Origin of the sequence: Pantoea sp., assembly GCF_039594315.1 — a bacterium.
Lineage (GTDB): Bacteria > Pseudomonadota > Gammaproteobacteria > Enterobacterales > Enterobacteriaceae > Pantoea.
The window spans coordinates 1-57371 of record NZ_JBCNNP010000005.1 but is presented as its reverse complement, the minus strand read 5'-3'; the positions used below and the strand labels follow the sequence as shown (position 1 = coordinate 57371).

Genomic DNA, 57371 nt, shown 5'->3' with positions numbered 1-57371 from the left:
TCAAGGCCGTACCCCAGCTGCGATTAAGAAAGCGCTGGACTCAGGTAAAAGCCTCGATACTTTCCTGATCAAATAATCCGCACAATCCTTGTCAGTGGGAGCCGAAGGTTTAGACCTTCGGCTTTTTTATTTCTGTTTTAGCAACAACATGTTCTCGGAGTAACCGCGTCTGCCCTCGGCGCAGAGGTGGCGTCCGGGGCCTTGCTTCTGGCATAATGCCCGCTGTTTTTTCCTCCACTGCGTAACAAAGGTAAAGCCGTGTTAGTTTCCAGCAATATCACCATGCAGTTCGGCAGTAAGCCGCTGTTCGAAAATATCTCCGTTAAATTTGGCGGCGGTAATCGTTACGGTTTAATCGGTGCGAACGGCAGCGGTAAATCTACCTTTATGAAAATACTGGGCGGCGATTTGGTGCCGACGGGAGGAAATGTTTCCCTCGACCCAAATGAACGTATCGGTAAGTTACGTCAGGACCAATTTGCCTTTGAGCAATATAGTGTGCTGGACACCGTGATCATGGGCCACAATGAATTGTGGGCCGTGAAGCAAGAGCGTGATCGTATATATGCATTGCCGGAAATGAGCGAAGAGGAAGGCTATAAAGTGGCTGACCTTGAAGTTGAATACGGTGAAATGGATGGTTACAGCTCGGAATCACGTGCCGGTGAATTATTACTGGGTGTTGGCATTCCAGTGGAGCAGCATTACGGCCCGATGAGCGAAATTGCGCCGGGTTGGAAATTGCGCGTGCTGTTAGCCCAGGCATTATTTGCCAATCCAGATATTTTGTTGCTCGATGAACCGACCAACAACCTGGATATCGATACCATTCGTTGGTTGGAGCAAGTGCTCAACGAACGTAACAGCACCATGATCATCATTTCGCATGACCGTCACTTCCTGAATATGGTGTGCACGCACATGGCGGATTTGGATTACGGCGAACTGCGCGTCTATCCGGGTAATTATGACGAATATATGACCGCGGCGACACAATCACGCGAGCGTTTATTATCGGATAACGCTAAGAAGAAAGCGCAAATTGCCGATCTGCAATCATTCGTGAGCCGCTTCAGCGCCAACGCCTCTAAATCGCGTCAGGCGACGTCACGTGCTAAGCAGATTGATAAAATTAAGCTGGAAGAGGTTAAAGCTTCTAGCCGTCAAAACCCGTTTATTCGTTTTGACCAGGATAAGAAACTGTTCCGTAATGCGCTGGAAGTGGAAGCATTAACCAAAGGTTTCGATAACGGTCCGCTGTTTAATAAACTCAACCTGATGTTAGAAGTCGGCGAGAAATTGGCGATTCTTGGTGCCAACGGTATTGGTAAAACCACATTACTGAAAACACTGGTCGGTGAACTGGCACCGGATAGCGGCACGGTGAAATGGTCGGAGAATGCGCGCATTGGTTATTACGCGCAGGATCATGCCGAAGATTTTGCCGACGATCTGACCGTATTCGATTGGATGAGCCAATGGAAGCAGGAAGGCGACGACGAACAAGCGGTGCGCAGTATTCTTGGCCGTCTGCTGTTTGGTCACGATGAGATCAATAAGCCAGCGAAAGTGCTGTCGGGTGGTGAGAAGGGCCGCATGCTGTTTGGCAAGCTGATGATGCAGAAGCCGAACATCCTGATTATGGATGAACCGACCAACCACTTAGATATGGAATCGATTGAATCGCTGAACATGGCGCTGGAAATGTATGAAGGCACCTTGATCTTCGTCTCGCATGACCGTGAGTTTGTTAGCTCGCTGGCCACGCGTGTGATGGAGATGAAAGGCGATCGCATTGTCGACTTCACCGGCAATTACGAAGATTACCTGCGCAGTCAGGGCATCGTTTAAGATCAAAAAGGGCGGCTTGATAGCCGCCCTTACTTTTTTAACCAATCTGCCCAATATTCACATACTGGGTTTCCAGATACTCTTCCAACCCAATATCTGCCCCTTCGCGACCCAAACCTGATGCCTTCACGCCGCCAAACGGTGCCACTTCGGTTGAAATGATCCCTTCGTTCACGCCGACCATGCCGCTCTCCAGTTGTGGCGTCACGCGCAGCGCACGTGCCAGATCGCGTGTCCACAAATAGGCCGCCAATCCGTATGGCGTATCGTTAGCGCGCTGGATCACTTCGTCTTCGCTGCTAAAGCGGAAGCACGCCGCCACCGGGCCAAAGGTCTCTTCCTGCGCCAGCAGCATCTGCTCATTGGCATCAGCCAGCACCGTCGGTTGATAGAAACTGCCGCCCAATGCGTGACGTTCGCCGCCACAAAGCAAACGTGCGCCACGTTGCACTGCATCCTGCACATGCGCTTCCACTTTCTGCATCGCGCGCTGGTGAATCAACGGACCTTGCTGTGCGCCCGGCGTCAATCCTGGCGCTACTTTTAAGGCACGCGCCGTATCGGCCAGCTTGTTGACGAAGCGATCGTACACGCCGTCCTGCACATAAAATCGATTTACGCAGATACAGGTTTGCCCGCTATTGCGGAATTTTGCGGCCATCGCGCTTTCTACTGCCGCATCAATATCAGCATCGTCAAACACGATAAACGGTGCGTTGCCGCCCAGTTCCAGCGACAGTTTTTTTACCGAGCTGGCGGCGTCACGCATCAGCAATTTGCCGACCGCAGTGGAACCGGTGAAGGAGATTTTACGCACGCGATCGTCATGCGTCAGCGTACGACCAATCTCCACGGTTTGGCCGCTCACCGCATTCAGCACGCCAGCAGGCACACCGGCTTGCTCCGCCAGCACCAGCAAGGCAAAAGCGGACAGCGGCGTTTCATTGGCCGGTTTAACGATGGCGGTACAACCTGCCGCCAGCGCCGGGCCCAGTTTGCGCGTCAACATTGCCAGTGGGAAATTCCACGGCGTGATAGCCGCGACCACACCAACCGGCTGTTTCAGCGTCAGGATCAGGTTACCGGCTTTGGTCGAAGGAATGGTTTTGCCGTTGGCGCGTTTGCCTTCTTCGGCGAACCATTCGATAAAGCTGGCGGCGTACAGCACTTCGCCGCGCGCTTCGGCCAGCACTTTGCCCTGTTCCTGCACCACCAACTGCGCCAAATCTTCCTGATTTTCGATGATCAATTGATACCAGCGCTGCAAAATCACCGCACGCGCTTTGGCGGTTAAGGCACGCCAGGCGGGCAGGGCAGCAGACGCCGCGGCAATGGCGCGTGTGGTTTCGGCTTCACCCACGTTAGCCACGCGCGCCACTACACTTTCATCGGCGGGATTGGTGACGTCATAAGTGCGATCGCTCTCCAGCCATTGTCCATTACAGTACCAGCCGGTCCGTAGCAGTGAAGTTGTCATGCAATATTCCTCGCAGGTTGAATCTGATCGGCAAACACGGTACGTGCTGCGCGACTGTGGCGGGCAATGCGTTTGCCGGCGGTATAGTCATTAATCACATCGCATGGCGTGTAATTGCGTTCCAATTCGAAGCGTTCTTCGCTATCCAGTTGTGTGCTCATAGCGGCAATGGCGCTATCCAGCTGCGCCACGCTGTCGGCGCCTACCAGCATCGAATCCACGCCCGGATGGGACAGCACCCAGGCTTGGGCGATTTGTGCACTGGAAAGTCCACGCGCGGCCGCTACGCGAGCGACCGATTCAGCAATCTGTAATGACGCTTCATCGCCATACATTTCGCGGGTAAAGAAGTCGGTTTGATTACGCACCGATTGCCCGTCGCCGCTGAGTAAGCCGCGCGCTAGCGGGCTGAATACCGACACGCCCAAACCTTGATCGCGGCAGAACGGCAGCATTTCACGCTCTTCTTCGCGGTAGGCGCAGTTGAGCTGTAGCTGCATGTTGATCGGCTTAACGAAGTTGTTGCGCTCACAGCACCACAAAATCTTAGCCAGTTGCCAGCAATACATGGTTGAGACGCCGACATAACGCGCTTTACCGCTGCGCACGATGCTGTTCATCGCTTCCCACGTCTCTTCGATCGGCGTGTTCACATCGAAGTAGTGCAGCATGTACATATCGACATAATCGGTGCCGAGGCGGCGCAAGCTGCCATTAATGCTATCGAGAATATGTTTGCGCGAATGGCCCTGATTATTTTGGCCACCGCCGAGCGGATAACCGACTTTGGTGGTCAGTACCAATTCGTCACGCTGCGCCACGCGTTTCAGCACGCGACCCACCACTTCTTCACCGGCACCGCTGGAATAGAAATCGGCAAGATCGATAAAGTTAATGCCGTTTTCCAGCGCATGACGAATGATCGGCTCACTTTGCGCCTCATCAAAAATCCACGGTTTCCAACTCTTGCTGCCCATATTCATGGTGCCAAGGCAAAGACGGGAGACACGCAAACCGCTGTGGCCGAGATTGATGTATTCCATGCTGCAACTCCTGTTACTTCGGGGAATAGAACGGATTGCCCAATTCAGGTAACGCCTGCTGCAACTGCTGGCGGCCCGGTAATTTTTCCATTGCTGCCTCAATCGCTACCGTGCAGGCGCGATAGTTATTGGCGAACACTTCGTCCAAATCGGTACAGCCGGGATTGACCCAGTTGGCTGTCACGATGCACCACTCATCTTCGGCTTCGGCAGGTAAAGTGCCTTTCAACAGCGCTTCGGTGACGGCTTTGGCAATCGCCGCCTGCGATGCGCCCCAGGTGGCATTGCCGTGCAAATCGCCAGCAATCGCGGCTTTGTTCACGTACAGCGTCATCGGTTTGGCTGGCACGTTAGGTTTGATCACCACCATAAATGGACAGTGTCCTTGCGACGGGGTCGCCAGGCTGGTGGAGAATGCCTGACCCACTACGCCGTCACGCGGCCCAATCATGATATTGATGTGCGAGGCATTAACGCCGTCGCCTGCAAAACCTTCACCGATATACATTTCCATTACTGCCTCCAGTTACAGCTGTTGCGTTGAAGTTGAAGTTGAAGCGTGCGGGCTGAGGGTTTTATCAGCCTGCGGTGTGTCTTGTGACGCATCGGTCAGCGTCAATCCTTTGGTTTCCGGTGCCCAGGCGATAGAGACCAGCGCGCCGAGTACCAGAATGGCTGCCAGCAAAGCCATGGTGCCGCCGATGCCGTAATTAACGATCGCCAGCGGCAGCAATAACGTGCCGACCGCCGAACCGAGACGGCTCATTGAGGTGGCGAAACCGACGCCACGTGAGCGTACATCTGTCGGGAAACTCTCCGCCGGGAACACGCCCACCAAATTGCTGACTGCTGACATCACCAGCGTGAAAGCAGCGAACAGCAAAATCAGCCAGATGCCCGCGCTGTTGTGCAGCACGCTGAGCAGAATTAAGCAGGCAGCGAGGAAGATGAACGAGCCAATCAGGAAGCCGCGACGTGAACACATGGCGGTGAGCACAATGCCCAATACCGCACCGACCAATAACAGGCCGCTCAACAGCAAGTCGGTGGCGAAGCCCTGATCCAACCCCATCTGTTTCAGAATCGCGGGCAGGAAGGTGTAAATGGCAAAATACGGGATCACCAGACAGACAAAGAACAAGCAGTTGAACGCGGTGCGGCGGCGATAACGTGGGCGGAACAGTGCACCTAAGCCGCCATCGGGCGCTTGTTCGCGCTCTTCAGGCAACGTTACGTTCGGGCCAAACAGGCGTGTAACGATCGCCAGCGCTTCCTCACGGCGTCCTTTACGCAGTAGCCAGCGCGGTGATTCCGGCGTACCAATACGCAGCAGCAAAATCGCCAGCGCGGGCAGTGCGGAAGAAGCCAGTAACCAGCGCCAGCCATCTTCATGCGCGTTAAGCGCCAGATGTCCGGCAAAGCTCGCTGCCACGTAGCCGACGGTCCACAACACGCTGAAGGCGCCGAGTAACACTCCGCGATGCTTGCGCGGTGCGAACTCCGCCAGAATGGTATGGCCGACCGCGAAGTCGCCGCCGAGTCCAAAGCCGATCAACACACGCAACAGGAACAGTTGCTCAGCAGATTGCGCGAAGAACTGCATGCCGGAGGCGAGGGTGATCAGGATGAAGCTGAAGCAGAAGATTTTCTGGCGGCCGACGGTATCGGCGATCCAGCCCAGCACCAAACTGCCGAGGAACAAGCCGATCAGCGCTGAGCTGCCAATCATGCCTTGCCAGAACGGTGATAACGCCATTTGTGGCGTCATTTGCGTCAGCGCGAAGCCAACAGAACCGAGGATGTAGCCGTCGGTAAGATGCGCTCCGAAGGTCAAACCGGTGATTTTGAGGTGAAAGCGATTTAAGGGTACATCATCCATCAGTGTTGTTTGATTCATGTTCCTTCCTTCTGGGTTGGAGAGATGATTGTTATTTTATTGTTATCTGGATGAGAAATTACTGTGACATTTGACTGCGGCATAGGCGAGTGCGAAAAAGTCATACCCCTATTCCGCAATTTCCTGTGATTGCTCTCATAAATTTGATGTTTGCTCCTCCTTGTGTGAATCGGCTGAGGTTAGATTGGCGACTTGATTTAATGCCATGTCTGCCGGAGGCAGGGATGAGAAAATTGCCTTCTCTCAATATGTTGCGGCTGTTCGAAGAGACTTGCCGCACCTTGAGTTTCAGCAAAGCCGCCGATGCGTTGTTCATGACGCAAAGCGCCGCCAGTCGCCAGATGCGTCAGTTGGAAACTTTTCTCGGCAAAGATCTGTTCGTGCGCAGCCACAGCGGTTTACTGCTCACACCGGAAGCGATTCAACTGCTGCCGGTGGTACGTCAATCGCTGGATTTGCTGGAAGAGGGCGTGCGCGGCGTGCAGCAGCACAACCCGCGCCAGCACCTGCGTTTGCAAGTCGCTCCCACCTTTGCCACCCGTTGGCTGGCACCTCGTCTCGTCACGCTGCGCCAGCAGCATCGCCAACTGCAAATCATGTTGATCAGTGAAGCGCGGCAGAAATACAGCGATTTCGATTGCGCCATCCGCTTTGGATCGCAGGAAGAGGCGCAGTTAGCAGGCGCGGAAGGGGAATGGTTATGCCATGAAACGTTGGTGCTGGTGGGCAGTCCGTTATTGATGCTGGACGGCGTCTGGCCCGATATCAATCTGATGCCGCAACTGCATATCCTTAATGGCGACAGCCGGCTGGATAACTGGACACGCTGGTATCAAGCCTGTGGTGAAGCGCCATCGCTGGAGGACAATGGGTTGGCGTTTAGCACCCAGGATCAGGTGATCAACGCCTGCGTCACCGGCGCTGGCTATGCGGTGCTGGATCGTGCGATGGTGCGCAATGAACTCAACAACGGTGTGTTGATGCAGATAGCACCGCAGATGCTCGCCAGCGCCAATGGTTATTGGCTGGAAGTGCCGGGCGGCAAGCAAACACTGCCGCGCGTGACGGTTTTTCGCGACTGGCTGATGACGGAGATGCAGCGCTTCAATGCCGCCGCACCGCTCGCCAGTCTTACGTTGTAATGGAAAGGATGGTTTGTCGTGGATTTAGTTGATTTGTTAAAGAGCTCGCCGGTGGTGGCAGCGGTGAAAGATGCGCAGAGCCTGCAACAGGCGATCGATTCGCCCTGTCAGGTGGTTTCGGTGTTGTACGGCAACATTTGCAACATCGGGCGCATCGTCGGACAAATAAAACAGGCCGGTAAAATCGCCTTCGTCCATGTTGATTTGCTGGAAGGCAGCTCGCGCCAGGAAGTGGTGATCCAATTTCTGAAAATTGTCACGCAAGCCGATGGCATCATCAGCACCAAACCGGCGATGCTGAAAGCCGCACGCCAGCACGGTTTCTGGGCCATTCATCGCCTGTTTGTGCTTGATTCCATCTCCTTCAACAACATCGAAAAACAAGTGGCGCAATCCGCGCCAGATATCGTGGAAATCCTGCCCGGCTGCATGCCAAAAGTGCTGGGATGGATCACCGAACGTATCAGCCAGCCGATCATTGCTGGCGGTTTAGTGTGTGATGAAGAAGATGCGCGCCTGGCGCTGGCGGCAGGCGCGTTGGCAGTGTCCACCACCAACGCGGGCGTCTGGCCGTTGGCGCAAACGCGTTAACGGGCAGGAATTTCAGCCAGCGGGCTTAAACGCTGCAACAGCGGATCGAGCGCCGCATGCAGCTGTTGATAAACCTGCTGATTGAGTTGTTGATAATGCGCATGATGCGCGGCGTTGGGCATAAAGGTTTCGCCGGTTTTGACCAACGCCGCCACCGCCGCACGATAATCCTGCCACACACCTACCGCCATACCGGCGCTAATGGCACAACCGATCGCCGCTGAACTGCGCATCGCATTGCGTCGGGCGGGCACACCAAAGATGTCGGCAAACAGCTGCATAAACAGATCGCTGTTAGCGCCGCCGCCGGAAATCACCAACTGCGCCAGTGGACGATCCAGCGCCACCATCATCGGATCCATGTGGTTCTTCATGGTGAAGACAATGCCTTCCAGCAGCGAGCGGAACAGGTGTGCGCGCGTGTGGCGGCCATCAAAACCGATGATTGCCCCTTTGCGCCACGGTGCCTGTGCGGGCGCGGCCCAATCATGCAAGGTGATCAATCCATCACTGCCTGCTGGCACACGGCTGGCTTCATCACTCAACAAACTCTCGATATCGATGCCGTGATCCTGTGCATCCTTAACCGCCGCCGCACCAAACTGATCGCGGAACCAACTGATGGTCCACATGCCGCGACGCACGCCCATGCATTCATAGAGAAATCGTTTTGGCAGCGCGGCCTGGAACGGCCAGAAGTGGTCGCTACTGCGCGGCGTTTCATCGCCATGCACCATCGCGCCAATGTAGGTGCCAAGCGAGATCAGCGCTTCATCACTCTGTAGTGCACCTGCGCCCAAGGCTTCAACGGCTTTATCATGCGCGGTCGCGATGATCGGCAAACCATCCGGTAAACCGCACGCTTGTGCCGCGGCTGGCGTGACATTGCCGAGCGCTTCACCGGGACGCACCACATCAAACAGTTGTTCGCGGCGTAGATTGCAGGCGGACATCTGTGCCTCATCCCAATCCTGGCGCGCGTCGTCCATCGGCCAACAGCCGATGTAATTCGCGCTGGTATCGCGCGTCTGACCGGTTAAACGGTGAGTGATATAACCCGAGGTGGTGGTGATCCAACGTACCTCGCCGTAAGCGGCTTCGTGTTGATAAGCCTGATTCAGGCGCGCATCCATCCAGTTAATCACTGGCCATGCCAGCTCGCCGTCGCCGCGCATCAATACGCGACAGCAGCGGATCACACACAATCCCGCCGCCAGTAATTGATGCTGTTGACCTCCGAGCTGATAAAAGCGTGCCATTGCCGCGCGACACGCCTGCTGCACCGAAGTCCAGAGATCATCGTCGGGATGTTCCGCCCGATTCGGCTGCGGAATGGCGAGCGGTCGCAGCGGCTGTTGCGCGCTGCACAATACTTCTCCATCGGTACGGAAAATCACCACTTTGGCGCTTTGCGTGCCGACATCAATGCCCATCAAATAACGTGCAGACATTTCAGACTCCTTTTGCGAGCGCAGTCGTGGCAGCGACGCGCTTGATTTGTCCCATTAACAAGGCGGTAAACACCAGCACCAACACGCTGGCCGTCGCGCCCATCATCCACATATTGCGATAGGCGAGGACGGGCGGCAGCGTATCCTGCCAGTAGCCAATCACCGGATAGACAAACACATCCGGCAAGAAGCCAATCACTGAGCAAATGCCGATGGTGGTGCCAAGAATTTGTTTCGGCGTATTCACTTCGCCGATGCAGGCAAAATAGAGGCCGCGTGAGGCGTAACAGGTGAACGCCATCAGCAGAATCAAGCCAATCGCCAGCACTAAACTCACCGGTTGACGCGTCACCAACCACAACAAAATCAGCGTGGTGAAACTGACTAACGCAAACACCTGAATCACGCGAGTTGGCGAACGCCAGCGGCTGTAGCTGGTCAGCATGCCGCCCATCGGGCCACAAATGGCGCGGAACACTTTATTGATGATAATGCCCATGTAACTGGCCGCGACCAGCGACATGCCATAAATCTCAGAGAGATAATTAGTGGAATAACTCAGAATGGCATACAGCGTATACACGCCGAAAATGATCATGCTGCAATACCAGGTGGTCGGCATTTTCAGTACGCGAATGGCGTGTTGCAGGCTAAAAGCGGAAGGCTCGTCGTCATGATGTTGTGCGAAGCCATCACTGACCAAAAACCAGCAGGCGATGCCCAAAGCAATGTAGGTGCCGCTGTAGATCAGAATCACCGCTTTCAGGCTGTTAGGATCGTCAGGGTGGAACTGCGCAAACACCCACACGGTGAACAGCGCTAGCCCCATAACGCCGACGCCGCGCAAGCCTTCCATCCAGCCCATGATTTTGCCTTGCTCTTCACGCGTGCCGAGCAGCGAAGCGGCTTTGATCGACACCGCCCACAGCAGCAAAATGGTGGTGATGGCGAACGCCACCTGGATTAGCAGCATCGCCCACAATGGCGGATAGGTTGCCATAATCAACCCCAATAATCCGGTGGCGATCATCGCGCCCGACATCACTTTGCGGTGCGAGAATTTGTCAGAAATAATCCCACCCGGTGCATAAAGTAAAATCGCCGTAATACCGAAAGTGCTCATGATTAAGCCGATTTCAGTATTGGTAAAGCCCATAAATTTCGCCATCGGAATCTGATAGATATAGCGTAAATAGGCTAAGTCGAAACTAATGCCTCCGCTGATGCTAATTACCGCAAGCGTTAACCAGCGGGTGATATTATTGGTTTGCATCTCAGAACCCCAAATTAGAAACAAAAAAAAGAGAAAAGTGTCCTCTCCGCGTTGGCGGAAAGTTACTTTTCTCTTCGTCTCAGACAGTAACGGACGACATTTCTATCACGGCGTAAAGTACAGACGCTGTGAAGATACTCACAAAATGAGTTTTATATAATCACTCGGTATTTTCCTATTTATTTATCGGCGAAATTCAGAACGATTTTTCAAGGTGTGTATTTGTGACTGTGATCGCTTTTTATTGGCTTTTTATTTTAAAACACGCATGTTAGCGTAATTAACAGTTACTCGAGATTAGGAGAAAAGTAACTTCTTCGCTTCACTGCGAAGGAGCTTGCTTTTCTCCTTTTTTATTGCCCGTTATTCAGTCAGGAGGTGCAATTATGACGACGGAAGCGCTAGAGAGTTTTTCTCTCGACTTCTTTGGACTGCACGGTAAAAGCGCGATTGTTACCGGTGGCAACAGTGGTCTCGGCCAGGCTTTTGCCGTGGCTTTAGCCAAAGCGGGAGCCAATGTGTTTATTCCGGATCTGGCGCCAGCCAATCCAGAAACCCGCCAACTGATTGAAAGTTGTGGCGTTCGCGCTGAATTTATGCAGGCCGACATCACCCAACCCGGCGAACCGGCGCGCATTGTTGCCGAGTGTCTGGAGCGCTTTGGCCAACTGGATATTCTGGTGAATAACGCCGGGATCTGTAAGCTAAATTCTGTGCTGGAGTTTGATCGCCAGGATTGGGACCCAATGATCCAGGTGAACCTCACCGCCGCCTTTGAGATGAGCCATCAGGCAGCGAAAATAATGGTGCCGCAGAAACACGGCAAGATTATTAATATTTGTTCACTGTTTTCCTGGCTCGGTGGACAAGGATCGCCAGCTTATGCCGCCACCAAACATGCGATTGCCGGTTTAACCAAAGCGTATTGCGATGAGTTAGGCCAACACAATATTCAGGTCAACGGTATTGCGCCGGGATATTACGCCACGCCCATCACCTTAAACACCCGTAGCAATCCCGAAACCAATCAACGCGTATTGGATCATATTCCAGCTAATCGTTGGGGAAATACCCAGGATTTAATGGGGGCGATGGTTTATTTAGCCAGTCGCGCTTCTGATTATGTCAACGGCCATTTGCTCGTTGTCGATGGTGGATATCGAGTCCGCTAGTATTTAATTTAATATAGAGGAATAGAATATGACGCTTTCACGTGAAGCCATTGTCGAACAGTTAAAAGAGATCGTTGGTCCGCAGCATGTCATCACTGACGAAGCGGAATTAAAACGCAGCAGCCACGATCGTTTCCGTAAATATGCCGACATTCACGGTGTTTATACGCTGCCGATTCCCGCGGCTGTGGTGAAATTACAAAGTACCCAACAAGTTTCTGATGTGCTGGCCTTTATGAATAAGCACCAGATCAATGGTGTGCCGCGCACCGGTGCATCGGCAACTGAAGGCGGGCTGGAAACCGCCGCGCGTGATTCGGTAGTGCTGGATGGCTCGGAGATGAAGCAGGTCATCAAGATTGATATCGAGAACATGCAGGTAACGGCGCAGTGCGGCGTCACACTGGAAGTGCTGGAAAATCAATTGCGTGCGCAAGGTTATACCACCGGGCATTCACCGCAGTCTAAGCCACTGGCGCAGATGGGCGGTTTAGTGGCAACGCGCAGCATCGGCCAATTCTCAACGCTGTACGGTGCGATTGAAGACATGGTGGTCGGTTTGGAAGCGGTATTCCCGAACGGTGAAATCACTCGCATTAAAAACGTGCCACGTCGTGCGGCAGGTCCGGATATTCGCCATGTGATCATCGGTAACGAAGGCGCGCTGTGCTACATCACTGAAGTAACGGTGAAGATCTTTAAATATCAGCCAGAAAACAACCGATTCTACGGTTTCCTGCTTGATTCGATGCAAACCGGTTTCGCCATTCTGCGTGAAGTGATGGTCGATGGTTATCGCCCCTCGATTGCCCGCTTGTACGATCCAGAAGATGCCAATCAGCACTTCAGCCACTTCTCGAAAGGAAAATGTGTGCTGATCTTTATGGCTGAAGGAACGCGCGGTATCAGCGAAGCTACCGGCAAAGGGATTGAAGGGATTGTGGCGCAGCATCGTGAATGCCAAGCGGTGGACAGCAAACTGATCCAAACCTGGTTCGAAAACCTCAACTGGGGACCGGACAAAGTGGCGGCTGAACGTGAGCACATCAAGCGCACTGGCAACATGGGCTTCACCACCGAAGTATCCGGCGATTGGTCAACCATCAACGCCATCTACGAAAACGTGCTAAAGCGCATTCGCACCGAGTTCCCGCACGCCAAAGATATCACCATGTTGGGCGGCCACTCATCGCACAGCTACATCAACGGCACCAATATGTATTTCGTCTATGACTACAACGTGGTGGATTGCCGCCCGGAAGAGGAGATGGCGAAATATCACGTGCCGCTGAATGGCATGATTGTGGAAGAGACGCTGAAACTCGGCGGTTCGATGGTGCATCACCACGGCATTGGTAAGCATCGTGTGCAGTGGGCGAAGCAGGAACATGGCAGCGCCTGGCCGATTTTGCAGGCGCTGAAAACCGCCTTTGACCCAAATGGGATTATGAATAAAGGCACCATTTTCCCGCAGGAATAACGCTGGGATTAGCCAGGTCACCATAAATGGCGACCTTACAAGGCGCGCAGGGAGGCGCGCTTTATTTCCCACACACCTCACAATGCGCGTCCTGCGCCACCTTCATGCTGCGAAATTCCGCACTCATTGCATCGTACATCAGCAAGCGCGAGCTAGCTGGCGTGCCAAATGCGGTCAGCACCTTCAGCGTTTCCATCGCCTGCATTGCACCGACCACGCCCACCAACGGCGCCATCACGCCCGCTTCGACACAACTCAATACCTGATCGCCAAACAAGCGGCTGATGCAGCGATAGCACGGTTCGCCGGATTGCCAGGTGAACACGCTAAGTTGACCTTCCATGCGAATCGCCGCGCCGGAAATCAGCGGCACTTTATGCTGAAAACACTGGCGGTTAATCAGCTCACGCGTTGCCACGTTATCGGTGCAATCAACCACCGCATCATGGCGCGCGATCAATGCGCTGAGTTGCGCTTCATCCAGTTGCGCATCAATCGGTTCGATGTGGCAGTGCGGGTTAATCGCTGCCAGCTGCTGCTGCGCCGAGGCCACTTTCGCCATGCCAATTTTCGCATCGCTGTGCAAAATCTGGCGCTGCAAATTGCTCAGGCTAACGGTATCGAAATCAAGCAAGGTGAGATGTCCAACGCCCGCTGACGCCAGATAGGGCGCCGCGGCGCAGCCAAGTCCACCGAGGCCGACAATCAACACGCGCGACGCTTTGAGTTTTTCCTGGCCGTCAAAATCAAAGCCACGCAACACGATTTGACGGTTGTAGCGCAGCATCTCCTCATCGCTTAACTCAATGCTCATCAGCCCTCCAGCAACGTATTGAAGGCTTCAATTTCCACCCATTCACCGGCTGCAACATTGCCACGATCGCGCTCCAGCACCACAAAGCAGTTCGCCAGCGCAAATGAGCTAAATACATGGGAGCCTTGTGCGCCAGTGCTGCGTACTTCCAGTTCGCCATCGTCGCCACGGCTAACAATCGCGCGTTGGAAATCGAGACGACCCGGCGATTTCTTCAACGGTTCGCTGGCGCGCGCGCGTTGACGCAGCGGCATGATGCGCGTGGTTTGGCCGGTCAGCGTGGCTAATAACGGCTGCACTAATTGATAGAATGTCACGGCCGCAGAAACCGGATTGCCCGGCAAGCCGCAGAACCAGCTGTTTGCCAGACGGCCAAACGCAAACGGTTTGCCGGGTTTAATCGCCAATTTCCAGAAGGTAATGGCGCCGAGTTCTTCCAGCATCGAACGGGTGAAATCGGCTTCCCCGACGGACACGCCGCCAGTGCTGATCACCACATCGGCCTGACGATCGGCTTCGGTGAAGGCTGTGCGCAGCGCATCCTGATCGTCGGCAATCACGCCGAGATCGATCACTTCACAACCCAGTTTGTTGAGCATCAGCGACACGGTAAAACGGTTGGTGTCATAAATCTGGCCTTCGGCTAGCGGTTGACCGACCGCCTGCAACTCATCGCCGGTTGAGAAAATCGCCACGCGCAGTTTACGCAGCACGCTCACTTCGGCGATGCCCAACGAAGCCAGCAGTGGCAACTCCGCCGCGCCAAGTCGTACACCGGCATCCAGAACCTGTTTACCGGCCTGAATATCTTCACCGATGCGACGGATGTTTTGCCCATTTTGCACTGGCGCAGTAATCACAATGCCACCGTCGCGCTGTTCGGTTTGCTCCTGCATCACCACCGCTTCACAACCGGCGGGAATCGGCGCGCCGGTCATAATGCGAATGGTGCTGCCCGCCGGCCATGCGCCATTAAAAGGCGCACCGGCAAAGGCTTTACCGGCCACCGGCAACACGCGATCGGCGGCAATGTCGGCCAGGCGCACGGCGTAACCATCCATCGCTGAGTTATCGAAAGAGGGCACATCTAACGGCGAGTTAACTGGCTTGGCGGTGATGCGTCCAGCGGCTTCAAACAGTGAAACGCTGAGCGAATCGCTGATTGGCTTGAGTTGTTGCAGCATTTTTTGCTGCGCGTCTTCGAGGGAAATTAATCCTGCGGTGAAAGGTTCCATGTCCATCTCTGCCTGGTAAGTTTCAGATGCCGTCTATTATGGGTAATGCAGCGCGGTTAAGCGAGTAACCAGGCAAATCGCACGAAACTAAAAAGCATAAACCACATTAAAAGGTTATGACCGCGCAGGCAGTTTCTGCTTTACAAGCGGGTGGGGCCTTTCTATAGTCGAAAATTGCCAAAAAAAGATGAAAACCATTCTAAATCAGTGTTTTTGGTTCTAATTCCTTGACAGGGTATCGGTTATGGCTAAAGCAGTTATCGCAATTCACGGCGGTGCAGGCGCGATTACGCGTGCGGCAATGAGCGCCGAAAAAGAGCAGCATTATCTTCAGCAACTCAACGCAATCGTTACCGCTGGCCAGCAAATTCTGGCCGCCGGTGGCAGCGCGCTGGATGCGGTTACCGAAGCGGTGCGCCTGCTGGAAGAGTGTCCGCTGTTCAATGCGGGTAAGGGCGCGGTGTTCACCCATCAAGGGACCCACGAGTTGGATGCCAGCATTATGGATGGCCGCACGCTGGATGTTGGCGCCGTCGCCGGTGTCAGCCATATTCGCAATCCAATTCTTGCCGCGCGTAAAGTGCTGGAGAACAGCCCGCACGTACTGTTTATTGGCGCCGGCGCAGAGGCTTTTGCCGTTGAGCAAGGCTTAGCGCCGGTCGATGCCGATTACTTCTCCACGCCAGAACGCTGGGAACAGTTACAGCGCGCACTGCACAGCCAGCAGATGGTGCTCGATCATGATGGCGAAGCACAGAGCCACAGCGATGATCCGCTGGACCCGGATCGCAAATTCGGCACGGTCGGTGCGGTGGCGCTCGATCTTCAGGGTAATCTGGCTGCCGCCACTTCAACCGGCGGTATGACCAACAAACAAGCCGGACGCGTCGGCGATTCACCGTTAGTCGGCGCGGGCTGCTACGCCAGCAACGACAGCGTGGCAGTTTCCTGCACCGGTACCGGCGAAGTGTTTATCCGCACGCTGGCGGCTTATGACGTGGCGGCACAGATGCATTACGCCGGACGTTCGCTGCAACAGGCCACGGCCAATGTGATCCATGACAAAGTGCAAGAGCTGGAAGGCAGTGGCGGATTGATTGCGGTGGATACCGCAGGCAACGTGGCGCTGCCATTTAACAGCGAAGGCATGTATCGCGGTTTCGCCTATGTGGATGGTGATGTTGAGGTAGCAATTTACCGCGACAGCTAAGGAGCAGGCATGACGGATCAACAGTTGCAGTTTGCGCCTGAACAAGTGTTAGCGGTGCGCGATCTCAATGTACGTTTTGAGCATGAAGGCCGTATTACCGAGGCGGTGAGGAATTTGTCGCTCGACCTGCATCGCGGTGAAACGCTGGCGCTGGTGGGCGAATCGGGATCGGGTAAATCCGTCACGTCGTTAGCGTTAATGCGCTTGATTCAGCAAGCGGGCGGCGAGGTTAGCGGTGAAATTCAGCTGCGGCGGCGCAACGGTGAAGTGCTGGACGTGATGCGCTCTTCTGGCGGCCAAATGCGCAAGGTACGCGGCGCGGACATGGCGATGATTTTCCAGGAGCCGATGACTTCGCTCAATCCGGTTTTCACGGTGGGCGAGCAGATTGCCGAATCCATTCGTTTGCATCAGGGCAAAAGTCATCAGCAGGCGTTAGCGGAAGCGCGACGGATGCTGGATCTGGTGCGCATTCCCGAAGCAAACAATGTGCTGTCACGTTATCCCCACCAACTCTCCGGCGGCATGCGCCAGCGTGTAATGATCGCTATGGCGTTGTCGTGCAAACCCGCTTTGCTGATTGCCGATGAACCGACCACCGCACTCGACGTCACCATCCAGGCGCAGATTCTGCAACTGATTCGCGTGCTGCAAAAAGAGATGCAAATGGGGGTGATCTTTATCACTCACGACATGGGCGTGGTGGCGGAGATGGCGGATCGCGTGCAGGTGATGTATCGCGGTGACGTGGTGGAACGCGCGCCGGTGCAGCAACTGTTTGCCGAGCCGCAACAACCTTATACCCGCGCGCTGTTGGCGGCGGTGCCGAAGCTGGGCGCAATGCACGGCCAGGCGTTGCCAGCCAAGTTTCCGCTATTGCACAGCAACGGCCGCGAAGAGGCGGCGCAACCGCAAGATACCGTCCGCCATGATCGCCCGCCGATATTGCAGGTACGCGATCTTGTGACCCGTTTCGATATTCGCGGCGGCTTGCTCAATCGCGTTAAACGTCGCGTCCATGCGGTGGAAAAGGTCAGCTTCGATCTTTACGCCGGTGAAACGCTGGCGCTGGTCGGCGAATCGGGCTGCGGCAAATCCACTACCGGGCGTTCGCTGTTGCGGTTGGTCGCCAGTCAGGGTGGCACCATCACCTTTGACGGTCAGCGCATTGATGCTTTGCAAGGCAATGCGCTGGCGTCGCTACGTCGCGATATCCAGTTTATTTTTCAGGATCCGTATGCCTCGCTTGATCCACGTTTAACCGTCGGTTTTTCCATTATGGAACCGCTGCTGGTGCATAAAACCATGGATCGTCGCCAGGCGGAAAAGCGCGTGGCGTGGCTGCTGGAGCGCGTTGGCTTGCTGCCGGAACATGCGCAGCGCTACCCGCACGAGTTTTCTGGCGGTCAGCGCCAGCGCATCTGCATTGCGCGCGCGCTGGCGCTCAATCCCAAAGTGGTGATCGCCGATGAATCAGTGTCAGCGCTGGATGTGTCGATTCAGGCGCAGATCATCAATCTGATGCTCGATTTGCAGCGCGAATTTGGCATCGCCTTCTTATTTATCTCGCACGATATGGCGGTGGTGGAACGTATCAGCCATCGCGTGGCAGTGATGTATCTCGGACAGATTGTAGAGATGGGGCCGCGTCAATCGGTGTTCGAGCAGCCGCGCCATCCTTACACCAAAAAACTGATGGCCGCGGTGCCAGTGGCCGATCCGGCCCATCGGCATCGTGAGCGGGCGTTAATGGTGGATGAGATCCCCAGCCCGATTCGCCCGTTGGGTGATGAGCCGGAAGTGGCACCGTTACTGGAAGTGGCACCGGGCCATTTTGTCGCCCGCCACGCAATTAGCGGCGCCTGAGCAGCAAGCAACCGCACATCTTTGGATGTCGCGCATGACAGGGATTACAGGAGATCGATAACAATGCAGCACATGATACGAAAAGGGGTTATCACTGCCGGTTTGTTGAGTTCGGCGTTAGCGCTGCCCGCGTGGGCGGCGAAAGATGCGGTGATTGCGGTGGCTTCAACTTTCACCACGCTCGATCCTTATGATGCCAACGATACGCTGTCGCAAGCGGTGGCGAAGTCGTTCTATCAAGGCCTGTTCGGCTTCGATAAAGACATGAAGCTGACTAACGTGCTGGCGGAGAGTTATCAGGCCAGCAGTGACGGTTTGACCTACACCATCAAGTTGCGTCCGGGGGTGAAATTCCAGGATGGCACCGATTTCAATGCCGAAGCGGTGAAAGCCAACATCGATCGCGCCAGCAATCCGGACAATCATCTTAAACGCTATAACCTGTTCAAATATGTCGCCAGCACCGAAGCGGTGGATCCGACGACGGTGAAAATCACACTGAAGCAGCCGTTCTCGGCTTTCATCAACAACCTGGCGCATCCCGCGGCGGTGATGATTTCGCCGACCGCGCTGAAGAAATACGGTAAAGACATCGGTTTCCATCCGGTGGGAACCGGGCCATTTATCTTTGAAACCTGGAATCAAACCGACTTTGTCAAAGTGAAGAAGTGGGATGGTTACTGGAAGAAGGGCTATCCGAAGCTGGACAGCATTACCTGGCGTCCGGTGGTGGATAACAACACCCGCGCGGCGATGCTGCAAACCGGCGAAGCCACGTTTGCCTTCCCGGTGCCGTTCGAGCAGGCCAAACTGCTGGAAGGCAACAGCAAGCTGGATGTGGTGACCACGCCGTCGATCATGCAGCGCTATATCAGCCTGAACGTGACGCAAAAACCGTTTGATAACCCGAAAGTGCGTGAAGCGTTGGAGTACGCCATTAACCGTCAGGCGTTGGCGAAAGTGGCGTTTGCCGGTTACGCCACGCCAGCTAACGGCATCGTACCGCCGGCTATCGACTTCGCGCAGAAATATCCGGAGGTCAAATACGATCCGGCTAAAGCACGCGAACTGCTGAAAGAAGCGGGGTATCCGAACGGTTTCGAAACTACTTTGTGGTCGTCGCATAACCACAGCACCGCGCAGAAAGTGTTGCAGTTCACTCAGCAACAACTGGCGCAGGTTGGCGTGAAAGTGAAAGTCACGGCGATGGATGCCGGTCAACGTGCTGCGGAAGTGGAGAGCAAAGGACAGAAAGAGAGCGGTGTGCGCATGTTCTACACCGGCTGGTCAGCTTCAACCGGTGAAGCGGATTGGGCGCTGACGCCGTTGTTCGCCACGGCGTCATGGCCGCCAGTGATCTTTAACACCGCGTTCTACAGCAATCCGCAGGTAGATAAAGATCTCGCTGACGCACTGAAAACCACCGATCGCGACCAGAAAGCCAAACTGTACAAAGACGCGCAGGATCGCATCTGGAACGACCATCCGTGGATCCCGCTGGTGGTGGAGCAACTGCTGTCTGCCAACAATAAAAACCTCAGCGGTTTTTATGTCATGCCCGATACCTCATTCAATTTCGATGAGGCCGATCTGAAGTAACAGACGCGGCCAGCCTTGCGGGGCTGGCCGATGCTGCGCAGGACTTCGCATGCTTAACTATTTTCTCAAACGATTACTCGGCTTGATTCCCACGCTGCTGATTGTTGCGGTGTTGGTGTTTATGTTTGTCCATCTGCTGCCAGGCGATCCGGCGCGCTTGATCGCTGGCCCGGAAGCGGATGCGTCGGTGGTGGCGCTGGTACGGCAGGATTTGGGGCTCGATCAGCCGCTGATCAAGCAATTTTGGCACTTCATGATTAATGCCGTGCAGGGCGATTTCGGCCATTCGCTGGTATCGAAGCGTCCGGTGATCGACGAAATCGCGGCGCGCTTCTTCCCTACGTTGTGGCTGACGCTGAGCAGCATGGTGTGGGCGGTGATTTTCGGCATGGCGATTGGCATCACCTCGGCGGTGTGGCGCAATCGTTGGCCCGATCGCATTGGCATGACCTTGGCGGTGTCGGGCATTTCGTTCCCGGCGTTTGCGCTCGGCATGCTGCTGATGCAGGTGTTCTCGGTCGAACTGGGTTGGTTACCGACCGTCGGCGCGGATAGCTGGAAACACTACATTCTGCCATCGATCACCTTAGGTGCCGCAGTCGCGGCGGTGATGGCACGCTTTACTCGCGCCTCGTTCGTGGAAGTGATGCAGGAAGATTACATGCGCACCGCGCGGGCCAAAGGAGTGCGTGAATCGCTGGTGGTGGTGAAACACGGCCTGCGCAACGCGATGATTCCGGTGGTCACCATGATGGGCCTGCAATTTGGTTTCCTGCTTGGCGGCTCGATTGTGGTGGAAGTGGTGTTTAACTGGCCCGGTTTAGGCCGTTTGTTAGTGGATTCGGTGGAGATGCGCGATTACCCGGTGATTCAGGCCGAGGTATTACTGTTCTCGCTGGAGTTCATCCTGATTAACCTGATTGTCGATGTGCTGTACGCGGCAATCAACCCGGCAATTCGCTACAAGTAAGGAGTCGCAATTGAAAAACTGGCGACGTGCGGCGGCATTGAAAACCATGCCGATGATAACGGAAGACCGGGTGCGTACGCCGTGGCGCGAATTCTGGCGGCGTTTTCGTCGTCAGCATGTGGCGCTGCTGGCGGGATTGTTTGTGCTGTTGCTGATTGTGGTGGCGTTTATCGCGCCGATGATTGCGCCGTTTGATGCGGAAAACTATTTCGATTACGACCGGCTGAATGAAGGTCCGTCGCTGATGCACTGGTTTGGTGTCGATTCGCTGGGGCGCGATATCTTCAGCCGCGTTCTGGTCGGCACGCGTATTTCATTGATTGCTGGCTTCTTCTCAGTGGCGATTGGCGCATTGATCGGCACGGTGCTGGGCTTGCTGGCGGGCTATTACGAAGGCTGGTGGGATCGCATCACCATGCGAATCTGCGATGTGCTGTTTGCCTTTCCCGGCATTCTGTTGGCGATTGCCGTGGTGGCGATCATGGGGAGCGGCATGAGCAACGTGATTGTTGCGGTGGCGATATTCAGTATTCCGGCGTTCGCCCGTTTAGTGCGCGGCAACACCTTAGTGCTGAAACATCAAACCTATATCGAGTCGGCGCGCAGCATCGGCGCATCGGATTGGACCATCATCATGCGCCATATCCTGCCTGGCACGGTGTCGTCAATTGTGGTTTATTTCACCATGCGCATCGGCACCTCGATTATTACCGCGGCGAGTTTGTCATTTCTCGGCCTGGGCGCACAGCCGCCAACGCCGGAGTGGGGCGCGATGCTGAATGAAGCCCGCGCCGATATGGTGATTGCACCGCATGTGGCGATTTTCCCCAGCCTGGCGATTTTCCTTACCGTGCTGGCGTTTAATCTGCTCGGCGATGGTTTACGTGATGCGCTGGATCCGAAATTGAAGACGTAATACAAATGCGGTCACCAGAAATGGCGACCGTTTTAATTAGCGAAGGTTATCCGAGTTAAAACGTTTCCCAATTGTCATTGCTGTGCGCGACAGCGGGTTGCGTGCGAGTCGGTGTTAACGTCGGTTTCATTACTTTTGCTGCCTGCGTTATCGCCTGACGCTTACCGGTATTAAAGCGTGCAACCGCAGAGGAGAGGCTGCTGGCCTGTTGTTCCAGCGACGCCGAGGCATTGGCAGATTCCTGTACCAGCGTGGCGTTCTGTTGCGTCACGCGATCCATCTCGTTCACTGCCTGGCCAATTTGATCAATGCCGCGGCTCTGTTCATCAGACGCTGAAGCGATCTCGCCCATGATGTCCGTTACACGCGTTACCGCGCTGACGATTTCTTGCATGGTGTCTCCGGCGCTGCTCACCTGCTGTGAGCCAAGGTTGACGCGCTGCGCTGAATCTTCGATCAGCAATTTGATCTCTTTCGCTGCCTGCGCACTGCGTTGCGCCAGATTACGCACTTCCCCAGCCACCACGGCAAAACCGCGACCTTGTTCACCGGCACGCGCCGCTTCAACTGCGGCATTCAGCGCAAGAATGTTGGTCTGGAAGGCAATGCCATCAATCACGCTGGTGATGTCGGCGATCTTCTTCGAACTATCGGCAATATCGCGCATTGTTTTCACTACGCCATCCACCACGTTGCCACCTTTGTCGGCGGTTTCGGAGGCGGTTTTGGCTAACTGCGTCGCCTGGCGTGCGTTATCGGCGTTCTGTTTCACCGTCGCGGTTAACTCTTCCATGCTGGCGGCGGTTTCTTCCAGTGACGCGGCTTGCTGTTCGGTACGCGAGGAAAGATCGTTGTTGCCAGAAGCAATTTCGCTGGCGCTACCAAAAATCGCATCAGCGCTGTCACGCACATTGTTGATGGTGCTGAGTAACGCTTGTTGCATGTGGCTCAGGCTGGCGGCAATCGACGCCATTTCACTGCGGCCCTCAATCTGCAAAGGCACCGAAAGGTCGCCCTCGGCAAAACGTTCCATCTGCTGCTGTACCTGTTTCATTGGTGCCAGCAAGATGCGGCGCACCAGCATCCAAACGGCGACGAGCAGCGCCACGACAATAATCGCCATCGCAGCCATCATCTCTAGCATATGCTGATAGGTGGTGTCGTTTTGCGTACTGCGTTCAGCCAGCAGCTGCGCACTCTGCTCACGCCATTGCTTGTAAGCGGCTTCCAGATCGTCCTGCGCTTGTTGTGCATCCAGGTTGCCGTAAGCAGCATAGTTATTGGCCTTAAGGAATACAGCCGACTGTTTCAGCAGTTCAGCGAAAGCGGTGAATTTGGCATCAACCACGCTGGCCGATGCTTCACTTTGTCCGGCAATTCGCGGCAAGCTTTTATACTGGTCATAATGTTGTTGCGCCACATCCAGAGAAGCGCCTGCGCTGATCAGCAGCTTATTGATGGCGGCAACCGAGGCTTCATCGGTTTGATTTTTCAGGATGCGAATCGCAACACGGTTAATGATCACGCGGGTTTTTATCAGCGTTTGCCAACCGTCACCCAACTCACGCTGTTGGCGTGATAACTGGTCGCTGGTGGTGAAGTTATGTTGCCCGGAAATCAATGAAGACAAAAATAACGATCCGGAAATCGCCTGCATTGCGGTAAACACCACCAGCATCATCATGATGGCGGTCACAATTTTCATTCGTTTAAACATAGGGGCATCTCTGAGGAAGTAGGCTGATAGTTAGGTTATCGGTGAAAAAACTAATCGCTTAAGTGCCAGCAGGAAATAATTCCGTTACGGGATGATGAGAAGGCGAAGAAAACAGATGAAAGCATTCAATTATGATCAAGATTTCAAGCACATTGATTTTCGACAGCAACCAGAGCGCTATCAGGTGGGACGCGGTGAGCAGGGTGTGTTAATGGTCGAACCTTACAAAAGTGAAATTTTGCCGCATTGGCGTTTTCGCACGGTGGAACTGGCGCAGGAATCTTCGCAGCAGATTATGCAGATGTTTGAGGCCTATCGCGCGCAGGATGATTTTGTCGGCATGGACATGGCGCGCAAATATATTCAGATGGGTTACACGCGGGCGCGGCGCTACAGCAATCATCAAGGCGGGCGCAAATACGATGCCGAAGGTAAAGAATTGCCACGTACCACAGAAAAAGAAAAGGCCGCTGCAGCGGCCATTTTTAAAGCGTGTTGGGATCGCATAAGAACCGATACCGACTATCTGGCGCGCAAACGTGCGCACCAGCAGAAGTATGGTTAAACGCGCGTACCCCAAAGATCGTACTCATCGGCGTGTTCCACTTTGACACGCACCACATCGCCGACTTTCACTTGGCGATCGCCATTCAGATACACCGCGCCGTCGATTTCCGGGGCATCGGCCATGCTGCGGCCCACTGCGCCTTCTTCATCCACTTCATCAATGATCACCAGTACTTCGCGGTCAATTTTCTCTTGCAGACGTTCGCTTGAGATTTTCTGCTGCAACTGCATGAAGCGGTCAAAACGTTCCTGTTTAACCTCTTCCGGCACCTGATCCGGCAGTTGGTTGGCGGTTGCGCCTTCAACCGGGCTGTACTGGAAGCAGCCAACGCGATCCAGACGCGCTTCTTTCAGGAAGTCGAGCAGCATCTGGAAATCTTCTTCGGTTTCGCCTGGGAATCCGACGATGAAAGTTGAACGCAGCGTCAACTCTGGGCAGATCTCGCGCCAGCGTTTGATGCGCTCCAGCGTGCGCTCCACCGCGCCCGGACGCTTCATCAACTTCAGGATGCGCGGGCTGGCGTGCTGCAATGGAATATCGAGGTACGGCAGAATTTTGCCTTCAGCCATCAGCGGAATCACGTCATCCACATGCGGATACGGGTAAACGTAGTGCAGACGCACCCACACGCCGAGTTTCGCCAACTGCTCGCACAGGCTTACCATGCTGGTTTTCACCGGCGATCCGTTCCAGAAACCGGTGCGATGTTTTACATCCACGCCGTACGCGGAGGTATCTTGCGAGATCACTAACAGCTCTTTTACGCCAGCTTCGACTAAACGCTTCGCTTCATCCAGCACCGAACCGATTGGGCGGCTATCGAGATCGCCACGCATTGAAGGAATGATGCAGAAGGTGCAGCGATGGTTACAGCCTTCGGAAATTTTCAGATAGGCGTAATGACGCGGCGTCAGTTTCACACCTTGCTCTGGCACCAAACTTAGGAACGGGTTGTGCTCTGGCTTCGGCACGTAAGTATGCACGTGCGACAGCACTTGTTCGTAGCTGTGCGGGCCGGTAATTTCCAGCACCTTTGGATGCACTTCGCGGATCTGATCCACTTTGGCACCGAGGCAGCCAGTGACGATCACTTTGCCGTTCTCGTTTAGCGCTTCGCCAATCGCTTCCAGTGATTCCTGTACGGCGCTATCAATAAATCCACAGGTGTTAACGATGACGATCTCCGCATCATCGTAGCGAGGGACCACGTCATAACCCTCAGTACGCAGTTCCGTCAGGATGCGTTCAGAGTCAACGAGGTTTTTCGGACAGCCGAGGGAGACGAACCCCACGCGCGGTGGATTTTTGACTTGGCTCATAAGGTTAAAAATTCATCATAATTAGTGTGGATAGGGGGGCGATTGTACAGAGGTTGCAGGGGAAAATGTATAGGCTGTGTAAGAATCTCCTCATCGAGCAACTATTGTGCTGTGAATATGCTTAACTCTGCTGGCGGCGCGCGAAATTGCGGCTGCATTGAGTAAAAGTAACCTGCTGCTGCTCTGAGATCCGAGTTGTGTAAGTGGGAGTGTTTTGCTTAAATATTGGGTCGGTGAATGTAAGTTATTATCTTCACTGAAAATTTCTAATCGCGCTGTCGGTGAATCCTCACTGTCAGGGCCGAAGCGGATAATGTGAGAGCAGACATATGCAAGAGATCGTCAAAGGTTTTCTGAATTTTCAACAGAATGTGTTCCCTGAAAGGAAGGATCTTTTCAAAAGTTTGGCATCCAACCAAAATCCCAAAGCCCTGTTTATCTCCTGCTCAGACAGCCGTCTGGTGCCTGAGTTGGTGACGCAATCAGAGCCAGGCCAACTGTTCGTGATCCGTAACGCCGGCAATATCGTGCCACCGTTCGGTCCTGAACCAGGCGGTGTTTCGGCGACCATCGAATACGCCGTGGTGGCATTGGGCGTGACGGAAATTATCATTTGCGGCCACTCCAACTGCGGTGCCATGAACGCAATTGCTTCAAATGCCGATCTGGAAAGCATGCCAGCGGTGGATCACTGGTTGCACTACGCTAACGCGGCGAAAGCGGTGGTGGAAGAGCGTAACTACGATTCGGTTGAGAAACGTCTCAACGAAATGGTTAAAGAAAACGTGATTGCCCAGCTCAACAATATCAAAACACATCCTTCTGTTTCAGTGGCGCTGCGGAAGAAAAAACTGCGTCTGCACGGGTGGGTTTACGATATTGAAAGCGGCGGCATTATTGCGCTGACTAAGGGCGGCGACTCGTTTATCTCACTGTCTGAAAATCCGGAAACCTGCTTCGAGTAATTCCCCTAACCACCTGCAATGCAGGTGGTTTTTTCTCGCATTTCAATAATATTTCCTAACGTCTCGATTTCCAGCCTCTACACTTGAGAAGCAATTACCTCTGATAAGGGCTTTCTCATGCGATTTCCCCTTTGTGCTTCGGTTTTAACGCTGGCGATGCTTGCGGCTGGCTGTACTTCTCATGTGACAGACAAACAACAATATTCCGGTTTTCTTGGTGATTACAGCGGGTTGAAATCCACCGAATCACCGAGCGGCAAACCCACGCTGCGTTGGATTTCGCCTGATTATCACGATGCGGATTATAAAAACGTGGTGTATACGCCGGTGGTTTATTATCCGGCTGCGCATCCCACCGCGCGTATCGATCAGCAAACGCTGGATGGCATCCGCAATTACACGGACACCCAGTTAAAGCAGGCGATTTCCCAGCGTAAAACACTGGTGACACAAAAAGGCCCGCATACGCTGCTGGTGAAAACTGCAATTACCGCGGTCACGGCGGAAAATGAAGGCGTGCAGTTCTATGAGGTGGTGCCGGTTGCCGCAGTAGTCGCTAGCACTATGGCCGCTACCGGTCATCGCACGCAAAACAGCGAGCTGTTCCTTGAAACGGAAGCGGTGGATGCCCAAACCGGCAAACCGATGATTAAAGTGGTGCGCAAAGCGTTTGGCAAAAATCTGCCGAACAACACCGCGCCGATTACCCTCAACGATTTGCGTCCTGGCATCGACGAAATGGTGCGCGATACCCTAGCGTTTCCTTCTCAGTAAATTGCTGCCCGGCCACACGCCGGGCTTAATGTTTTGTAAATCCTGCCCATTTAGCTGATCTGGCTGACTATCCTTAATCACTCACCGTGCTGAAGGAGGATGCCATGCGTTTGCTGCCCGCCGCGCTGCTGGTTAGCGCTTTAAGTTATGCCTTTTCAACGCTTGCTGCCGATGTGCAGGTGCAGGTTTTGCAGGACAAGCTCGACCACCCGTGGTCGGTGGCTTTTCTGCCCGACAACCAAACGCTGTTAATCACCGAACGTTCCGGCCAATTACGCAGTTGGCAGCCCGGCAAAGGTTTGTCGCAACCGATAGCTGGCGTACCGCAAGTGTGGGCCAATCGACAAGGGGGCTTGTTGGATGTGGTGCTGGCGCCCGATTTTGCGCAAAGCCGCCGCGTGTGGCTCAGCTATACCACCGCGGATGACAGTGGGCGCGCGGGCGGCGTGGTGGGTTACGGCCAACTTAGCGACGATAATCGTCAGTTGCGTGATTTCAAAGTGGTGCTGGAGCAAACGCCGAAGCTCTCCAGCGGCGCTAACATGGGAACGCGTTTAGCGTTTGATCATCAAGGCTATCTCTATGTTGCTTTTGGTGACAACTTTGCTAGCAGCAGCGCGCAACAGTTGGACAAGCTATCTGGCAAGATCGTGCGTTTGACCAAAGATGGCGCCATCCCAGCTGATAATCCCTTTGTGAAACGGCAGGGCGCGCGCGGCGAAATTTGGTCGTTGGGCATGCGCAATCCACAAGGTTTGGCGCTCAACCCGTGGACGCAGCAAATCTGGGAAAGCGAACACGGCCCGCGCGGTGGCGATGAGGTGAACATCCCAGAGAAGGGCAAGAACTACGGCTGGCCGCTGGCGACTTACGGCATTGATTACAGCGGGCAAAAAGTGCCGGAAGCGCAGGGCACACATGTCGACGGCACCGAACAACCGTTGCATTACTGGAAAGTATCGCCCGCCATCAGCGGCATGGCGTTCTATAACAGCGCGCGCTTCCCACAATGGAAAAATTCGCTGTTCATCGGCGCGTTGAAGGAAAAAAGCCTGATTCGATTACAGGTGAATGGCGAGAAGGTGGTTGAAGAACAACGCTTGCTGGAAAATCGTGGTGAGCGGATTCGCGATGTGCGGCAAGGGCCGGATGGTTATCTGTATGTGCTAACCGATGAAGCCAACGGCAAGTTGTTAAAAGTGGGGCTGACGAATGACGCCAGCACCCCGCGTGGCTGATTTAACGTACCCAGTTACACACTTCCCAACCGCGTTGTTGCGCTTCCTGCAACAGCAGCGGGTTGGGGTTCACTACCCAAGCGTGATCGGCATGACTCAGCAGCGGCAGATCGTTCATTGAATCGCTGTACGCCCAGGTGCGATCAAAGCGTTGATCTTGCTGCAACGCTTTCCAGTCGCTTAAGCGTGTGACTTTGCCTTCACGATAGGTCATGGTGCCGTAGGTTTGACCGCTGTAGCGCTCATCGACTACTTCCACGCCAATCGCTAACGCGCCGTGCACGCCGAGGCGTTCAGCAATCGGCACCGCCAGATGATCGCCGCTGGCGGTGATAATCATGACCGTATCACCACGTTGTTGATGCCACTCAATGCGTGCGCGCGCAGCAGGGAAAACGCGCGGCATAATGTCGCGATGGATAAAGCGTCGCACCCAGCCTTCAACGGTTAAGGTTGCCATGCCAGCCAATGGGGCCAGCGTGGTGTTCATATACTCTTCAATTGATAGCGTACCGGTGTGATATTTCTCCATCAGGATTTGCTCCTGACGGATGATCTCTTCGGGGGCAAATCCCTGTGAAACCAGCCAGCGCAGCCACAGGCTGGTGCTGTCTTCACAAATCAGGGTTTCGTCCAGATCGAAAATGGCTAAGTCCATCGTGGCTCTCCTCAGGCTGACTGAACTCAGGTTAGCGGAAAATTGTGACTGGCTTAACCGTTCTGCGAAAAATCGGAATTACACGCATTTTTTATCGTCACCTTAATGGGTAAAAGTGGCAGCGCGCCGCGGTTGGTGCCAGGGTTACTCTAATAAACTCTATATAACTTTACGATCGGACGGTTTTTTTCGCTGGCGTGAAACGTTAGCGTGGGATGAGAAATGTCTTATCTGCAAAAAACCATGATTTAACAAGGACAATCTGGTCATCCTCATGAGAAAAAACACCTTCGCGACTGCCTGGCGGCCTCTGGCTGCATCATCACTGTTATTACTTTTTATTCCTATTTCAACGCTGGCAGAACAAGCACCCGCCGCTCCGCAGATAGACGCCAAAGCCTGGATTTTGATGGATTACAACAGCGGCAAAGTGCTGGCGGAATCCAATGCCGACCAGCGTCTTGATCCTGCCAGCCTGACCAAAATGATGACCAGCTATGTGGTCGGCCAGGCGCTGAAATCCGGCAAGATCACCAACGATGACATGGTGACTATCGGCCAGGATGCCTGGGCCACCGGCAATCCCAAACTGCGCGGTTCCTCGCTGATGTTCCTTAAGCCTGGCGATCGCATTCCGGTTTCTGAGCTGAACAAAGGTGTGGTGATTCAATCCGGCAACGATGCCTGCATCGCGCTGGCCGATTACGTGGCCGGCAGCCAGGATTCGTTCATCGGTTTAATGAACAACTACGTCAAAGCCTTTGGCCTGCAAAACACCCACTTTATGACGGTGCACGGATTAGATGCCGAAGGGCAATACAGCACCGCGCGCGATATGGCGATCATCGGTCAACGCTTGATAAGCGATGTGCCAGAAGAGTACGCCATCAACAGCGAGAAAGAGTTCACCTTTAATAAAATCAAACAGATGAACCGCAATCGTCTGTTATGGAGCACCAACCTCAAGGTTGACGGCATTAAAACCGGTCATACGTCGGGCGCGGGCAATAACCTGGTGGCGTCAGCGACCGAAGGCGATATGCGTTTGATTTCCGTGGTACTGGGCGCGGCAACCGATGCCACGCGTTTCCGCGAAAGTGAAAAATTGCTGACGTGGGGATTCCGCTTCTATGAAACCGTGACGCCGATTAAGGCCGACAAACCGTTTGCCCAGCAGCGCGTGTGGTTTGGCGATCACAGCCAGGTGAATCTCGGCGTGGCCAAGGATGCCGCGATTACCGTGCCGAAAGGGCAGATGAAAAACCTCAAGGCGAGCTTCACGCTTAATTCACCGCAGTTAGAAGCGCCGCTGGAGAAAAATCAGGTGGTCGGCACTATCGATTTCCAACTGGATGGCAAAACTATCGAGCAGCGTCCGCTGGTCGCGATGGAAGCAGTGCCTGAAGGCGGCTTTATTGGCCGGATTTGGGATTTCATTATGATGAAATTCAACGGCTGGTTCGGGAAGTGGTTTAGCTAATCTTGCGGGCGCACCAAGGTGCGCCCACAACTTTACTCGCGAATCCATCCCTTCTTAATCGGCATAGCAAACAGCGCGCGATACATCTGATGGGTAAATGCCAACATGCGTTCGCCGTACAACTGCCACGCCATGTGCGACGCCAGACACGCCAGCAAGCCGACCAAAAATCCGCCCAACATATCCAGCGGCCAGTGTACGCCAAGATAGACGCGTGACCAGGCAATGGCGCTTCCCACCACTAACAACATCACGCCCGACCATAAGCGATGCCAGAAGATGAACGCCAGTGCAAAGGTGAAAATCGTGGTGCCATGATCGCTAGGATAAGAGTCATCAGCGGCATGCGATAAGAACTGATGGCCGAAACCGATCGCGAAGGGGCGCGGATGCGGCAGTAATTGCCCGACGCACCAGGAAATGCTCAATGCATAAATCAGCGCCATGCCGGTTTTCAACACCAGCGCGCGCTGCGATTGCACTTGCTCACGCGGTCCCCATAGCCATAGCGCCACAATCAGCAGTGGCACAATGGCAATCACATCTTTGGCGATAAAGGTCGCCAGGCTAATCAGCCACTGCGGCGAATCCGCGTTGGCGTTGATCCATAAAAACAGTTGGTGGTTGAGTGCTTCCATCACCGTTAATGTCCTCGTCTTGTTTACCCAAAAAGCAGCAGCGCAAAATTGCCTGCAAAATAAGCTGGATAGCCTAAAAGAGGACCAGTGATCAGTACATAGTCGCGCTCTTAAACTTATCGCGGGTTGTTGGAGTGTTTAGGTTTGATGAAAGTTGCATGAAGGTTTGAAAATGAGGTGAAGCAAGAAATAGCCGGAATCGCAGCCATAAAAAAACCCGCAAGTCAGTGACCGGCGGGCTCCACAATTTGGGGATTTCAAAGAAAAGCAGTGGCACTTATTCAGACTGCGCCCCCCAAAGAAAGTTCTGGACAGCGTGAAAATATTTTTATAAAGGCAAAAGCGGCCAGATTATCACGATCAAGGTGCCCGCCAGCGTCAGCAAAACGTTAGCAATCGCATAAGTTCCTGCATAACCTAATGCCGGAATGCTACTGCGCGCGGTATCGCTGATGATCTCCATCGCCGGCGCACAGGTGCGCGCACCCATAATCGCGCCAAACAGCAACGCGCGGTTCATACGTAACACGTAAGCACCAAACAAATAGCAAATCACAACCGGCAATAAGCTCACCAGCAGGCCGCTCAACAGCATTAAGGCACCCGCACTGCCAAAGCCGTGCTGCAAACCGCTACCGGCACTCAAGCCAACACCGGCCATAAATACCATCAGGCCGAACTCTTTCACCATGGTTAACGCGCCTTGCGGGATGTAACCAAAGGTGGGATGGTTGGCGCGCATAAAGCCGAGCATGATACCGGCGAACAGCAACCCAGCGGCATTGCCGATGCCGAAACTGAAGTTGCTGAACTGGAAGGTGATCATGCCGATCATCAAGCCGACAATAAAGAAGGCGCAGAAGGCCAGCAGATCGGTGATTTGGCTGTGAATGGCAATAAAGCCAATGCGATCAGCCAAACTTTTTACCCGACGCGCCTCACCGCTGACCTGCAAAATATCACCTTTGTTCAGCATGATGCTGTCATCGATTGGCATTTCAATCTGACTGCGAATCACACGGTTAAGGAAGCAGCCGTGATCGGTGAGTTTGAGGTGGCTCAGGCGCTTGTTCACCGCATTATGGTTCTTCACCACGATCTCTTCGGTGACAATGCGCATATCCAGTAAGTCGCGATCAAACACCTCTTTGCCATTGCGGAAGCTGGGATCGAGGCGCGCGTGTGCATCGGGATAACCCACCAGCGAGATGTCATCACCCAGCTGTAGCATGGCGTCGCCATCCGGGCTGGCGAGAATGCCGTTGCGGCGCAGGCGCTCAATGTAGCAACCGGTTTGACGATGAATGCCCAGCTCACGCAGGTTTTTGCCGCCGCTCCATTCCACCAATTCCGGACCAACCCGATAAGCACGAATCACCGGCAGAAACACTTTGCGTTGACTATCAGCATCCAAACCGCGTTCGCGCGCGATTTGCTGCGCACAGGTCGGCAGATCCTGATGTTGCAGGCGCGGCAAATAACGCGCGCCGAAAATCAGACTCACCAAACCGACTAAATAGGTCAGGGCATAACCGAGGCTGAGATTGTCCTGCATTAAGGTGAGTTGATGGCTGTCGCTGATGCTTTGCCGCAGCGTGTCTCCAGCACCCACCAGTACCGGCGTCGAGGTCATGGAACCCGCCAACATGCCGGCGGTTAAACCAATATCCCAGCCGAACACTTTGCCCAGCGTTAGGGCGATTAATAGCGCGCTAACCACCATGACAATGGCTAAAAAGAAATAATTTTTGCCGTCGCGGAAAAATATCGAGAAAAAGTTTGGCCCGGCTTCAACACCGACACAAAAAATAAACAACATAAAGCCAAGACTTAATGCGTCCGTATTAATCGCAAAATGCTGCTGACCTAAAATCAAGGAAACAACTAATACACCAATGGAATTACCGAGTTGGACAGAACCTAAGCGTAATTTACCTAAGCACAGCCCAAGGGCTAAAACGACAAATAATAACAGAACGTCATTTCCGCTTAACAATTCTGCGACGTTAATGTTCACGGTTTCACTTCTTCTTAACTTGTAATGGGTTGATGACAGGCGCTTTTTTCGCTATCTTGTGCCAGCAGAAACGGCTTATTTTCCGCGATGAGCAGCGTAAAGATTAAAGCGGCATCATTCTAACCATAATTAATATCCCCAGCTATCGGCAGTTCTCATTCCTTCCGCATCCAGCTGTTTCTTTTTATTTCCAGTCGTGCGCATCAGGGCAGTAAAAGTTTCATAATTGTTAAAATCCAAGATGAGGATAATTATGTTGCAGCGCATTCACCGCTGGGCAGCATCGATTTTGGGCGTGATGCTTTATACGCTGGTGTTTATTTATGCACATCATTTCTGGGCCGCCGCCAGCGAGCAAACCGTGCGCGGGCAACCCGAATTACTGCTGTTTTTATTGCCGGGAATCGTCACGGCCTTGATGCAGTCGGAAAGTCCGTTAGTCGGGACGTTGTGGGTGGCTTTAGCGGGCACGTTGCTGGGCATGCTGTGGTTGATGCTGGCGGTGCCAGTGACACACAGCGGTTTGCTGATTGTGGCCTGGAGTTTGAGCGCGTTGTTCTGGGCGGGATGTGGCGCGTTGTTGGTGCGCTTGTTGCGAATAATGCTGGCGATGAATAATCCGTAGTTATCCAGCTTCATGTTTTGACTCAATAAGCCATCAGGTAATCAGCCGATGGCTTATTGGCAAAAGCGTTTAATGCCCGCTTTCCAAAGCATAAATAAACTCTTCCTTGGTCGAAAATGTATGCATGTTTTCTAATGCAATCAAGATTGAATGATGTATAGCCTGTGTGCAGTTTAGGATCGCTTCCCTCTCCGAAGGAGATAAGCTTAATTTATAGTCATTGCGCATAAAATAAGCTTTCGCTATTTGAGGTTTCAATGGTGGATGACGCGCGGCATTCCTCTCAATCAAGTGAGAGATACGTTTGGCGATTAACGATTCTGCATGTTCTGTATCATGACGCAGATAAATTTCTTCAGCCGCTGAAAGCGTGTAATGCAGACGGTCAATTCCGCCGATCATATTGCAACCCTTACTAAACAGGATCATCGCTGTTCTTATATTTCTTTCGAACGGCGTGAGACTGGTCTCGTCAATCAATTTCCCTGCTTTAGCCAGACCATCTTCAACAAGTATGCTGATGTCCTCTTCGGTCATTTGCCATTGGGTAATATACTCTTCTTTTAATCCCTCATTGATCATAAATCCACCATCGTAAGCGGCGAAAATACTCCTTGTGGGCAGATAATCCGCGCCTTTAAGTGCAATTGATGTTCTATATTCGGCATTGCTGGACCAGGGCGAGAAGAATCGCAGGATATCGATGCAATGGGTGGCAAGCGTATAGAAATTCTTATCGAAGAACGATGGATGCATTTCCGCGTTAATTTGTACTGCGGCAGTGCCCTGATATTTTCTTCGCCACTCTTGAGTTTGTTTTTTAAAATTTGAAAAAATACTGGCATCTACATCTGTGGGCGAAACTGATTGTTCAATGCTGTCAAACAGTGCGGCACTTAGTGGTGTGATGATCACCGGTCCAAAATTAAATGCGCAGGCAATCTCAACTTGAGCAATCGGATAATAAATCGTCTGCATATTGATTTCCTTGCGACAGCGTTCTCGTAGATAATCATAGAATGAGATTTCATTAGGCTGATGCCAGTATTCCCGATTCCATTTTAGAAAAGTATCGAATACAAAGTGATAATCAAATTTATTGATTGCCCAATTTTCATTACAAATTTTTTCGAACAACGCTTGTAGATCCAACGTATTCTTGGTCGCAATGCCATAGCTTTTGTCATTCTTACGCATGAACACAACAATACCGCCGTGTTGTTCGTCAATGAAGTGGTGTACAGCATCCTCTAGCATATCCTGTTCGGAGAAAGTGATGTGGGGACGTTGACTGTGAAAAACTGCATCACTGCCAATTGGCAGCTGATATTCTGCAATTTTACTTTTTGCTGCCTCTGCAAGTTGGTTAACTTCAGCGGTAAGCACCATTTCAGCCGATTGGCTTGTTGTTTGAGCCACTGTCTCCAGCTTTCGCGGCTCATGCTCACTGTATTTAGCATTGTATATGGCTTGTAACTGATATAGTTCGCGAAGCTCATCAGCATGATGCTGCTCTAACGTAACATCGAGCCATTGATTAAAGTTTTTTATTTCTTTTACATACTGTTCAACAAGTTCATGAATTTCAATAAATTCAGATGCATTTTCTAAATAGGTCTTAGACAACGCTTTCCAGTTATTGTAATCATATAAACTCGCTGTTTCGATATGGATGCCGGTTTTAATGGTAAATCCATGATTGCCGTTGTTATTGGCATGCATATAGCGCTGAGAGTTTGGTAATCCCTTATGAACAATATAATTGCGCATATCTTGCATAAATTTGCATATCGGAGAACTGCCAACGGTCGATTTGATTTTATCGCTGATAACTAAGTGGATGGGCTGATCTTTATAGCTTTCGTTCAACATCACGCGGGTGTGATCAACCAGCGTCATTGCTGCAGCCACGAAGTTATGCAGATAACGCTTTACTTCCCGATGCGCTTGTTCACTCGCTTCTTTATTATTCATTCCCATTAGCGAAAAGCCAATGTCAGGATCATGCATTTTGGCACAGGCAGTAAGCAATTCTTCACCATTCATATACAAGATATTCAGTGAGAAACTTCTTTTTTTCTGCTCGTTTAAAAATTGCATCCCTTTGGATTCGTGAATGGCGACTAAATCGGCGGGTAAGTGTGAGTGATCGACGGTGGACATGGATACCCCAGAACATTAATTGGCGCAAAGGTTATTTTTATAACCAATTCAGTATTTTTAATCAATTATCATTGCTGAACTTCGCAACGGGTAAACTAGTAGGAAGTATTCATGGAGCAATTTAACTTAAGAGGGGATTTATTGCTGCAGTATAAATTGTGAATCTGGGGATTAAAAACATCATAAAATTAAAATCCGCCTCAATTCGAGACGGATTTTTCAATCAGCGTGTTTACGCTTCAATACCCAGGTTTTCTTTCGTCCAAGCGGCAAATTCGGTGTAACCACCAATATGCTGATCGTCGAGGAAAATCTGCGGTACGGTGTTGACCGGCTTGCCGGCACGCGCTTCCAGATCGGCTTTAGTAATGCCGGTGGCCTGAATATCTACGTACTGATAATTAAAATCGTCGCGCTCGCTGGTAAGCCGGGTAGCCAACTCTTTCGCACGTACGCAGTAAGGGCAGCTTGAACGGCCAAAAATCACTGCAATCATTGCTTCTCTCCTTCCGCTGCTGTTTTGTGACTAAACTCACATCACAGCGTGAATAATGCGTCACATATTGCCCGCCCATCCTGCTTAAAGAAAGAAGAAGTTAACTGTTATTCTGATACGCGCTGTCTATGCAGACGCTAAAACTGATTGAATGCTCAAGGAAACATCGCATGCGTAATCTCGCCACATTGCCCAAACCGGTGTTGCTGCTCGAGGCTCTCGGCGTGCTTGCCGTGATTGGCGCGCTATTACTGGTCAATGACTGGATGAACGCGCCCGATTTCATCAGCAAAAAACCGCTGGCCACGCTGCTGTTTTTTCTCGGCATTGCGCTGATGCTGCCCGCCGCGTGGATGATGATGTGGCGAACCGCCAAGGCGATGGCCCCGCAATTGTTCAATCAATCCAATAAAAAGAAGTAACCACCGGAGAGGATTATGACGCCGACTATTGATTTACTGTGCAGCCACCGTTCCATTCGCGCCTTTACTGAACAAGGCATTGATGAGGCGCAACGCAGCGCCATTATTGCAGCGGCACAAGCGGCTTCCACCTCCAGTTTTTTGCAGTGCTCTTCTATTATTCGCATCACCGATCGGGAAAAACGTGAGCAACTGGTGCAGCTGACCGGTGGACAACCTTGGGTCAGCGCGGCGGCAGAATTTTGGGTGTTTTGCGCTGACTTCAATCGTCATCAGCAAATTTGTCCGGATGCGCAGTTAGGCCGCGCGGAGCAACTGTTGCTCGGCTGTGTGGATACCGCCTTGATGGCGCAAAATGCCATGGTGGCAGCCGAATCGCTGGGGCTTGGCGGCGTGTTTATTGGCGGAATTCGTAACAGTATTGCGCAAGTCACCGAGTTGCTGGATCTGCCGAAATTTGTGCTGCCGCTGTTTGGTTTCTGCATCGGTCACCCGGCGGATAACCCGGACGTCAAACCGCGCATGCCGCAGGCGATGTTGGTGCATGAAAATTGCTATCAACCCATCGATAAAAGCGTGCTGGCGCAGTACGATGAGCAAATTACTGCCTATTATCAGCAACGTGATAGCAACCAGCGTTCCGAAACCTGGAGCCAGTTGATTCAGCGTCTGATCATTAAAGAAACGCGTCCCTTTATTTTGGATTACCTGCATCAGCAAGGTTGGGCCACGCGCTAAGCACAAGGAACTTTGCAATGAAAATGGCCATTCTCACCCGCGACGGATCGATCTTTTCGTGTAAACGTCTGCGAGACGCCGCGGAAGAGCGTGGTCATCAGGTGCAAATCATCGATCCGCTCTCCTGCTACATGAACATCAATTCTGACTCGCCAGCGGTGCATTATCGCGGCGAGGCGCTTGGCCATTTCGATGCGGTGATTCCGCGCATCGGCACCGCCACCACCTTTTACGGCACCGCGGTGCTGCGTCAGTTTGAGGTGCGCGGCAGTTATCCACTTAATGAATCGGTGGCGATCACCCGCGCGCGTGACAAGCTGCGTTCGTTGCAGCTTTTAGCACGAGAAGGCATCGATATGCCGATCACCGGCTTCGCCTCTTCACCGGATGATACCGATGATTTGATTGCCATGGTCGGCGGCGCGCCGCTGGTGGTTAAGCTGGTGGAAGGCACGCAGGGGATTGGCGTTGTGCTGGCGGAAACGCGTCAGGCAGCCGAAAGCGTGATCGATGCGTTTCGCGGTCTTAATGCACATATTCTGGTGCAGGAATTTATCAAGGAAGCGCAAGGCCGTGATATTCGTTGCCTGGTGATTGGCGACAAAGTGGTGGCGGCGATTGAGCGTGAAGCGAAAGAGGGCGATTTCCGTTCAAACCTGCATCGGGGTGGCAAAGCGCGCGCGGTGGAAATCACGGAAAAAGAGCGTGAAATCGCAGTGAAAGCCGCCAGCACTTTGGGCCTTGAAGTCGCCGGCGTGGATATTCTGCGTGCGCATCGCGGGCCGTTAGTGATGGAGGTGAATGCCTCGCCCGGTCTGGAAGGCATTGAGCGCGAAACCGGTTTGGATATCGCCACGATGATGATCGAATGGATTGAGCAGCACGCCTGCCCCGGCTATCGTCCGAAAACCGGCGGCTAAGCGCGCTTTTCAGCGGTTTTCGTGGCATCCAATGCGGTTTTTCCGTAAGCTAAGGCGCTCATTTCTTCACCCCACAGGATATTACGATGGATTCACTGGTCGTTCCGGACATTGACGTGCTGCGTCGTTGGCTGGATCAACAAAATATCACCTGGTTTGAATGCGATGCCTGTCAGGCGTTGCACCTGCCGCATATGCAGAATTTTGACGGGGTGTTTGATGCAAAAATTGACCTGGTGGATAACGTCATCCTCTTCTCCGCGCTGGCTGAAGTAAAACCTACGGCGCTGATTCCGTTAGTCGGCGATTTGTCACAAATCAACGCCAGTTCGCTGACGGTGAAAGCCTTTGTTGATATTCAGGACGACAATCTGCCGAAGCTGATTGTTTGCCAGTCGATCAGTACCACCGCCGGATTAACCTTTGGTCAGTTTTCTCACTTTATGAAGCAAAGTGAAGAGGGCGTTTCGATGGTGATTATGGAAGCCTTCGCCAATCATTTGTTGATGGTGGAAGAAGAAGAGGAGCGACAGCCCAGCTCCAGCAGCCATGCGATGCTGCACTGAGTTCCCGCCTCGCTAACTGCCGCTTTTTGCGGCAGTTTTCATTTTAGCCCCGCCATTTTTTATTCTGCATTTTGCCCTTTATTGCCAGATATTAGTCGTGCTTTATGCCACTAGTGCCAAACCCCATAGCAGAAACATGCATAACTTATCGCGAAAAGGCGTTTTTTAAGCTGGGATCTGGTGCAGGTGAAGCAGGGGGGCTATTCTTGCGGGGCTGCTTGAGACGTGCAACCTCAGCGCAGGTATAGGTTTTTGCTATTAAACTCCCGCTGAATATTGATTCATTGTGTGCCTGTGATTTAACAGAAAACGCAACGTTCGGATCGCCGTGTATGCAGCGTTGTGATGACCCGCTCAGGAGGAAGTAAAACATGTTCAACCAACGTAAAAAATGGTTGTCAGGTGTGGTTGCTGGTGCATTGATGGCTGCGGCCGGAGGTGCACAAGCCGAAGGTAGTACCGTGCATGTGTATAACTGGTCCGATTATATCGCGGCTGATACCGTGCCGAACTTCGAAAAGCAGACCGGCGATAAAGTGGTTTATGACGTCTTTGATTCCAACGAAGTGTTGGAAGGCAAATTGATGGCGGGCAGCACTGGCTACGACGTGGTTGTGCCGTCGTCCAGCTTCCTTGCGCGCCAGCTGCAATCGGGCGTGTTCCAGGAGCTCGACAAGAGCAAGCTGCCGAACTACAAAAACCTCGACCCCGATCTGATGGCGAAAGTGGCGCAACACGATCCGGGTAACAAATACGCGATTCCTTACCTGTGGGGCACCACCGGCATTGGTTACAACGTCGATAAAGTGAAAGCGGTTTTAGGCAAAGATGCTCCGCTGGATAGCTGGGATCTGGTGCTGAAACCAGAGAACCTGGAAAAACTGAAAAGCTGCGGTGTTTCCTTCCTTGATGCACCGGAAGAGATCTTCGCCACCGTGCTGAACTACCTCGGCAAAGATCCGAACAGCTCCGATGCGAAAGATTACTCTGGCGCGGCCACCGATTTACTGCTGAAACTGCGTCCAAACATCCGTTACTTCCACTCGTCGCAGTACATCAACGACCTGGCGAACGGCAACATCTGCGTGGCGATTGGCTGGTCGGGCGATATCCTGCAAGCGAAAGATCGTGCAGAGAAAGCCAACAACGGCGTGCACTTGGGATATACCGTGCCGAAGCAAGGTGCACTGGCGTTCTTCGACATGATGGCAATCCCACATGATGCTAAAAACGTCGAAGGCGCTTATCAGTGGCTGAACTACATCATGGATCCAAAAGTGATCGCCGATGTCTCTAACAACATGAACTACGCCAACGGCAACAAAGCGTCACTGCCGCTGATCAATGCCGATGTGCGTAACAATCCAAACATCTTCCCGCCGGCGGACGTGATGGCCAAACTGTTTGTGCTCAAGGTCCAGGATCCGAAACTGGATCGTGTGCGTACGCGTGCATGGACTAAAGTAAAAAGTGGTAAGTAACTCGTTCTGAACGAATTACACCCTGAAGAAGACAACAGAGGCGCGGTGATGGCCTCTGTTGTGCCATTTTTAGCGGCTGTGCCGCGCGATTAGCGCCGGAGAAATGTTAGTGAACGACGCGATTCCCCGCCCCCCAAATAAAACGGCTAAGGCGATGACGCCGCTGCTGGAAATTCGCAATCTGACCAAATCTTTTGACGGTCAACACGCCGTGGATGATGTCAGTCTGACTATTTACAAAGGCGAGATTTTTGCGCTACTTGGCGCATCTGGCTGCGGCAAATCTACGTTGTTGCGCATGTTAGCGGGCTTTGAACCGCCAACCAGCGGCCAGATTGTGCTGGATGGTCAGGATCTCTCGCACGTGCCGCCGTACCAACGTCCAATCAATATGATGTTCCAGTCTTACGCGCTGTTCCCGCACATGACGGTGGAGCAAAATATCGCGTTTGGCTTGAAGCAGGACAAACTGCCGAAAGGCGAAATCAGCAGCCGCGTCGAAGAGATGCTGTCGCTGGTGCATATGCAGGAGTTTGCCAAGCGTAAGCCGCATCAACTCTCTGGCGGCCAACGTCAGCGTGTGGCGCTGGCGCGTAGCCTGGCGAAACGTCCCAAGCTGTTGTTGCTGGATGAACCGATGGGCGCGCTGGACAAAAAGTTGCGCGATCGCATGCAGCACGAAGTGGTGGATATTCTGGAGCGCGTAGGTGCTACCTGCGTGATGGTGACGCACGATCAGGAAGAAGCGATGACCATGGCGGGGCGTATCGCCATCATGAACCGCGGAAAATTCGTGCAGATTGGTGAACCAGAAGAGATTTATGAGCACCCAACCAGCCGCTACAGTGCTGAGTTTATCGGCTCCGTCAATGTGTTCGAAGGTTTGCTGCGTGAGCGTGGCGAAGACGCGTTGATCATTGATGCGCCGGGCCTGGTGCATCCGCTGAAAGTACAAACCGATGTGTCGGTGGTGGATAACGTGCCGGTGCACGTGGCGCTGCGTCCAGAAAAAGTGATGCTGTGCGAAGAAGTTCCGGAGGATGGCTGCAACTTCGCCGTCGGGGAGGTGGTGCACATTGCCTATCTTGGCGACCTGTCGATCTATCACGTGCGCCTGCGCAGCGGGCAGATGATCAGTGCGCAGTTGCAAAATGCCCATCGCTACCGCAAAGGCGCGCCAACCTGGGGCGACGAAGTGCGTCTGTGTTGGGATGCCGACAGCTGTGTGGTTTTGACGGTTTAAGGGGGCGATATGAGCCAGATTTCTCAACGCAGCGAGCCGGAATTAGTCGGCACGCCGCTGCAACGCTGGGGCACGCGCATCAAAATGCAGCACGGGCGCAAGTTAGTGATCGCCTTGCCCTATTTGTGGCTGATCCTGCTGTTCCTGCTGCCGTTCCTGATTGTACTGAAGATCAGTTTTGCTGATATTGCGCGCGCAATTCCGCCGTATACCGATTTGGTGACCTGGGCCGACGATCAGCTCAATTTGGTGCTGAATCTCGGTAACTATCTGACGTTGACCGACGATCCGCTCTACGTTGATGCGTATCTGACGTCGCTAAAAGTGGCGGCTATTTCCACCATCATCTGCTTGCTGATCGGTTATCCGCTGGCATGGGCGGTGGCGCATAGTAAACCGTCGATGCGCACCATTTTACTGCTGCTGGTGATTTTGCCGTCGTGGACCTCGTTCCTGGTGCGCGTTTATGCGTGGATGGGATTGCTTAATAACAACGGTATTCTCAACCGTTTCCTGATGTGGTTGGGCGTGATCGATCATCCATTAGTGATTCTCTACACCAACACGGCGGTATATATCGGCATCGTTTACTGCTATCTGCCGTTTATGGTGCTGCCAATTTATACCGCGTTGACGCGTATAGATTATTCGCTGGTGGAAGCTTCGCTGGATCTTGGCGCGCGTCCGTTGAAGACCTTCTTCAGCGTAATCGTGCCGTTGACTAAAGGCGGCATTATCGCCGGTTCGATGCTGGTATTTATCCCGGCGGTGGGCGAATACGTCATCCCGGAACTGTTGGGCGGCCCGGACAGCATTATGATTGGGCGTATTTTGTGGCAAGAATTCTTTAATAACCGCGATTGGCCGGTGGCATCCGCGCTGGCGGTGATCATTCTGTTGATCCTGATTCTGCCGATTATCTGGTTCCACAAACATCAAAACCGTGAATTGGGGGAGAAGGAATGAGCCAGTTACCGACCATTCGATCTCCGTGGCGCACCGCGATTCTGGTGCTGTGCTTTATGTTCCTCTACGCGCCAATGCTGCTGCTGGTGGTTTACTCCTTCAACAGTTCGCAGCTGGTGACGGTGTGGGAGAGCTTCTCGTTCCACTGGTACAAAGTGCTGTTCCAGGACAGTGCGATGCTGGATGCGGTTGGGCTGAGCCTGACCATTGCGGCGCTGTCGGCGACTATGGCGGTGGTACTCGGCACCATGGCGGCGGTAGTGATCGTGCGTTTTGGCCGCTTCCGTGGGCATAACGGCTTTGCTTTCATGCTGACCGCGCCACTGGTGATGCCTGATGTGATCACCGGCCTGTCGTTGCTGCTGCTGTTTGTCGCCATGGGCAACACGCTCGGCTGGCCCAGCGATCGCGGCATGCTCACCATCTGGCTGGCGCACGTGACGTTCTGTACCGCTTATGTCGCGGTGGTGATCAACTCGCGCTTGCGTGAATTAGATCGTTCGATTGAAGAGGCGGCGATGGATTTGGGCGCAACGCCGGTAAAAGTGTTCTTCGTCATCACCGTGCCAATGATCGCGCCAGCGATTGTTACCGGCTGGCTGTTGGCGTTTACCTTGTCGCTCGACGATTTGGTGATTGCCAGCTTTGTCACCGGTCCAGGCGCGACCACCTTGCCAATGGCGATTTTTGCTACCGTGCGTCGTGGCGTGAACCCAGAGATCAACGCCTTAGCCTCGCTGATTCTGTTTGTGGTGGGATTGGTCGGCTTTATCGCATGGCGTTTTATGGCACACGAAGAAAAGCAGCGTTTGCGCGATATTCAGAAAGCACAGCGTGGCTAAACACCGTAGCATTTGCCAATATAAGAACGGGCTGGTTTTATCAGCCCGTTTTATTATGGTTACGGAGTTAAACCATGTCGGAAACCTTGAAAAACAGTTCATTACTTAATGCCGCGCCCGTTCCTGTGATGGTGGCGGGTAGTGCCATTATCGTCACGCGCTGCCTTAGCGTGTTGATGCTGGCCAACGAACTGGGTTACGACGAAATCGCCAATTTTGTCCATCGCAGTGCGCAAGCCTGGGATTCCACTCTGATATTTATCGCCAGCCAGCTGATCTTCCTGTTTGAACTGCGTTGCGCCTTTACCTTGATGCGCGGCAGCAATCGTGGACGCTGGGGTTATGTGGCGACACAAATTATTGTGCTGATCTACATGCTGATGGCGTCGGTTGACTGGATCTACCCGGAAATCTTCAGCATTCCCGGTGAAAGTAACGCGCAGATCATCCATCACACACTGATGCAAAAATTGCCCGATGTGCTGGTGTTGTTGCTGCTGTTTGTGCCCGCCAGCAGTCGCGCTTTTTTCCGTCGCCGGTGATACAATCGCCCCCCATTTTTTCTCCCGATTCTGATTACAGGCCTTTCCATGCATTGCGCGCTTTATGATGCCGGTCGCTGTCGCTCATGCCAGTGGCTGGAAAAACCTTATCCGCAGCAGCTCAACGACAAGCAATCGTTGCTCGAACAGTTGCTGGCTGAAAAGCCGGTCGAGCAATGGCTGCCGCCAGTGGAATCTGCGCAGCAAGGGATGCGGAATAAAGCCAAGATGGTGGTAAGTGGCAGCGTGGAACGACCGATTTTTGGCATGGTGGCGCGTGATGGTGACCCGGTGGATTTGTGTGCGTGCCCGCTGTATCCCGACAGCTTCAGCGCGGTATTTGCGGTGCTCAAACCCTTTATCGCTCGCGCGGGATTAACGCCGTATAACGTGGCGCGCAAACGCGGTGAATTGAAATTTCTGTTGCTGACAGAGAGCACGCAGGGCGGCATGATGCTGCGCTTTGTATTGCGTTCCACCACCAAGTTGCAGCAACTGCGCGCAGCACTGCCGTGGCTGCAACAGCAGTTGCCTCAGTTGAAGGTGATTTCCGCCAATATTCAGCCGGTGCACATGGCGATTTTAGAAGGTGATGAAGAGATCGCGTTGACGTCAGATCAGGCGCTGGCAGAGAACTTTAATCAGGTGCCGCTGTATATCCGTCCGCAAAGCTTCTTCCAGACCAATCCTCAGGTGGCTACCAACCTTTATGCCACTGCGCGTGATTGGGTGGCGCAGTTGCCGGTCAGTAGCATGTGGGATCTGTTTTGTGGCGTGGGCGGTTTTGGCTTGCACTGCGCTACGCCAGACATGCAGCTCACCGGTATTGAAATCAGTGCCGAAGCGATTGCTTGTGCGCAGCAGTCGGCGCAGCAGCTGGGTCTGGAGAAAGTCAGTTTTGCCGCGCTGGATTCAACCCAGTTTGCCACCTCGCGTGAACAGGTGCCGCAACTGGTGCTGGTAAACCCGCCGCGTCGCGGGATTGGCGCTGAACTCTGTACTTATCTCAGCCAGATGGCACCGGATTACATTCTCTACTCAAGCTGCAATCCAGCGAGCATGGCGCAGGATGTTGCGCGTTTGGCGGATTATGACGTTAGCCGCGTGCAGCTTTTCGACATGTTCCCGCATACCGCGCATTTTGAAGTGTTAACTTTATTAACCCGGAAGGGCGGAACGGCGTAGCGCTAACCTGCACGGAGGACGTGCAGAACCTGGCAGGCATGACGCCACGCCATTCCATAATGCTTATTCCGGGAACCACTTCTGATTGATTTGCTGCCAGCTGCCATTGGCTTTCAGCGCCTCTAATGCGCCGTTAAGCTCTTTCAGCAGCGGCTCATTGCCTTTACGCACCGCAATCCCTAAACCGGTGCCGAAGTATTCGGTGTCGGTGATGTGCTCGCCAACCGCACTGAGATCATCGTTGGCCTTCAGCCACTGGTTCACCACCGCGCTGTCGCCAAAGACGCCGTTCAGGCGACCATTTTTCAGATCGAGAATCGCATTCTGGTAGCTGTCATACGCCACGGCAATCACTTCGGGATGCTTCTCCAGCAGATACTTCTGGTGCGTGGTGCCGTTCTCGACGCCAACACGTTTGCCCTTGAGCTGGCTAAAGTCGCTATAGTTCCCTTTGTGCGCAATCACAATCGCCGAGTTGGCGTAATAAGGCTGGGTGAAATCCACCTGCTTACTGCGATCGGCGGTGATGTCCATGCCGGAAATTACCGCGTCATAGCGACGGAATTTCAGCGAAGGGATCAGACTATCGAAAGCGTTATTGGTGAAGGTGCAATCCGCTTTCATCTGCTGGCACAGCGCTTTGGCCAGATCGATATCAAAGCCGACAATTTGATTGTCGTGATCGAGTGATTCAAACGGCGGGTAGGTTGCGGAAGAGGCGAAGCGGATTTTTTCAGCCGCATAAGCATTCATTGCCAGAGTTGCCAATGTAGCGGCAACGATCCATTTTTTCATTATATCACTCCTGTAAACCATGCCAGAGATAGAACGGGTTACAAGATGCCAGTTAATGAATTTGTATTCAATAAAAATGCTTAAAAAATTAAACTTGAAGCGGGCGATACGTTCATCGCCCGTGTAGGGGATTAGTTACGGCGCTCAAACGCGAGGGCACGCTTCTCAACCAAACGCATCATCAACGTCAGCAAACCGTTGACTACCAGATAGATTAAGCCTGCTGCCGCGTAGACTGAAATATCGTAAGTACGCCCATACAGCAGCTGTCCGTGGCCCATCACTTCCATCAGCGTAATGGTGTACGCCAGCGAGGTGCTTTTGAACACCAACACCACTTCGTTGGAATACGACGATAGGGCGCGTTTGAAAGCATACGGCAGCAGAATGCGCAGCGTATCTTTGCGATTCATTCCCAGCGCGGCACAGGATTGCCACTGACCGGAAGGAATGGCGCGCACTGCACCGTAGAACAATTGCGTGGTGTAAGCGGCACTGTTCAGTGATAGGGCCAGCAACGCGCATAACCACGGTTGTGACAGCAAATGCCACAGCCACGGAATGCTCTGGATGCTCGGGAACTGGCCGGGACCGTAATAAATCAGGAAGATTTGCACCAGCAGCGGCGTGCCGGTAAACAGCGTGATGTAGCCTTTTACCAGCCAATTCAGCACTGGCAATTTCAGCGCTAGCACGATAGTGCACAGCACCGACAAAATCAGCGCCGCAATCAACGAGGCGACAGTCAGCGTCAGGCTGGTGTGCAAGCCTTTAAGCAGCTCGGGTAAGTAATCAAGCATGCGTTAGGCTCCTCGCTCAAAACGCGTGGTGCGCAATTCAATACGGCGCAGCACTGCCTGACTGAACAGCGTAATAATCAGGTAGATCGCCGCCGCCACCAGATACCAGGTAAAAGGTTCTTGCGTGCGCGTGGCAATGCTTTTGGTTTGCAGCATCAGATCATTCACGCTGATCAGCGAAACCAGCGCGGTGTCTTTTAGCAGCACCAGCCATTGGTTGCCCAAGCCTGGCAAGGCGTGACGCCACATCTGCGGCATAATCAGGCGCAAGAAAATCGCCGATTTCTTCATGCCGAGCGCCTGACCTGATTCCCACTGTCCCACCGGCACCGCTTTCAGCGCGCCGCGCAGCGTTTGCGATGCATAGGCGGAATAGAGCATCGCCAGCGCAATCACGCCGCACAGGAAAGGACTGACATCAAAGTTCTCAATCTGCACCTGCACCGGAATATTGAACAAGCCGAGATTGATGTGGAAACCGTCGGAGAGCGTTAACAACAGTTGTGAGGCGCCGAAATAGATAAACAGCACCACCAGAATTTCTGGCAGGCCACGAATCAAGGTCACCAAAGCAGTGCCGAGCCACGCCAGCGGCTTCCAGCGCAGCGATTCCCAGCCAGCAAAAATCATCGCCAGCACAAGGCCGGCGATCAAAGCACAAACGGCAAGGCCGACGGTCATCCCGGCGGCGCTTGCGAGTGGAATCATTTCATTCATTAGAAATTACTGCTGGAACCATTTGCTGTAGATGGTTTTGTAGGTGCCATCGGCTTTGATCTTCTCAAGTGCAGCGTTGAACTTGCCTTGCAGATCGGTGTTGCCCTGGCGAACCGCGATGCCTAAGCCGGTGCCGAAGTAATCTTTATCAGTCACTTTCTCACCCAGCGGCGCGAGGTTGGTGTTTTGCTTCAACCACTCGTTTACCACCGCGGTGTCACCAAATACCGCATCGATACGGCCATTTTTCAGATCCAGTACCGCATTTTGATAGCTGTCGTAAGGCACAACGGTGATGTCGCTGTGTTTATCAGACAGGTATTTCTGGTGCGTGGTGCCGTTTTGAACGCCAACACGTTTGCCTTTCAGCGCGGCAACGTCAGCCAGCTTGCCTTTCTGCGCGATGAAGATGGCGGAGTTGTCGTAGTACGGCTTGGAGAACAGCACCTGCTTCTCACGATCTGGCGTGATGTCCATGCCAGCCATTACCGCATCAAAGCGACGGAATTTCAGGCTTGGGATCAGGCTATCAAACGCCTGATTGGTGAAGGTGCAAGTTGCATCCATCTCTTTACACAGTGCGTTGGCCAGATCGACATCAAAGCCCTGAATTTTGTTGTCGGAATCGACAAATTCAAACGGAGGATAAGAAGCCTCGGTAGCAAAACGCAGGGTTTGCGCAGCGGAGGCGCTCAGGCTCAGACCAGCAAGTAATGCAGCAATTACAACTTTTTTCATTAGAAGCATCCTGACTTAATGCGAAAGATAATTAGCAAACGCTCTGGTTTGCGGCTGTGTAAAGTGGCTGGCATCGCCTTGCTCAACAATATGACCGTTTTCCATGTACACCACGCGGCTGGCGGTTTTACGCGCCACTTCCACTTCGTGTGTCACGATCACTTGCGTGATGTTGGTCTGTGCCAGTTCACGAATAATGCTGACGATTTGGGCGGTGATTTCCGGATCCAGCGCGGCGGTCGGCTCATCGAACAGTAGCACCTGCGGCTCCATCATCAGCGCACGGGCAATCGCCACGCGCTGCTGTTGACCGCCGGACAGATGCAGCGGGAAACGATCGGCGTAGGGCGTCAGACGCAGGCGCTCCAGCAGCTTTTCAGCTCGCGCACGCGCGGCATCTTTGCTGAGACCCAGTACGCGGCACGGCGCTTCAATCAGGTTTTGCACCACAGAAAGGTGCGGCCACAGATTGTATTGCTGGAATACCATGCCGACATTTTGGCGTAACTCGCGAATCGCACTATCGGAAGGCGCTTTAGTAAAATCGAATTGGTTACCGGCAATCTGCAGGGTGCCGGAACGCGGCTGCTCCAGCAGATTCAGGACGCGCAGGAGCGAACTTTTACCCGCGCCACTTGGGCCGAGCAACACCAGCGTTTCACCCTGCGGACAAGCCAGGTTGATATCGAACAGTGCCTGATGGGCACCGTAAAAACAGTTTATGGCGTTTAGTTGAATACTCATGCGCAAAAAATGAATAGTAATTAGTGTCGCGGATTTTAACGTCACCAGAATAGTTATGCAATTGTGGTGGGTTAATATTTATTAAAGAGCAGTGAAACGTCTAAAGCGTAGCACAATATCGCGCAACTCAAGGCGGGGAAGGGCTGAAGAGGCGCAATTAATTCACGCCAAATTAACAAAAAGCGCCGTAAAGATGCGGCGCGCTTATCAATAAAATTGAGTGCTGGAAAAGTGAACGGTTATTTCTTCGCTTCCAGCAACTGGGTCAGCGAACCGCCGCCTACATGGGGAACATCACCGACGTAACGCACATCATCCACCACCCAGCAGGTGCCTTCATGGATCATCAGCACTTCGTCATGCCAGCTTTTGTTGTCGCGGCTTAACTCGACGCGCAGCGGAATGTTGCGCGCATCGCGGTTCGGGATGGTCGAGGCGCTAGCGACATCCGCCGACGTTGGGCCTTGCGCATTACTGGAGAACAGATCGCCCTGGCTCCATACTGCCGGTTTTGGATTCTGGCTGCTGGCGCTCAACAGTTTCTGATACAGACGATCGCTGAGGTACGGGCGATATTTCGCCAGCGTGTTGCTATCGGGCAAACCTTGTGTCGGTTGGCTGACGCGTAAATCGTAGAACTGCTGCGCCACGCTATCCGGGCCGCCATCGACACAGGCAGCGGTGCGCGGGCCATTATCCTTAATCACTGGCTCAACGGTAGTACAAGCACTTAGCAGTAACGCAGCGGGAATTAGCAGCGCAAAGGCATTGTTTTTCATCTCGATTTCCTTATTGTTCACTGGCAAAGCGCCATTTTTAGCATAGAGTATAGCCTTGCTTTTACGCGGTAAGAGCTATAACGCGCTGATTCAGAAAAGGAGACAATGATGAAATTTTCCACTACCCCAACGCTGGAAGGACACAGCATCAGTGAATATTGCGGCGTGGTTGCCGGTGAAGCGATTCTCGGTGCCAACATCTTTCGTGACTTCTTTGCTGGCATTCGCGATATCGTCGGTGGTCGTTCCGGTGCCTATGAAAAAGAGCTACGCAAAGCACGCCAAATCGCCTTTAAAGAGCTGGAAGAGCAGGCCAAAGCGTTGGGCGCCAATGCGGTGGTTGGTATTGATATCGACTACGAAACCGTGGGCAAGGACAGCAGCATGTTGATGGTCAGCGTCACCGGCACTGCGGTGATCATCCGTTAATGCGCGTCATTGTTATGCTGGCGCTGGCGTTGCTGCTCAGCGCTTGCCAATCTTCCATCGAAGCGCGTCACGGTTATTGGGTTGATACCGCGCATCCGGCACAAGGCGCGCGGCCCCGTATTAAAGTGGTGGTGATCCATTACACCGCCGAAGATTTTTCGAGTTCACTGGCCACGCTCACCGATCGTGAAGTCAGTGCGCATTATTTAATTCCGCAACAGCCGCCGCAGAAAAACGGCCAGGGCGTGATTTGGCAACTGGTGCCTGAACAGCAGCTTGCCTGGCATGCGGGGCCGAGTTTTTGGCGCGGCGCCACACGCATCAATGACACGTCAATTGGCATCGAAATCGTCAACAGCGGTTATCGCCGTACTTTAACCGGATTGCAGTGGCAGCCGTTTACCCCGGCGCAAATCAGCAGCTTAGTGGCGCTGGTCAAAGACATCACCCAGCGTTACGCCATCACGCCGGAAAATGTGGTGGGGCACAGCGATATCGCGCCGCAGCGCAAACAGGATCCCGGTCCGCTGTTTCCGTGGCAGCAATTGGCGGAACAAGGTTTAGGTGCGTGGCCAGACGCAGCAACGGTACAGCGTTATCTTGCTGGGCGATCGCGGGATGAAGCGGTAGATCAGACGGAATTGCTGGATGCGCTGCAACACTATGGCTATGACGTGGCTGCGGCAACGACGCCGCAGATGCAGCGTAAGCTGATCGCGGCGTTTCAGATGCATTTCCGTACACGCGATTATCGCGGTGTTGCCGATGCGGAAACGCTGGCTATTGCGCGCGCGTTGTTAGCGAAATACGGTGCGGCGCAATAATGCGCCGCTTCAATTATTGCTGCAAGAACGCCTGCCAGTGCGCCACTAAACGTTGCAGATCCTGACGCGTCACATCCAGATGCGTAACAATACGTGTTACTGCGCCGACGCTGATCAGCACGTCTCCAGATTGCATCCAGCTTTTCAGCGCTTCAACTTGCTGTTCTGGCACTTTCACAAACAGCATGTTGGTGTGCTGGTTGAGCACTTCAACGCCAATCGCGCTGAGCTGTTCGCCCAACCACGCCGCGTTGTCATGATCGTCTTTCAGACGCGCCACGTTGTGCTTCAAGGCATACAAACCTGCTGCCGCGAGAATTCCCGACTGGCGCATGCCGCCGCCGGTCATTTTGCGCCAGCGACGCGCCTGTTCAATGTAGTCTTCATCGCCACACAGCAGCGAACCAATCGGCGTGCCCAGACCTTTTGACAAGCAGATAGTCAATGTATCGCAATAGCGTGCAATGGCTTCCAGCTCAACATTCTGCGCGACCACCGCGTTGAAAATGCGTGCGCCATCAATGTGCAGCGCCAGCTTGCGCTCACGCGTTAATTTCCACGCTTGTTCGAGATAACTAAGCGGCAATACTTTTCCATGATGAGTGTTTTCAAGGCTTAACAATCGTGTGCGCGCGAAGTGGAAATCATCGGGTTTAATCGCTGCGGCAATATCAGCCAGCGGCAGCGAACCATCTTCGGCATGCAAAATCGGTTGGGGCTGGATGCTGCCCAGTACCGCCGCGCCGCCGGCTTCGTATTTGTAGTTGTGCGCCTGCTGACCAACGATATATTCATCGCCGCGCTGGCAGTGGCACAGCAGCGCCACCAGATTGGCTTGCGTGCCGGTAGGAAAGAACAGGGCAGCGGCTTTGCCACTTAAACGGGCCGCTTCGACTTCCAGTGCGTGGACGGTGGGGTCATCGCGGTAGACATCATCGCCGGTTTCCGCCGCCATCATGGCATCCAACATGGCAGCACTTGGGCGGGTTACGGTATCACTGCGTAAATCGATCACGTCGCTCTCCTGAAATAAAAAAGCGGGCAAAGCGCCCGCGTTATCATGATGTTTGGCCTGAGAATTGTTTTACCTCAGCCAGTTAGTTTTCGCCAGTTCTACGATCTCGTCACCACGACCATTCAGAATCGCGCGCATCATGTACAGGCTGAAACCTTTGGCCTGCTCGGCTTTGATTTGCGGTGGCATCGATAACTCTTCTTTGGCGGTGATCACGTCCAGCAGCACCGGTCCATCGTGGGCAAAAGCTTCTTGTAATGCGCCATTGAGTTCAGAGGCTTTCTCTACGCGAATGCCTTTGATACCGCAGGCCGCCGCGATGGCGGCGAAATCCGGGTTTTCCAGATCGGTGCCGTCAGTCAGATAACCGCCGGCTTTCATCTCCATCGCCACAAAACCCAGCACGCTGTTATTGAAAATTACCAGTTTCACCGGAAGCTTCAACTGCGCGACCGAAATGAAGTCGCCCATCAACATGCTAAAGCCGCCATCGCCACATAACGCGACCACCTGACGCTGCTTATCCAGCGCTTGCGCGCCCAATGCTTGTGGCATGGCGTTGGCCATCGAGCCGTGATTAAACGAACCGATCAGACGGCGTTTGCCATTCATTTTCAGGTAACGTGCCGCCCACACGGTGGGTGTGCCGACGTCGCAGGTGAAAATGGCATCTTCTGCGGCGTAGGCGCTGATTTGTTGCGCCAGATATTGCGGGTGAATCGGCATTTTGTCGTTGGCGGTGGCTAAGTCATCCAGCCCTTTGCGCGCATCAACATAATGTTCCAGCGCTTTGTCCAGATGCTGACGATCGGTTTTGCTGGTGAGCTGGGGCTGTAGCGCATGTAAGGTGGTTTTGATATCACCTACCAGCGCCATGTCCACGTGGCTGTGCGCACCCAAACTGCCCGGATTGATATCGATCTGAATGATTTTGGCATCGGCCGGATAAAAGGCGCGATAAGGGAATTGCGTACCGAGCAGCACCAAGGTGTCGGCATTCATCATGGCGTGGAAACCGGATGAGAAGCCAATCAATCCGGTCATGCCGACATCATACGGATTGTCATATTCGATGTGCTCTTTACCGCGCATCGCATGCACCACTGGCGCTTTTAATGTTTCTGCCAGTTTAACCACTTCGGCGTGCGCTCCGGCACAACCGCTGCCGCACAGCAAGGTAATGTTTTCGGCAGCATTGAGCGTTTCGGCTAATCGCGCCACTTCATTCGCGGCAGGCACCACATGCGGCAATTGCGGCGGATACCACTCGCTGCGCGCACTTTCTGGTGCCGGTTGCAGCGCCACATCGCCAGGAATCACAATCACCGACACGCCGCGATTGAGAATCGCTTTGCGCATCGCGATGCCCAGCACCTGCGGCAACTGTTCGGGATTGGAGACCAGCTCGCAGTAATGGCTGCATTCGCGGAACAATTCTTGCGGATGGGTTTCCTGGAAGTAACCGCTACCAATTTCGCTGGAAGGGATATGGGCGGCAATCGCCAGCACCGGAACGTGGTTACGATGGCAATCAAACAAGCCATTGATTAAATGCAGATTGCCCGGACCGCAGGAACCCGCGCACACCGCCAGTTCACCGCTGATTTGCGCTTCTGCGCCCGCCGCAAAGGCCGCCACTTCTTCATGGCGAGTCGGCATCCATTCAATGGTGCCCATGCGATTCAGGCTGTCACTTAGCCCGTTAAGGGAATCGCCGGTGACGCCCCAAATGCGTTTCACACCGGCGTTTTCAAGGGTTTTAGCCAGCATCGCTGCCACAGTTTGCTTCATCGTTTGCTCCTTTCTGGTGTCGAGCCATCCATGCCGATGGCGGAAACGTGTCAGTCAGAAAGCGTAGACGATAGCGCTGGCGGGCAGCCGTGAAAAAATGCGCTAGGCCGAGAACAGGGCGATAAGAATCGGTGCTAAGAGGCTCATAATAAACCCGTGCACAATCGCCGCCGGCACGATCTCCATGCCGCCGGTGCGTTGCAAAATCGGCAAGGTGAAATCCATCGACGTGGCGCCGCTTAGGCCCAATGTCATGCTGCGCTGGCGAGTAATCAGCAGCGGGATCAGCATGATGGTAATCAGTTCACGCAGCAGATCGTTAAAGAACGCCGCGCTGCCAATCACCGGACCGAACGATTCGCTCATCAAAATGCCCGAAAGCGAATACCAGCCGAAACCGCTGGCGAGGGCCAATCCAGTTTTGATCGGCAGATCAAGCCACAATGCCGCTAATACGCCGCCGATCAAGGCGCTGCACAGCGACACCAGCGCCACCAACATGCCGCGACGATTAATGGTGATTTGACGCAACGTCATGCCGCTGCTGCGTAACTGAATACCGACCAGTAACAGCATCAGCATCAAAGCGTATTCGCTGATAGTAGAAGCGTGACGCAGCGGCGCCCATTGGCTTAATCCCAGCAAAAAGCCCGCTAACACGGAACCGCACAGCTTGAGCGATTCCAGCGCCATGTGCAGACGCGATGGCAACGCTTGCGCTTTGTGCGCGTGGTGCCACGGCACGCGCTTCTCCAGCAGCCAAAACGCCAACAGCGAGCAGGCGAGAATGCACAGCATGCTGACCAGCGCGATATGGAAGATGGCGAGCAAATTGCTACTGAGATTGTCGAGAAACGCCAGGCTGGTGCCCATAAAGAACAGAATGATATACACCAGCGCGCTGAGTGTGCGTGCAACCAGCCGTAGCAGGCCCGCGCTGCGTAAAGGCAACAGATAACCGAGAATTAACGGCAATAAGATGATGATCAATCCGTACATGGCGGCATTCCATCCGTGGCAAAAGGGCAGCCACGCTAGCGAAAAACAGTTGAAGTGTAAACCTTTTCCCCTGTTGCTGACTTGACCAACGTAACGTGGCGAACCATGCTCAGGCAAAGCACTGGATGGATTGTATGATGATTCTGGAACATATCGATATTCACGGTTTTCGCGGCATCAATCGGCTGGCATTGCCGTTGACCGCCACTAATCTATTGATTGGTGAAAATGCGTGGGGCAAATCAAGCTTGCTGGATGCCTTAACGCTGCTATTGGCGCCTGCCGCTGAACCTTATCAATTTACCGAACACGATTTTCATTTCCCGCCCGGCGATGTGGATGCACGCATGCGCCATTTGCAAATCATCTTTTGCTTTCGTGCGCAGAGTGAAGAGCAACATGCGTTGTTTAAACCGTTCTGGCAGCACGATGAGAATGGCCGTTTTATCCGTTTCAGCACGCGCGCTAAACGCCAGGATCGTGGCGTTAAAACCAGCTGGCGCTTTATTGATGCACAAGGCGATGTGCTGCCAATGGAGGGCACTGAAGCGGCGCTGGCGCATTTGCGCGCGTATTATCCGGTGCTGCGATTACGCGATGCGCGTTTTGGTCGCCGCGCTCGCCATGCGGAAGAGGATGCCGATCGCCGCGCCTCAACCTTGACCGCGTTAGCGCAGGAAGTGGAAAAGTTGACGCGCGATTTGGTGGTGCGACCGCAAACCTTGAGTGACGATTTGCTGCGTCAGGGATTGCATACCATGCAGCAACTGCTGGAACACTATTTTCTGGTACAACAATCCGGCAGTAGCGCGGCGCGCGTTGCACCGCAGGTGCGCGATAGCAGCGAGGGCTGGCGTTCGCTGGATAAGCTCAACCATTTGATTGCTGGCACTGAATCGCGCAGTCGCCAGGTAATCTTGCTACGGATGTTCTCATTACTGATTCAGGCACATGGCAATGAACCGTTGCCTGCGGGCGCGCAACCGCTGCTGCTGGTGGAAGATCCCGAAACGCGCCTGCATCCAATCATGTTGTCAGTGGCGTGGAATTTACTCGAACTGATGCCGCTGCAAAAAATCGCCACCACCAATTCCGGTGAACTGCTTTCGCAGGTGCCGCTGGAGAATATCTGCCGTTTAGTGCGCGAACCAGAGCGTGTGGCGGCCTGGCGCATCGGGCCAGAAGGATTGAGTGCTGAAGAGAGTCGGCGTATCGGTTTTCACATCCGGGTGAATCGTCCTTCGGCACTGTTTGCCCGCTGCTGGCTGTTGGTAGAAGGCGAAACCGAAGTGTGGATTATCAATGAACTGGCGCGCCAGCGTGGTTATCATTTTGCCGCGGAAGGCGTGAAAGTGATCGAGTTTGCGCAATCTGGCCTAAAACCGCTACTGAAGTTTGCTCGCCGCATGGGCATCGCCTGGCATGTGCTGACTGATGGCGATCAGGCGGGCAGCAAATATGCCGCCACCGCGCGTAGCCAATTGCCTGAACACGCACACGAGGCTGACCACCTTACGCAATTCCCGGCACCGGACATCGAGCATTTCCTCTATAAACACGGTTTTAGCGAGGTTTATCATCAGGTGGCGCACCAGCCGTTAAACGCGCCTGTGAATGCACGGCGTATTATTACTCAAGCGATTCATCACAGCTCGAAACCTGAATTGGCGATTGCTATCGCAATGGCGGCGGCAGAGCGCGGGCCGGAAGCGATTCCGCCATTGCTGGATGAACTGTTTGCGCGGGTAATGTGGCTGGCGCGGGGCCGGGCGGATTGAGACGCAGGTAAAATTCGCAAAATAAAAATGCCAGCGTCTGCGGCTGGCATTTTTTTTCGGGAGTGGTCAGAATAAGTGAAGTGGCAGGCGCGTCACGCGACTTGCGTGGCTTCACAAGGCACGATCAAGCTCGCATGATTGCCTTTTGGTCCTTCATGGACATCGAACTGAACCTGCTGGCCAGCTTTCAGCGTTCTGTATCCCTCCATCTGAATCGTGGAGTAGTGTGCGAAGATATCGTCGCCGCCGCTGATCGGACAGATAAACCCGAAGCCTTTGGCGTTGTTGAACCATTTTACTGTACCCGTCTCCATGCTTTTACTTCCCTCGCAAGACATTTTGATAAGTAGGTGAGGTCATTGAAGCTGTGAGTCGAGTTTGTTTAAAACTCAATCAGCTTGTGTTAGTAGAA

55 protein-coding genes (1 of these 55 running past the window's edge) are annotated in these 57371 nt (G+C 53.5%); 30 read left to right on the top strand and 25 right to left on the bottom strand.

Annotated features, from left to right (window positions below):
• Positions 1–76, top strand: partial view of an H-NS family nucleoid-associated regulatory protein gene (locus ABDW13_RS05625; protein ID WP_343551460.1) — the 3' end only. Its footprint begins 326 nt before the window's first position; the window shows 76 of its 402 coding nt (coding positions 327–402); its start codon lies beyond the left edge, outside the window; the stop codon is at positions 74–76.
• A gap of 182 nt (positions 77–258) precedes the next feature.
• Positions 259–1851, top strand: a complete 1593-nt coding sequence (locus ABDW13_RS05620) for an ABC-F family ATPase (protein WP_343551459.1) — start codon at positions 259–261, stop codon at positions 1849–1851.
• Positions 1852–1888: 37 nt separating this feature from the next.
• Here the strand turns inward: ABDW13_RS05620 and ABDW13_RS05615 are convergent, their stop codons facing one another.
• Genes ABDW13_RS05615 through ABDW13_RS05600 form a run of 4 tightly spaced genes read right to left on the bottom strand, consistent with a single transcriptional unit; the run spans position 1889 to position 6268 of the window.
• The gene (locus ABDW13_RS05615; RefSeq protein ID WP_343551457.1) at positions 1889–3328 is read right to left on the bottom strand and encodes an NAD-dependent succinate-semialdehyde dehydrogenase; all 1440 of its coding nucleotides are present in this window, start codon (positions 3326–3328) and stop codon (positions 1889–1891) included.
• The gene (locus tag ABDW13_RS05610; protein WP_343551456.1) at positions 3325–4371 is read right to left on the bottom strand and encodes an aldo/keto reductase; all 1047 of its coding nucleotides are present in this window, start codon (positions 4369–4371) and stop codon (positions 3325–3327) included. Before ABDW13_RS05610 ends, ABDW13_RS05615 begins: the two co-directional genes overlap by 4 nt.
• Before the next feature lie 13 nt (positions 4372–4384).
• The gene (gene fae / locus ABDW13_RS05605; RefSeq protein ID WP_343551455.1) at positions 4385–4885 is read right to left on the bottom strand and encodes a formaldehyde-activating enzyme; all 501 of its coding nucleotides are present in this window, start codon (positions 4883–4885) and stop codon (positions 4385–4387) included.
• Between the two features lie 12 nt (positions 4886–4897).
• The gene (locus tag ABDW13_RS05600; protein ID WP_343551454.1) at positions 4898–6268 is read right to left on the bottom strand and encodes an MFS transporter; all 1371 of its coding nucleotides are present in this window, start codon (positions 6266–6268) and stop codon (positions 4898–4900) included.
• Positions 6269–6492: 224 nt separating this feature from the next.
• Here ABDW13_RS05600 and ABDW13_RS05595 point away from each other — a divergent pair, with 224 nt between their 5' ends.
• Positions 6493–7410 (top strand): LysR family transcriptional regulator, encoded by a 918-nt coding sequence (locus tag ABDW13_RS05595; RefSeq protein ID WP_343551453.1) that lies wholly within the window; start codon positions 6493–6495, stop codon positions 7408–7410.
• A gap of 18 nt (positions 7411–7428) precedes the next feature.
• A complete protein-coding gene (locus ABDW13_RS05590) occupies positions 7429–8001 on the top strand; it encodes a glycerol-3-phosphate responsive antiterminator (RefSeq protein WP_343551452.1) in 573 nt (190 codons plus the stop codon).
• On the opposite strand, the gene ABDW13_RS05585 is transcribed toward ABDW13_RS05590, so the two are convergent.
• Positions 7998–9452, bottom strand: coding sequence for an FGGY family carbohydrate kinase (locus ABDW13_RS05585; protein ID WP_343551451.1), 1455 nt, complete (start codon positions 9450–9452; stop codon positions 7998–8000). The two genes, ABDW13_RS05590 and ABDW13_RS05585, sit on opposite strands and share 4 nt — an antisense overlap.
• A 1-nt stretch (position 9453) precedes the next feature.
• Positions 9454–10725: an MFS transporter gene (locus ABDW13_RS05580; protein ID WP_343551449.1), complete on the bottom strand. Its 1272-nt coding sequence runs from the start codon at positions 10723–10725 to the stop codon at positions 9454–9456.
• A 386-nt stretch (positions 10726–11111) separates the two neighbouring features.
• Between ABDW13_RS05580 and ABDW13_RS05575 the strand changes: the two genes are divergently transcribed.
• Both ABDW13_RS05575 and ABDW13_RS05570 read left to right on the top strand, forming a co-directional pair.
• Positions 11112–11897 (top strand): SDR family oxidoreductase, encoded by a 786-nt coding sequence (locus ABDW13_RS05575; RefSeq protein ID WP_343551448.1) that lies wholly within the window; start codon positions 11112–11114, stop codon positions 11895–11897.
• 28 nt (positions 11898–11925) lie between these two features.
• On the top strand, positions 11926–13377 hold the full coding sequence (locus ABDW13_RS05570) for an FAD-binding oxidoreductase (RefSeq protein ID WP_343551446.1): 1452 nt from the start codon (positions 11926–11928) through the stop codon (positions 13375–13377).
• A 61-nt stretch (positions 13378–13438) separates the two neighbouring features.
• Here ABDW13_RS05570 and moeB read toward each other — a convergent pair whose 3' ends face one another.
• Positions 13439–14191 carry a molybdopterin-synthase adenylyltransferase MoeB gene (gene moeB / locus ABDW13_RS05565; protein ID WP_343551444.1) on the bottom strand — a complete coding sequence of 251 codons (753 nt, stop codon included), beginning with the start codon at positions 14189–14191 and terminating at the stop codon, positions 13439–13441.
• Complete coding sequence (gene moeA / locus ABDW13_RS05560; protein ID WP_343551443.1) at positions 14191–15426, bottom strand: molybdopterin molybdotransferase MoeA; 1236 nt, start codon at positions 15424–15426, stop codon at positions 14191–14193. Before moeA ends, moeB begins: the two co-directional genes overlap by 1 nt.
• Before the next feature lie 244 nt (positions 15427–15670).
• On the opposite strand from moeA, the gene ABDW13_RS05555 reads away from it, so the two are divergent.
• The 5 genes from ABDW13_RS05555 to gsiD all read left to right on the top strand — a co-directional run bounded on the left by ABDW13_RS05555 (position 15671) and on the right by gsiD (position 21987).
• Positions 15671–16636: an isoaspartyl peptidase/L-asparaginase gene (locus ABDW13_RS05555; protein ID WP_343551441.1), complete on the top strand. Its 966-nt coding sequence runs from the start codon at positions 15671–15673 to the stop codon at positions 16634–16636.
• Between the two features lie 9 nt (positions 16637–16645).
• A complete protein-coding gene (gene gsiA / locus ABDW13_RS05550; RefSeq protein ID WP_343551440.1) occupies positions 16646–18502 on the top strand; it encodes a glutathione ABC transporter ATP-binding protein GsiA in 1857 nt (618 codons plus the stop codon).
• Positions 18503–18565: 63 nt separating this feature from the next.
• Positions 18566–20101: a glutathione ABC transporter substrate-binding protein GsiB gene (gene gsiB / locus ABDW13_RS05545; protein ID WP_343551439.1), complete on the top strand. Its 1536-nt coding sequence runs from the start codon at positions 18566–18568 to the stop codon at positions 20099–20101.
• A gap of 49 nt (positions 20102–20150) precedes the next feature.
• Positions 20151–21071: a glutathione ABC transporter permease GsiC gene (gene gsiC / locus ABDW13_RS05540; protein ID WP_343551438.1), complete on the top strand. Its 921-nt coding sequence runs from the start codon at positions 20151–20153 to the stop codon at positions 21069–21071.
• A 10-nt stretch (positions 21072–21081) separates the two neighbouring features.
• Positions 21082–21987: a glutathione ABC transporter permease GsiD gene (gene gsiD / locus ABDW13_RS05535; protein ID WP_343551437.1), complete on the top strand. Its 906-nt coding sequence runs from the start codon at positions 21082–21084 to the stop codon at positions 21985–21987.
• 55 nt (positions 21988–22042) lie between these two features.
• Here gsiD and ABDW13_RS05530 read toward each other — a convergent pair whose 3' ends face one another.
• Positions 22043–23704: a methyl-accepting chemotaxis protein gene (locus ABDW13_RS05530; protein ID WP_343551436.1), complete on the bottom strand. Its 1662-nt coding sequence runs from the start codon at positions 23702–23704 to the stop codon at positions 22043–22045.
• Positions 23705–23819: 115 nt separating this feature from the next.
• Between ABDW13_RS05530 and ABDW13_RS05525 the strand changes: the two genes are divergently transcribed.
• Positions 23820–24269, top strand: coding sequence for a DUF4385 domain-containing protein (locus tag ABDW13_RS05525; protein ID WP_343551435.1), 450 nt, complete (start codon positions 23820–23822; stop codon positions 24267–24269).
• Here the strand turns inward: ABDW13_RS05525 and rimO are convergent.
• On the bottom strand, positions 24266–25591 hold the full coding sequence (gene rimO, locus ABDW13_RS05520; protein WP_343551434.1) for a 30S ribosomal protein S12 methylthiotransferase RimO: 1326 nt from the start codon (positions 25589–25591) through the stop codon (positions 24266–24268). The genes ABDW13_RS05525 and rimO overlap by 4 nt on opposite strands.
• A 329-nt stretch (positions 25592–25920) precedes the next feature.
• Here rimO and ABDW13_RS05515 point away from each other — a divergent pair, with 329 nt between their 5' ends.
• The 3 genes from ABDW13_RS05515 to ABDW13_RS05505 all read left to right on the top strand — a co-directional run bounded on the left by ABDW13_RS05515 (position 25921) and on the right by ABDW13_RS05505 (position 28568).
• On the top strand, positions 25921–26556 hold the full coding sequence (locus ABDW13_RS05515; RefSeq protein ID WP_343551433.1) for a carbonic anhydrase: 636 nt from the start codon (positions 25921–25923) through the stop codon (positions 26554–26556).
• A 117-nt stretch (positions 26557–26673) separates the two neighbouring features.
• The gene (locus ABDW13_RS05510; RefSeq protein WP_343551432.1) at positions 26674–27330 is read left to right on the top strand and encodes a DUF3313 domain-containing protein; all 657 of its coding nucleotides are present in this window, start codon (positions 26674–26676) and stop codon (positions 27328–27330) included.
• Positions 27331–27434: 104 nt separating this feature from the next.
• Positions 27435–28568: a PQQ-dependent sugar dehydrogenase gene (locus tag ABDW13_RS05505; RefSeq protein WP_343551431.1), complete on the top strand. Its 1134-nt coding sequence runs from the start codon at positions 27435–27437 to the stop codon at positions 28566–28568.
• Between the two features lies 1 nt (position 28569).
• Here the strand turns inward: ABDW13_RS05505 and ABDW13_RS05500 are convergent, their stop codons facing one another.
• Complete coding sequence (locus tag ABDW13_RS05500) at positions 28570–29226, bottom strand: HAD family hydrolase (protein ID WP_343551430.1); 657 nt, start codon at positions 29224–29226, stop codon at positions 28570–28572.
• Between the two features lie 274 nt (positions 29227–29500).
• Here ABDW13_RS05500 and ABDW13_RS05495 point away from each other — a divergent pair, with 274 nt between their 5' ends.
• Complete coding sequence (locus ABDW13_RS05495) at positions 29501–30706, top strand: serine hydrolase (protein ID WP_343551429.1); 1206 nt, start codon at positions 29501–29503, stop codon at positions 30704–30706.
• Between the two features lie 32 nt (positions 30707–30738).
• Here the strand turns inward: ABDW13_RS05495 and ybjG are convergent, their stop codons facing one another.
• Both ybjG and ABDW13_RS05485 read right to left on the bottom strand, forming a co-directional pair.
• A complete protein-coding gene (gene ybjG / locus ABDW13_RS05490) occupies positions 30739–31344 on the bottom strand; it encodes an undecaprenyl-diphosphate phosphatase (protein ID WP_343551428.1) in 606 nt (201 codons plus the stop codon).
• Between the two features lie 328 nt (positions 31345–31672).
• Entirely contained in the window at positions 31673–33361 is a 1689-nt protein-coding gene (locus ABDW13_RS05485; RefSeq protein ID WP_343551426.1) for an aspartate:alanine antiporter, read from the bottom strand.
• Between the two features lie 253 nt (positions 33362–33614).
• On the opposite strand from ABDW13_RS05485, the gene ybjM reads away from it, so the two are divergent.
• Positions 33615–33986 carry an inner membrane protein YbjM gene (ybjM, locus tag ABDW13_RS05480; RefSeq protein ID WP_343551425.1) on the top strand — a complete coding sequence of 124 codons (372 nt, stop codon included), beginning with the start codon at positions 33615–33617 and terminating at the stop codon, positions 33984–33986.
• A 69-nt stretch (positions 33987–34055) separates the two neighbouring features.
• Here the strand turns inward: ybjM and ABDW13_RS05475 are convergent, their stop codons facing one another.
• Positions 34056–36149: a hypothetical protein gene (locus ABDW13_RS05475; protein ID WP_343551424.1), complete on the bottom strand. Its 2094-nt coding sequence runs from the start codon at positions 36147–36149 to the stop codon at positions 34056–34058.
• A 232-nt stretch (positions 36150–36381) separates the two neighbouring features.
• Entirely contained in the window at positions 36382–36645 is a 264-nt protein-coding gene (locus tag ABDW13_RS05470) for a GrxA family glutaredoxin (RefSeq protein WP_343551423.1), read from the bottom strand.
• A 170-nt stretch (positions 36646–36815) separates the two neighbouring features.
• Between ABDW13_RS05470 and ABDW13_RS05465 the strand changes: the two genes are divergently transcribed.
• The 10 genes from ABDW13_RS05465 to rlmC all read left to right on the top strand — a co-directional run bounded on the left by ABDW13_RS05465 (position 36816) and on the right by rlmC (position 45550).
• Positions 36816–37067 (top strand): DUF1418 family protein, encoded by a 252-nt coding sequence (locus tag ABDW13_RS05465; protein WP_343551422.1) that lies wholly within the window; start codon positions 36816–36818, stop codon positions 37065–37067.
• A gap of 15 nt (positions 37068–37082) precedes the next feature.
• The gene (gene nfsA, locus ABDW13_RS05460; protein WP_343551421.1) at positions 37083–37805 is read left to right on the top strand and encodes an oxygen-insensitive NADPH nitroreductase; all 723 of its coding nucleotides are present in this window, start codon (positions 37083–37085) and stop codon (positions 37803–37805) included.
• Between the two features lie 17 nt (positions 37806–37822).
• Positions 37823–38725: a 30S ribosomal protein S6--L-glutamate ligase gene (gene rimK / locus ABDW13_RS05455; RefSeq protein WP_343551420.1), complete on the top strand. Its 903-nt coding sequence runs from the start codon at positions 37823–37825 to the stop codon at positions 38723–38725.
• 86 nt (positions 38726–38811) lie between these two features.
• A complete protein-coding gene (locus ABDW13_RS05450; RefSeq protein WP_343551419.1) occupies positions 38812–39291 on the top strand; it encodes a YbjN domain-containing protein in 480 nt (159 codons plus the stop codon).
• A gap of 371 nt (positions 39292–39662) precedes the next feature.
• Positions 39663–40772 carry a spermidine/putrescine ABC transporter substrate-binding protein PotF gene (gene potF, locus ABDW13_RS05445; protein ID WP_343551418.1) on the top strand — a complete coding sequence of 370 codons (1110 nt, stop codon included), beginning with the start codon at positions 39663–39665 and terminating at the stop codon, positions 40770–40772.
• Between the two features lie 109 nt (positions 40773–40881).
• Entirely contained in the window at positions 40882–42015 is a 1134-nt protein-coding gene (potG, locus tag ABDW13_RS05440) for a putrescine ABC transporter ATP-binding subunit PotG (RefSeq protein WP_343551572.1), read from the top strand.
• A 9-nt stretch (positions 42016–42024) separates the two neighbouring features.
• Entirely contained in the window at positions 42025–42981 is a 957-nt protein-coding gene (potH, locus tag ABDW13_RS05435) for a putrescine ABC transporter permease PotH (RefSeq protein WP_343551417.1), read from the top strand.
• Positions 42978–43823 carry a putrescine ABC transporter permease PotI gene (gene potI, locus ABDW13_RS05430; RefSeq protein ID WP_343551416.1) on the top strand — a complete coding sequence of 282 codons (846 nt, stop codon included), beginning with the start codon at positions 42978–42980 and terminating at the stop codon, positions 43821–43823. Before potH ends, potI begins: the two co-directional genes overlap by 4 nt.
• Before the next feature lie 74 nt (positions 43824–43897).
• Entirely contained in the window at positions 43898–44365 is a 468-nt protein-coding gene (locus ABDW13_RS05425; RefSeq protein WP_343551415.1) for a YbjO family protein, read from the top strand.
• A 48-nt stretch (positions 44366–44413) separates the two neighbouring features.
• On the top strand, positions 44414–45550 hold the full coding sequence (gene rlmC, locus ABDW13_RS05420) for a 23S rRNA (uracil(747)-C(5))-methyltransferase RlmC (RefSeq protein WP_343551414.1): 1137 nt from the start codon (positions 44414–44416) through the stop codon (positions 45548–45550).
• Between the two features lie 63 nt (positions 45551–45613).
• Here the strand turns inward: rlmC and artJ (ABDW13_RS05415) are convergent, their stop codons facing one another.
• The 6 genes from artJ (ABDW13_RS05415) to ABDW13_RS05390 all read right to left on the bottom strand — a co-directional run bounded on the left by artJ (ABDW13_RS05415) (position 45614) and on the right by ABDW13_RS05390 (position 50123).
• Complete coding sequence (gene artJ, locus ABDW13_RS05415; protein WP_343551413.1) at positions 45614–46345, bottom strand: arginine ABC transporter substrate-binding protein; 732 nt, start codon at positions 46343–46345, stop codon at positions 45614–45616.
• Positions 46346–46476: 131 nt separating this feature from the next.
• Positions 46477–47145 (bottom strand): arginine ABC transporter permease ArtM, encoded by a 669-nt coding sequence (gene artM, locus ABDW13_RS05410; protein ID WP_343551412.1) that lies wholly within the window; start codon positions 47143–47145, stop codon positions 46477–46479.
• 3 nt (positions 47146–47148) lie between these two features.
• Positions 47149–47862 carry an arginine ABC transporter permease ArtQ gene (gene artQ, locus ABDW13_RS05405; RefSeq protein ID WP_343551411.1) on the bottom strand — a complete coding sequence of 238 codons (714 nt, stop codon included), beginning with the start codon at positions 47860–47862 and terminating at the stop codon, positions 47149–47151.
• A 6-nt stretch (positions 47863–47868) separates the two neighbouring features.
• Positions 47869–48600, bottom strand: coding sequence for an arginine ABC transporter substrate-binding protein (gene artJ / locus ABDW13_RS05400; RefSeq protein WP_343551410.1), 732 nt, complete (start codon positions 48598–48600; stop codon positions 47869–47871).
• 15 nt (positions 48601–48615) lie between these two features.
• Positions 48616–49344 carry an arginine ABC transporter ATP-binding protein ArtP gene (gene artP, locus ABDW13_RS05395; RefSeq protein ID WP_343551409.1) on the bottom strand — a complete coding sequence of 243 codons (729 nt, stop codon included), beginning with the start codon at positions 49342–49344 and terminating at the stop codon, positions 48616–48618.
• Positions 49345–49583: 239 nt separating this feature from the next.
• Entirely contained in the window at positions 49584–50123 is a 540-nt protein-coding gene (locus ABDW13_RS05390; RefSeq protein WP_343551408.1) for a lipoprotein, read from the bottom strand.
• Positions 50124–50231: 108 nt separating this feature from the next.
• On the opposite strand from ABDW13_RS05390, the gene ABDW13_RS05385 reads away from it, so the two are divergent.
• Together ABDW13_RS05385 and ABDW13_RS05380 are read left to right on the top strand one after the other, a co-directional pair.
• A complete protein-coding gene (locus tag ABDW13_RS05385; RefSeq protein ID WP_343551407.1) occupies positions 50232–50552 on the top strand; it encodes a heavy metal-binding domain-containing protein in 321 nt (106 codons plus the stop codon).
• Entirely contained in the window at positions 50552–51376 is an 825-nt protein-coding gene (locus ABDW13_RS05380; RefSeq protein WP_343551406.1) for an N-acetylmuramoyl-L-alanine amidase, read from the top strand. The genes ABDW13_RS05385 and ABDW13_RS05380 overlap by 1 nt, the downstream gene beginning before the upstream one ends.
• 13 nt (positions 51377–51389) lie before the next feature.
• Here the strand turns inward: ABDW13_RS05380 and ltaE are convergent, their stop codons facing one another.
• From ltaE to ABDW13_RS05365, 3 genes are all read right to left on the bottom strand, one after another.
• On the bottom strand, positions 51390–52391 hold the full coding sequence (gene ltaE, locus ABDW13_RS05375; RefSeq protein WP_343551405.1) for a low-specificity L-threonine aldolase: 1002 nt from the start codon (positions 52389–52391) through the stop codon (positions 51390–51392).
• A 69-nt stretch (positions 52392–52460) separates the two neighbouring features.
• Positions 52461–54182: a ubiquinone-dependent pyruvate dehydrogenase gene (poxB, locus tag ABDW13_RS05370; protein WP_343551404.1), complete on the bottom strand. Its 1722-nt coding sequence runs from the start codon at positions 54180–54182 to the stop codon at positions 52461–52463.
• Between the two features lie 102 nt (positions 54183–54284).
• Entirely contained in the window at positions 54285–55181 is an 897-nt protein-coding gene (locus ABDW13_RS05365) for a lysine exporter LysO family protein (protein ID WP_343551403.1), read from the bottom strand.
• Between the two features lie 137 nt (positions 55182–55318).
• On the opposite strand from ABDW13_RS05365, the gene ABDW13_RS05360 reads away from it, so the two are divergent.
• Complete coding sequence (locus ABDW13_RS05360) at positions 55319–56959, top strand: ATP-dependent endonuclease (protein WP_343551571.1); 1641 nt, start codon at positions 55319–55321, stop codon at positions 56957–56959.
• A gap of 92 nt (positions 56960–57051) precedes the next feature.
• On the opposite strand, the gene cspD is transcribed toward ABDW13_RS05360, so the two are convergent.
• Positions 57052–57273, bottom strand: coding sequence for a cold shock-like protein CspD (gene cspD, locus ABDW13_RS05355; RefSeq protein WP_343551402.1), 222 nt, complete (start codon positions 57271–57273; stop codon positions 57052–57054).
• Positions 57274–57371: the final 98 nt, after the last annotated feature.

Bases quoted from the DNA above. Each gene is read 5' to 3' on its own strand.
- ABDW13_RS05615 (WP_343551457.1), bottom strand. From the start codon at position 3,328: ATGACAACTTCACTGCTACGGACCGGCTGGTACTGTAATGGACAATGG.
- ABDW13_RS05610 (WP_343551456.1), bottom strand. From the start codon at position 4,371: ATGGAATACATCAATCTCGGCCACAGCGGTTTGCGTGTCTCCCGTCTT.
- fae (WP_343551455.1), bottom strand. From the start codon at position 4,885: ATGGAAATGTATATCGGTGAAGGTTTTGCAGGCGACGGCGTTAATGCC.
- ABDW13_RS05600 (WP_343551454.1), bottom strand. From the start codon at position 6,268: ATGAATCAAACAACACTGATGGATGATGTACCCTTAAATCGCTTTCAC.
- ABDW13_RS05595 (WP_343551453.1), top strand. From the start codon at position 6,493: ATGAGAAAATTGCCTTCTCTCAATATGTTGCGGCTGTTCGAAGAGACT.
- ABDW13_RS05585 (WP_343551451.1), bottom strand. From the start codon at position 9,452: ATGTCTGCACGTTATTTGATGGGCATTGATGTCGGCACGCAAAGCGCC.
- ABDW13_RS05580 (WP_343551449.1), bottom strand. From the start codon at position 10,725: ATGCAAACCAATAATATCACCCGCTGGTTAACGCTTGCGGTAATTAGC.
- ABDW13_RS05575 (WP_343551448.1), top strand. From the start codon at position 11,112: ATGACGACGGAAGCGCTAGAGAGTTTTTCTCTCGACTTCTTTGGACTG.
- ABDW13_RS05570 (WP_343551446.1), top strand. From the start codon at position 11,926: ATGACGCTTTCACGTGAAGCCATTGTCGAACAGTTAAAAGAGATCGTT.
- moeB (WP_343551444.1), bottom strand. From the start codon at position 14,191: ATGAGCATTGAGTTAAGCGATGAGGAGATGCTGCGCTACAACCGTCAA.
- moeA (WP_343551443.1), bottom strand. From the start codon at position 15,426: ATGGAACCTTTCACCGCAGGATTAATTTCCCTCGAAGACGCGCAGCAA.
- ABDW13_RS05555 (WP_343551441.1), top strand. From the start codon at position 15,671: ATGGCTAAAGCAGTTATCGCAATTCACGGCGGTGCAGGCGCGATTACG.
- gsiA (WP_343551440.1), top strand. From the start codon at position 16,646: ATGACGGATCAACAGTTGCAGTTTGCGCCTGAACAAGTGTTAGCGGTG.
- gsiB (WP_343551439.1), top strand. From the start codon at position 18,566: ATGCAGCACATGATACGAAAAGGGGTTATCACTGCCGGTTTGTTGAGT.
- gsiC (WP_343551438.1), top strand. From the start codon at position 20,151: ATGCTTAACTATTTTCTCAAACGATTACTCGGCTTGATTCCCACGCTG.
- ABDW13_RS05530 (WP_343551436.1), bottom strand. From the start codon at position 23,704: ATGTTTAAACGAATGAAAATTGTGACCGCCATCATGATGATGCTGGTG.
- ABDW13_RS05525 (WP_343551435.1), top strand. From the start codon at position 23,820: ATGAAAGCATTCAATTATGATCAAGATTTCAAGCACATTGATTTTCGA.
- rimO (WP_343551434.1), bottom strand. From the start codon at position 25,591: ATGAGCCAAGTCAAAAATCCACCGCGCGTGGGGTTCGTCTCCCTCGGC.
- ABDW13_RS05515 (WP_343551433.1), top strand. From the start codon at position 25,921: ATGCAAGAGATCGTCAAAGGTTTTCTGAATTTTCAACAGAATGTGTTC.
- ABDW13_RS05510 (WP_343551432.1), top strand. From the start codon at position 26,674: ATGCGATTTCCCCTTTGTGCTTCGGTTTTAACGCTGGCGATGCTTGCG.
- ABDW13_RS05505 (WP_343551431.1), top strand. From the start codon at position 27,435: ATGCGTTTGCTGCCCGCCGCGCTGCTGGTTAGCGCTTTAAGTTATGCC.
- ABDW13_RS05500 (WP_343551430.1), bottom strand. From the start codon at position 29,226: ATGGACTTAGCCATTTTCGATCTGGACGAAACCCTGATTTGTGAAGAC.
- ABDW13_RS05495 (WP_343551429.1), top strand. From the start codon at position 29,501: ATGAGAAAAAACACCTTCGCGACTGCCTGGCGGCCTCTGGCTGCATCA.
- ybjG (WP_343551428.1), bottom strand. From the start codon at position 31,344: ATGGAAGCACTCAACCACCAACTGTTTTTATGGATCAACGCCAACGCG.
- ybjM (WP_343551425.1), top strand. From the start codon at position 33,615: ATGTTGCAGCGCATTCACCGCTGGGCAGCATCGATTTTGGGCGTGATG.
- ABDW13_RS05475 (WP_343551424.1), bottom strand. From the start codon at position 36,149: ATGTCCACCGTCGATCACTCACACTTACCCGCCGATTTAGTCGCCATT.
- ABDW13_RS05470 (WP_343551423.1), bottom strand. From the start codon at position 36,645: ATGATTGCAGTGATTTTTGGCCGTTCAAGCTGCCCTTACTGCGTACGT.
- ABDW13_RS05465 (WP_343551422.1), top strand. From the start codon at position 36,816: ATGCGTAATCTCGCCACATTGCCCAAACCGGTGTTGCTGCTCGAGGCT.
- nfsA (WP_343551421.1), top strand. From the start codon at position 37,083: ATGACGCCGACTATTGATTTACTGTGCAGCCACCGTTCCATTCGCGCC.
- rimK (WP_343551420.1), top strand. From the start codon at position 37,823: ATGAAAATGGCCATTCTCACCCGCGACGGATCGATCTTTTCGTGTAAA.
- ABDW13_RS05450 (WP_343551419.1), top strand. From the start codon at position 38,812: ATGGATTCACTGGTCGTTCCGGACATTGACGTGCTGCGTCGTTGGCTG.
- potF (WP_343551418.1), top strand. From the start codon at position 39,663: ATGTTCAACCAACGTAAAAAATGGTTGTCAGGTGTGGTTGCTGGTGCA.
- potH (WP_343551417.1), top strand. From the start codon at position 42,025: ATGAGCCAGATTTCTCAACGCAGCGAGCCGGAATTAGTCGGCACGCCG.
- potI (WP_343551416.1), top strand. From the start codon at position 42,978: ATGAGCCAGTTACCGACCATTCGATCTCCGTGGCGCACCGCGATTCTG.
- ABDW13_RS05425 (WP_343551415.1), top strand. From the start codon at position 43,898: ATGTCGGAAACCTTGAAAAACAGTTCATTACTTAATGCCGCGCCCGTT.
- rlmC (WP_343551414.1), top strand. From the start codon at position 44,414: ATGCATTGCGCGCTTTATGATGCCGGTCGCTGTCGCTCATGCCAGTGG.
- artJ (WP_343551413.1), bottom strand. From the start codon at position 46,345: ATGAAAAAATGGATCGTTGCCGCTACATTGGCAACTCTGGCAATGAAT.
- artM (WP_343551412.1), bottom strand. From the start codon at position 47,145: ATGCTTGATTACTTACCCGAGCTGCTTAAAGGCTTGCACACCAGCCTG.
- artQ (WP_343551411.1), bottom strand. From the start codon at position 47,862: ATGAATGAAATGATTCCACTCGCAAGCGCCGCCGGGATGACCGTCGGC.
- artJ (WP_343551410.1), bottom strand. From the start codon at position 48,600: ATGAAAAAAGTTGTAATTGCTGCATTACTTGCTGGTCTGAGCCTGAGC.
- artP (WP_343551409.1), bottom strand. From the start codon at position 49,344: ATGAGTATTCAACTAAACGCCATAAACTGTTTTTACGGTGCCCATCAG.
- ABDW13_RS05390 (WP_343551408.1), bottom strand. From the start codon at position 50,123: ATGAAAAACAATGCCTTTGCGCTGCTAATTCCCGCTGCGTTACTGCTA.
- ABDW13_RS05385 (WP_343551407.1), top strand. From the start codon at position 50,232: ATGAAATTTTCCACTACCCCAACGCTGGAAGGACACAGCATCAGTGAA.
- ABDW13_RS05380 (WP_343551406.1), top strand. From the start codon at position 50,552: ATGCGCGTCATTGTTATGCTGGCGCTGGCGTTGCTGCTCAGCGCTTGC.
- poxB (WP_343551404.1), bottom strand. From the start codon at position 54,182: ATGAAGCAAACTGTGGCAGCGATGCTGGCTAAAACCCTTGAAAACGCC.
- ABDW13_RS05365 (WP_343551403.1), bottom strand. From the start codon at position 55,181: ATGTACGGATTGATCATCATCTTATTGCCGTTAATTCTCGGTTATCTG.
- ABDW13_RS05360 (WP_343551571.1), top strand. From the start codon at position 55,319: ATGATTCTGGAACATATCGATATTCACGGTTTTCGCGGCATCAATCGG.
- cspD (WP_343551402.1), bottom strand. From the start codon at position 57,273: ATGGAGACGGGTACAGTAAAATGGTTCAACAACGCCAAAGGCTTCGGG.